This window comes from Chryseobacterium candidae, from assembly GCF_004916905.1.
In the GTDB taxonomy this organism is placed as follows: domain Bacteria; phylum Bacteroidota; class Bacteroidia; order Flavobacteriales; family Weeksellaceae; genus Chryseobacterium; species Chryseobacterium candidae.
On sequence record NZ_SDLV01000016.1, the window covers coordinates 115,343 to 164,454 of the forward strand.

Annotated in this window: 59 protein-coding genes and 1 pseudogene (1 of these 60 cut by a window edge); 26 read left to right on the forward strand and 34 right to left on the reverse strand. The window is 34.4% G+C overall.

Annotated features, from left to right (window positions below):
• Together EK417_RS08945 and EK417_RS08950 are read left to right on the forward strand one after the other, a co-directional pair.
• A protein-coding gene (locus tag EK417_RS08945) for a hypothetical protein (protein WP_136521955.1) crosses the window boundary here: on the forward strand, positions 1-107 show its 3' end. 157 nt of this gene lie to the left of the window's left edge; the window shows 107 of its 264 coding nt (coding positions 158-264); its start codon lies beyond the left edge, outside the window; it ends in the stop codon at positions 105-107.
• Positions 108-116: 9 nt separating this feature from the next.
• Positions 117-416, forward strand: coding sequence for a type II toxin-antitoxin system RelE/ParE family toxin (locus EK417_RS08950; RefSeq protein WP_168801962.1), 300 nt, complete (start codon positions 117-119; stop codon positions 414-416).
• 268 nt (positions 417-684) lie between these two features.
• Here EK417_RS08950 and EK417_RS08955 read toward each other — a convergent pair whose 3' ends face one another.
• The 18 genes from EK417_RS08955 to EK417_RS21055 form a co-directional block, all read right to left on the reverse strand.
• Positions 685-1,929: a DNA sulfur modification protein DndB gene (locus EK417_RS08955; protein ID WP_136521957.1), complete on the reverse strand. Its 1,245-nt coding sequence runs from the start codon at positions 1,927-1,929 to the stop codon at positions 685-687.
• Complete coding sequence (locus EK417_RS08960) at positions 1,920-2,498, reverse strand: hypothetical protein (protein ID WP_136521958.1); 579 nt, start codon at positions 2,496-2,498, stop codon at positions 1,920-1,922. The genes EK417_RS08955 and EK417_RS08960 overlap by 10 nt, the downstream gene beginning before the upstream one ends.
• 35 nt (positions 2,499-2,533) lie before the next feature.
• A complete protein-coding gene (locus tag EK417_RS21050) occupies positions 2,534-2,671 on the reverse strand; it encodes a hypothetical protein (protein ID WP_168801963.1) in 138 nt (45 codons plus the stop codon).
• A gap of 6 nt (positions 2,672-2,677) precedes the next feature.
• Positions 2,678-4,222 (reverse strand): DndE family protein, encoded by a 1,545-nt coding sequence (locus tag EK417_RS08965; protein WP_136521959.1) that lies wholly within the window; start codon positions 4,220-4,222, stop codon positions 2,678-2,680.
• Positions 4,212-4,538, reverse strand: coding sequence for a hypothetical protein (locus EK417_RS21305; protein ID WP_181446073.1), 327 nt, complete (start codon positions 4,536-4,538; stop codon positions 4,212-4,214). The genes EK417_RS08965 and EK417_RS21305 overlap by 11 nt, the downstream gene beginning before the upstream one ends.
• Before the next feature lie 279 nt (positions 4,539-4,817).
• Complete coding sequence (locus tag EK417_RS08975) at positions 4,818-5,780, reverse strand: HNH endonuclease (RefSeq protein ID WP_136521960.1); 963 nt, start codon at positions 5,778-5,780, stop codon at positions 4,818-4,820.
• A gap of 4 nt (positions 5,781-5,784) precedes the next feature.
• On the reverse strand, positions 5,785-7,128 hold the full coding sequence (gene dndC / locus EK417_RS08980) for a DNA phosphorothioation system sulfurtransferase DndC (RefSeq protein ID WP_136521961.1): 1,344 nt from the start codon (positions 7,126-7,128) through the stop codon (positions 5,785-5,787).
• A 279-nt stretch (positions 7,129-7,407) separates the two neighbouring features.
• Positions 7,408-8,277: a tyrosine-type recombinase/integrase gene (locus EK417_RS08985; RefSeq protein ID WP_136521962.1), complete on the reverse strand. Its 870-nt coding sequence runs from the start codon at positions 8,275-8,277 to the stop codon at positions 7,408-7,410.
• A 7-nt stretch (positions 8,278-8,284) separates the two neighbouring features.
• Positions 8,285-9,214, reverse strand: a complete 930-nt coding sequence (locus EK417_RS08990; protein WP_136521963.1) for a tyrosine-type recombinase/integrase — start codon at positions 9,212-9,214, stop codon at positions 8,285-8,287.
• Between the two features lie 195 nt (positions 9,215-9,409).
• Positions 9,410-11,083, reverse strand: coding sequence for an MTBMA_p00010-related P-loop-containing protein (locus EK417_RS08995; protein ID WP_136521964.1), 1,674 nt, complete (start codon positions 11,081-11,083; stop codon positions 9,410-9,412).
• Positions 11,084-11,106: 23 nt separating this feature from the next.
• The gene (locus EK417_RS09000) at positions 11,107-11,715 is read right to left on the reverse strand and encodes a hypothetical protein (protein WP_228457917.1); all 609 of its coding nucleotides are present in this window, start codon (positions 11,713-11,715) and stop codon (positions 11,107-11,109) included.
• 124 nt (positions 11,716-11,839) lie between these two features.
• Entirely contained in the window at positions 11,840-12,172 is a 333-nt protein-coding gene (locus EK417_RS09005) for a hypothetical protein (protein WP_136521965.1), read from the reverse strand.
• 92 nt (positions 12,173-12,264) lie between these two features.
• On the reverse strand, positions 12,265-13,599 hold the full coding sequence (locus EK417_RS09010; protein WP_136521966.1) for a type IV secretory system conjugative DNA transfer family protein: 1,335 nt from the start codon (positions 13,597-13,599) through the stop codon (positions 12,265-12,267).
• 34 nt (positions 13,600-13,633) lie between these two features.
• Positions 13,634-14,479 (reverse strand): relaxase/mobilization nuclease domain-containing protein, encoded by an 846-nt coding sequence (locus EK417_RS09015; protein ID WP_136521967.1) that lies wholly within the window; start codon positions 14,477-14,479, stop codon positions 13,634-13,636.
• A gap of 39 nt (positions 14,480-14,518) precedes the next feature.
• Positions 14,519-14,980 carry a plasmid mobilization relaxosome protein MobC gene (mobC, locus tag EK417_RS09020; RefSeq protein WP_136521968.1) on the reverse strand — a complete coding sequence of 154 codons (462 nt, stop codon included), beginning with the start codon at positions 14,978-14,980 and terminating at the stop codon, positions 14,519-14,521.
• A 2-nt stretch (positions 14,981-14,982) separates the two neighbouring features.
• On the reverse strand, positions 14,983-15,756 hold the full coding sequence (locus tag EK417_RS09025; RefSeq protein ID WP_136521969.1) for a hypothetical protein: 774 nt from the start codon (positions 15,754-15,756) through the stop codon (positions 14,983-14,985).
• Positions 15,757-15,768: 12 nt separating this feature from the next.
• The gene (locus EK417_RS09030; protein ID WP_136521970.1) at positions 15,769-17,475 is read right to left on the reverse strand and encodes a hypothetical protein; all 1,707 of its coding nucleotides are present in this window, start codon (positions 17,473-17,475) and stop codon (positions 15,769-15,771) included.
• Between the two features lie 3 nt (positions 17,476-17,478).
• Positions 17,479-17,619: a hypothetical protein gene (locus EK417_RS21055; protein ID WP_168801964.1), complete on the reverse strand. Its 141-nt coding sequence runs from the start codon at positions 17,617-17,619 to the stop codon at positions 17,479-17,481.
• 407 nt (positions 17,620-18,026) lie between these two features.
• On the opposite strand from EK417_RS21055, the gene EK417_RS09035 reads away from it, so the two are divergent.
• The 6 genes from EK417_RS09035 (at position 18,027) to EK417_RS09055 (ending at position 23,421) form a co-directional block, all read left to right on the forward strand.
• On the forward strand, positions 18,027-18,215 hold the full coding sequence (locus tag EK417_RS09035; protein ID WP_136521971.1) for a hypothetical protein: 189 nt from the start codon (positions 18,027-18,029) through the stop codon (positions 18,213-18,215).
• A gap of 18 nt (positions 18,216-18,233) precedes the next feature.
• Positions 18,234-18,374, forward strand: a complete 141-nt coding sequence (locus EK417_RS21060; RefSeq protein ID WP_168801965.1) for a hypothetical protein — start codon at positions 18,234-18,236, stop codon at positions 18,372-18,374.
• A gap of 78 nt (positions 18,375-18,452) precedes the next feature.
• On the forward strand, positions 18,453-18,836 hold the full coding sequence (locus EK417_RS09040) for a hypothetical protein (RefSeq protein ID WP_136521972.1): 384 nt from the start codon (positions 18,453-18,455) through the stop codon (positions 18,834-18,836).
• On the forward strand, positions 18,837-19,106 hold the full coding sequence (locus EK417_RS09045; RefSeq protein ID WP_136521973.1) for a hypothetical protein: 270 nt from the start codon (positions 18,837-18,839) through the stop codon (positions 19,104-19,106). It abuts the gene before it with no gap.
• A gap of 104 nt (positions 19,107-19,210) precedes the next feature.
• Positions 19,211-22,699, forward strand: coding sequence for a P-loop NTPase (locus EK417_RS09050; RefSeq protein ID WP_136521974.1), 3,489 nt, complete (start codon positions 19,211-19,213; stop codon positions 22,697-22,699).
• A 425-nt stretch (positions 22,700-23,124) separates the two neighbouring features.
• The gene (locus EK417_RS09055; protein ID WP_136521975.1) at positions 23,125-23,421 is read left to right on the forward strand and encodes a hypothetical protein; all 297 of its coding nucleotides are present in this window, start codon (positions 23,125-23,127) and stop codon (positions 23,419-23,421) included.
• 136 nt (positions 23,422-23,557) lie between these two features.
• Here the strand turns inward: EK417_RS09055 and EK417_RS09060 are convergent, their stop codons facing one another.
• From EK417_RS09060 to EK417_RS09070, 3 genes are read right to left on the reverse strand one after another with little or no spacing between them, the layout of a single operon-like run.
• The gene (locus EK417_RS09060; protein ID WP_136521976.1) at positions 23,558-24,325 is read right to left on the reverse strand and encodes a toxin-antitoxin system YwqK family antitoxin; all 768 of its coding nucleotides are present in this window, start codon (positions 24,323-24,325) and stop codon (positions 23,558-23,560) included.
• A 41-nt stretch (positions 24,326-24,366) separates the two neighbouring features.
• A complete protein-coding gene (locus tag EK417_RS09065) occupies positions 24,367-25,248 on the reverse strand; it encodes a bile acid:sodium symporter family protein (protein WP_136521977.1) in 882 nt (293 codons plus the stop codon).
• Positions 25,249-25,304: 56 nt separating this feature from the next.
• On the reverse strand, positions 25,305-25,742 hold the full coding sequence (locus EK417_RS09070; protein WP_136521978.1) for a hypothetical protein: 438 nt from the start codon (positions 25,740-25,742) through the stop codon (positions 25,305-25,307).
• Between the two features lie 127 nt (positions 25,743-25,869).
• On the opposite strand from EK417_RS09070, the gene EK417_RS09075 reads away from it, so the two are divergent.
• Positions 25,870-26,253, forward strand: a complete 384-nt coding sequence (locus EK417_RS09075) for a helix-turn-helix domain-containing protein (protein ID WP_136521979.1) — start codon at positions 25,870-25,872, stop codon at positions 26,251-26,253.
• A gap of 33 nt (positions 26,254-26,286) precedes the next feature.
• On the opposite strand, the gene EK417_RS09080 is transcribed toward EK417_RS09075, so the two are convergent.
• The 4 genes from EK417_RS09080 to EK417_RS09090 form a co-directional block, all read right to left on the reverse strand.
• Positions 26,287-26,604 (reverse strand): hypothetical protein, encoded by a 318-nt coding sequence (locus EK417_RS09080; protein ID WP_136521980.1) that lies wholly within the window; start codon positions 26,602-26,604, stop codon positions 26,287-26,289.
• Positions 26,605-26,979: 375 nt separating this feature from the next.
• Positions 26,980-27,156: a hypothetical protein gene (locus EK417_RS21065; RefSeq protein ID WP_168801966.1), complete on the reverse strand. Its 177-nt coding sequence runs from the start codon at positions 27,154-27,156 to the stop codon at positions 26,980-26,982.
• Positions 27,157-27,354: 198 nt separating this feature from the next.
• Positions 27,355-27,552: a hypothetical protein gene (locus EK417_RS09085; RefSeq protein ID WP_136521981.1), complete on the reverse strand. Its 198-nt coding sequence runs from the start codon at positions 27,550-27,552 to the stop codon at positions 27,355-27,357.
• 64 nt (positions 27,553-27,616) lie between these two features.
• Entirely contained in the window at positions 27,617-27,847 is a 231-nt protein-coding gene (locus EK417_RS09090) for a hypothetical protein (RefSeq protein ID WP_136521982.1), read from the reverse strand.
• 15 nt (positions 27,848-27,862) lie between these two features.
• Between EK417_RS09090 and EK417_RS09095 the strand changes: the two genes are divergently transcribed.
• Positions 27,863-28,069, forward strand: coding sequence for a hypothetical protein (locus tag EK417_RS09095; protein WP_136521983.1), 207 nt, complete (start codon positions 27,863-27,865; stop codon positions 28,067-28,069).
• On the opposite strand, the gene EK417_RS21685 is transcribed toward EK417_RS09095, so the two are convergent.
• From EK417_RS21685 to EK417_RS21690, 3 genes and pseudogenes are all read right to left on the reverse strand, one after another.
• Complete coding sequence (locus EK417_RS21685) at positions 28,013-28,261, reverse strand: TraM recognition domain-containing protein (protein ID WP_136522008.1); 249 nt, start codon at positions 28,259-28,261, stop codon at positions 28,013-28,015. The two genes, EK417_RS09095 and EK417_RS21685, sit on opposite strands and share 57 nt — an antisense overlap.
• A gap of 114 nt (positions 28,262-28,375) precedes the next feature.
• A complete protein-coding gene (locus EK417_RS09105; RefSeq protein WP_136521984.1) occupies positions 28,376-28,555 on the reverse strand; it encodes a hypothetical protein in 180 nt (59 codons plus the stop codon).
• A gap of 201 nt (positions 28,556-28,756) precedes the next feature.
• Positions 28,757-28,939: pseudogene (locus tag EK417_RS21690) on the reverse strand (hypothetical protein); the annotation flags it as partial.
• A 679-nt stretch (positions 28,940-29,618) separates the two neighbouring features.
• On the opposite strand from EK417_RS21690, the gene EK417_RS09115 reads away from it, so the two are divergent.
• The 16 genes from EK417_RS09115 to EK417_RS09180 all read left to right on the forward strand — a co-directional run bounded on the left by EK417_RS09115 (position 29,619) and on the right by EK417_RS09180 (position 40,168).
• Positions 29,619-29,852: a hypothetical protein gene (locus tag EK417_RS09115; RefSeq protein WP_136521986.1), complete on the forward strand. Its 234-nt coding sequence runs from the start codon at positions 29,619-29,621 to the stop codon at positions 29,850-29,852.
• Entirely contained in the window at positions 29,852-30,457 is a 606-nt protein-coding gene (locus EK417_RS09120) for a hypothetical protein (RefSeq protein WP_136521987.1), read from the forward strand. Before EK417_RS09115 ends, EK417_RS09120 begins: the two co-directional genes overlap by 1 nt.
• 79 nt (positions 30,458-30,536) lie before the next feature.
• Entirely contained in the window at positions 30,537-31,121 is a 585-nt protein-coding gene (locus EK417_RS09125) for a hypothetical protein (protein ID WP_136521988.1), read from the forward strand.
• A gap of 30 nt (positions 31,122-31,151) precedes the next feature.
• Positions 31,152-31,586 carry a hypothetical protein gene (locus EK417_RS09130; RefSeq protein ID WP_136521989.1) on the forward strand — a complete coding sequence of 145 codons (435 nt, stop codon included), beginning with the start codon at positions 31,152-31,154 and terminating at the stop codon, positions 31,584-31,586.
• Positions 31,574-31,819, forward strand: coding sequence for a hypothetical protein (locus EK417_RS09135; RefSeq protein WP_136521990.1), 246 nt, complete (start codon positions 31,574-31,576; stop codon positions 31,817-31,819). Before EK417_RS09130 ends, EK417_RS09135 begins: the two co-directional genes overlap by 13 nt.
• Before the next feature lie 16 nt (positions 31,820-31,835).
• On the forward strand, positions 31,836-32,045 hold the full coding sequence (locus EK417_RS09140) for a hypothetical protein (protein ID WP_136521991.1): 210 nt from the start codon (positions 31,836-31,838) through the stop codon (positions 32,043-32,045).
• Positions 32,042-32,257: a hypothetical protein gene (locus tag EK417_RS21070; RefSeq protein WP_168801968.1), complete on the forward strand. Its 216-nt coding sequence runs from the start codon at positions 32,042-32,044 to the stop codon at positions 32,255-32,257. Before EK417_RS09140 ends, EK417_RS21070 begins: the two co-directional genes overlap by 4 nt.
• Positions 32,258-32,290: 33 nt before the next feature.
• Entirely contained in the window at positions 32,291-32,791 is a 501-nt protein-coding gene (locus EK417_RS09145) for a hypothetical protein (protein WP_136521992.1), read from the forward strand.
• A 72-nt stretch (positions 32,792-32,863) separates the two neighbouring features.
• Positions 32,864-33,481 carry a hypothetical protein gene (locus EK417_RS09150; RefSeq protein WP_136521993.1) on the forward strand — a complete coding sequence of 206 codons (618 nt, stop codon included), beginning with the start codon at positions 32,864-32,866 and terminating at the stop codon, positions 33,479-33,481.
• Between the two features lie 559 nt (positions 33,482-34,040).
• Positions 34,041-34,196, forward strand: coding sequence for a DNA adenine methylase (locus tag EK417_RS21695; RefSeq protein ID WP_136522009.1), 156 nt, complete (start codon positions 34,041-34,043; stop codon positions 34,194-34,196).
• A gap of 714 nt (positions 34,197-34,910) precedes the next feature.
• Positions 34,911-35,120, forward strand: coding sequence for a recombinase family protein (locus tag EK417_RS09160; protein WP_228457918.1), 210 nt, complete (start codon positions 34,911-34,913; stop codon positions 35,118-35,120).
• A gap of 117 nt (positions 35,121-35,237) precedes the next feature.
• Positions 35,238-35,360: a hypothetical protein gene (locus EK417_RS21530; protein ID WP_262709818.1), complete on the forward strand. Its 123-nt coding sequence runs from the start codon at positions 35,238-35,240 to the stop codon at positions 35,358-35,360.
• A gap of 261 nt (positions 35,361-35,621) precedes the next feature.
• The gene (locus tag EK417_RS09165; protein WP_136521995.1) at positions 35,622-36,272 is read left to right on the forward strand and encodes a recombinase zinc ribbon domain-containing protein; all 651 of its coding nucleotides are present in this window, start codon (positions 35,622-35,624) and stop codon (positions 36,270-36,272) included.
• 822 nt (positions 36,273-37,094) lie between these two features.
• Positions 37,095-37,997: a GapS4a family protein gene (gene gapS4a, locus EK417_RS09170; RefSeq protein ID WP_438830160.1), complete on the forward strand. Its 903-nt coding sequence runs from the start codon at positions 37,095-37,097 to the stop codon at positions 37,995-37,997.
• Positions 37,998-38,001: 4 nt separating this feature from the next.
• Positions 38,002-39,111, forward strand: coding sequence for a GapS4b family protein (gene gapS4b, locus EK417_RS09175; protein WP_136521997.1), 1,110 nt, complete (start codon positions 38,002-38,004; stop codon positions 39,109-39,111).
• 25 nt (positions 39,112-39,136) lie between these two features.
• The gene (locus EK417_RS09180) at positions 39,137-40,168 is read left to right on the forward strand and encodes a nucleoid-associated protein (protein WP_136521998.1); all 1,032 of its coding nucleotides are present in this window, start codon (positions 39,137-39,139) and stop codon (positions 40,166-40,168) included.
• Between the two features lie 73 nt (positions 40,169-40,241).
• Here the strand turns inward: EK417_RS09180 and EK417_RS09185 are convergent, their stop codons facing one another.
• The 6 genes from EK417_RS09185 to EK417_RS09210 form a co-directional block, all read right to left on the reverse strand.
• Positions 40,242-40,577 carry a hypothetical protein gene (locus EK417_RS09185; protein ID WP_136521999.1) on the reverse strand — a complete coding sequence of 112 codons (336 nt, stop codon included), beginning with the start codon at positions 40,575-40,577 and terminating at the stop codon, positions 40,242-40,244.
• Between the two features lie 205 nt (positions 40,578-40,782).
• A complete protein-coding gene (locus EK417_RS09190; protein ID WP_136522000.1) occupies positions 40,783-41,211 on the reverse strand; it encodes a hypothetical protein in 429 nt (142 codons plus the stop codon).
• 29 nt (positions 41,212-41,240) lie between these two features.
• Complete coding sequence (locus tag EK417_RS09195) at positions 41,241-41,702, reverse strand: hypothetical protein (protein ID WP_136522001.1); 462 nt, start codon at positions 41,700-41,702, stop codon at positions 41,241-41,243.
• 2 nt (positions 41,703-41,704) lie between these two features.
• Positions 41,705-45,124 (reverse strand): DUF6443 domain-containing protein, encoded by a 3,420-nt coding sequence (locus EK417_RS09200; protein WP_136522002.1) that lies wholly within the window; start codon positions 45,122-45,124, stop codon positions 41,705-41,707.
• Positions 45,125-45,129: 5 nt separating this feature from the next.
• Positions 45,130-48,549, reverse strand: coding sequence for a hypothetical protein (locus EK417_RS09205; RefSeq protein WP_136522003.1), 3,420 nt, complete (start codon positions 48,547-48,549; stop codon positions 45,130-45,132).
• 12 nt (positions 48,550-48,561) lie between these two features.
• A partial coding sequence (locus tag EK417_RS09210; protein ID WP_136522004.1) for a T9SS type A sorting domain-containing protein occupies positions 48,562-49,112 on the reverse strand: 551 nt, incomplete at its 5' end.

Genomic DNA, 49,112 nt, shown 5'->3' on the forward strand with positions numbered 1-49,112 from the left:
TTTCTCATATTGAAACGATCAGCAAAAAAATTGATAACGGGGCAAAAACTTATACTTCAGATGAAGTAAAGGAGTATGTATTGAACCGAAAGGCAAGATTAGGATAGAATAGAATGATGCAGAAAGTTGTTTGGTCGGATAATGCGAAAAAATCTTTAGCTGATATTTACGACTACATTTTTGAGAATAGTCCACAAAATGCAGAGCATGTAATTGATACACTGTTAGAATTAGGAAATTCATTAGAGGATTCAAGATTCGATTATTCCAAAGATTTAATAATTGATAATGACAGATTTAGATTTATTCCTAAATGGAGTTATAAGATTATTTACGAAAGAAAAAATAATGAAGTGAGAATAATAGATGTTTTTGGAACTAAACAAAACCCTGAAATTTTAAAGAAATATAAATAACTTGTAATACCTACAATTTGTAAAAAAAATCGAACGTTTTTTCTTTTGTTTTTTCTTAATCGGTGGCAGGTTTATATAAATAAGAAGCGTTAATTTCTCTTATCTTAAATAGAAGCCACCAAAGCTAACTTATTTTAAAGGGTGTAAGGAAACTGCATTGATGATAGTATCATTTGATACTATATATTATTATATTACAATGAGGGCACATTATTTCAGATTATTTTTGACTATTACTTTGATAACTAACTCTTCGTATAATACTGCTTTAGGATAGGGTAATTTTTCTTTCTGGCAAATCAATTGTATCATTTTTTAATACCTGTCTATAGTCTTGCAATAATTTTTCTTTATCAACCCTATTGCCCAACAAATAAAGAATCAGATTAAATGCAAGTGATTGATTGGCACCTTTTGCCTCCATTTTTTTATTGTTCCAAAGGATTTTATTCAAATCAGTTTCAGGAGCAACAAAATTTATTTTTGTAATATCACTTTTGAACTCATCTTTGGTTTTATTTTTTATGTAATATTGGTATATTTTGGATAATAATGTAATTCCAATAGGTCGAAACAAAATGTATTTATTGTCCTTGCGTAAGTTTTCTAATGTAACGGTCTTATCAATAAAGAATTTTTTATACTCTGGAATTATATCAATCACAGTATCAAAAAAATCGAATACAATATCTTTTAAATCTTCAATATTCTTTTCGTCCCAATCGTCTGTACCCTTATGTTTTTTATATAGCGGTTTTAGTTTAGTTACAACAGTATTGAGGTTGGTAAGGTTAGTGAAATGCTCCTTATCATCAAATTTCAAATTTGTTGCTTCGTGAAGATGGTCAATTAGATTTCCATTATCAAAATATTTGTATCCTGCATAAACCCGTCTAGTAACTATGTGACTTAGTGTTTCTTCATCAATAATTATTTGGTCTTTCTTTGGTACAGGTTTAGCTTTTCTATTAATGTCTGAAAATAGTTGACGGGTTCGTTTTTTTCCTAATTCATCATCAATATGAGCAACAAGAATTACTGGATATCTGTCTTTATCTATTTCTTGCTTTTCACCCTTTATTTCATCTTTATTGTTTACAGCGTATTGTATACCTGCAATTCTATGCTGACCATCTATTGCAAACATTTGTTCGTTACCAAGAAATTCTAACAAACCGATATTACTTTTAAATTCGTCTGAATCACCCCCTAATTCAATAATTTTATTTTCGACAATGAATTCGTGCCAGTCAGGCAGTCCTCCATATACGCCAATTACAATAGAATTAAAAAATCTACTTTCTCTTGTAAAAAGATATTTTGCAATCTCTTTGGCTCTTGCTCGTAAAGTTCTTTGTAATTCTTCATCCAAAGATTTTGCTTCTCTAATATCTTTTGCTGGTTTTACCCATTCAACAATTTGCGAAGCAGACATAAATGAAGAATAATATATCCAATCTCCAATTTGACCTCTTACACAAGGTAAAATTAATTTACTTTTTATCATTTCCATAAGCTTCTGCTTTTTTTTGTTAGTGGTTCATAGGCTGCATCACTATAGGGCGCTGAAAAAAATTCTGTTAATGCGGTTTCAATTTTTAATAAATCCTTATAGTCATCACCTTTGTAAAAGGTGTAAACCACATATAAATCGTCATAATACAATTGAATAAGTTTATGAATGTTTTCTCTTTTCTCAAGCTTTGAAATTTGGTAGTAATCATTTAGCCTATCCTTTAATGGTCGTTCTTTTCCTTTGTCTCCTGAAATTCCTACATAAAGAACAGTCTGAGGAAGGTTAAATATTAAATTTTTTGGAGAAACGACAAATAAATAAATTCCAATATCATCAGTAGAAATATGCTCGTTAAAATCTTTTAAATCTGCATATTTAATTGGGGCACTCCAATTAAATGCTTCTTCTTTTAGTTCTTCATATTTTTTGTTTGCCCACCAAGGATCAACTCTGTAGGTTTTGTGAGTGTAAAAAACTTGTCTTTTATCATAATCTAAATTATTGTAGAAGTCATTTTCTCTTCTTAAATGCGCATCCAATAAATCAAATGTTTTTTGTTTTATCATACTCAACTTGCATAAAATTTTTTCAATTCAAACAACTAATCTTTTGTAAATTCCTTAATATTGGAAATAGCTTGATTTTGGATTTTCTCAAGGTTTCCTGTTGCTGTGATTCTGTCTTTGTCATTAAGTCCAAGGAATTTATTAATGGCTTTTGAATTTAATATCCAATCCATAGAATTTTATTTGGTATTAAATATTTCTCCAAATTCAAACTCTTTTATATTTGAAATTGCTTGTCTTGGATTAATCGTTTCCATTGACCGATTTATCTTACCTCTCTGCTTTTCTCCTGCTCCCAAGAATTTGCTGACAGATTTCCAATTATTACCGTCTTTTATTTGCATTAAAAATGCAGATTGGCACATTTCAGAAAAATCAAATGTTGGTTGATTAAATTCTTCAATGCCTTGTGAAACAAGCATTACAGCTACTCCCTGTGAACGGACTTCACGCAATAATTTTTCTAAAATTTCTTGTGATTTCTTTTCCTTGAATACATTATGTGCCTCATCAATGAGTAATACATACCGAAGACCGCTATAATTGTCCTCAATAGGCACTTTATCCATATTCATAAAAGTATTATACAGGTAGTAAATTACTAAGAATGTAGCTGTAAAACGTACTTCTTTGCTTAAATCTCCTGAAAGACTTAAATAGTAATTGTCATTGATGAAATCTCCTAATTTTTTGTTATCAAACAATTCAATTTCAGTTAAACCAATCAAGATCTGGGTAAGTGATGTTGGTTTATCTCCTGCAATCTCATAAACATTCTCCAAAACATCTGATAATGTTGGATAACTACCGTCTTTTTTATCTTCAAATGCTTTTCTTGTGGCATCTTTTAAATGCTGTTTTTGAACATTTCCTAAATTAGCATATTTAACAATTATATCTACAAAGCGACCTATTCCAACAATTTTATCTCTTTCATTCACATTATTAATGAATGATAATGGATTAACTGGAAATGAGTCCGTAGGTGTGTCAATTAATTTAGCATTGGTATTGTTGAAAAAATCTTTAAAATCTTTATTTGACTTATCACTTTCAGTCATTCCCTTAAAATCTAAATAGAGATAATTAACCTGACCTTTTGACTCTGTTATAATTCTTTCTAAAAATTTTCTTGCAAAATAAGATTTACCAGCTCCTGATTGTCCTGCAATGGCAATATGACAATTTCCATACATTGATGTATTGTTTGGGGTAAAGTAAATATCTTTCCCTTTGTATTCTCCAATTAAAACTTTAATCGGTGCTAAATAACTTTCTTTTTCTTTTAAAGAATTATTTTTGTTTTTGACAAAATCGAAATTGGTTTCGTTCTCGTTAATGGCATCAATTCCGATTTCTATATGATCTAATAAAAACTCAATTCCTGATACATTTTTGTTTTCATCAAAATACAGATTAATCATTTCTAAACCATTGTCAATATGCCATTTCAGATATTTTCTTACATCTGTATCATCTTTATGAATTTGATATTTTTGACAAATAAGCGAAACATAATAATCCTTATAACTTCCAAATAAAGTATTGTCTTTGTATTCTTTTTGTTTATCCGCTGAGCTATAAAGGCTTTCCGAGTTGTAGATAGCACCTTTAGCCAATGAATACGCCAATGAAATTCGAGCAATGTGGTTTTCTTCTCCCAAACCCATTTTATTGGTCAGCTTTTTTACAAGCTCTGATGATGTTTTTATATTAAATTGCATCTTGATAATTCTTTTCAAATATTCTAAACAAATCTTCTTTATTTTCTACTTCTTCAAATGAAGATTGTTCGTTATCAACATTTTTAATCAAATAAGTCTTGCTGATATTTGGTAATAAAATAGTAAACTCATCTTCGCTCATTTCTTTTTTAAGTAATGGGAAAATAATAACTTGGTCTGAAACTTTCGGATAGAAATGCTTAACAATACTGTTAGAGTGGTCAACATCGAATTTCTGCATTGGAGAATCTATAAATACAGGGAAACTGATATTTGACTCATCAACCAAACCTTTGAGTAAGGCTGTTGCATACATCTGTTGTTCTCCTTTGGATAGAGAATCTTTGTTAATAATATTACCTCTCGCATCAATTAAATGAATATCAATGTCTTCTCCAATAATCTCAACATTTACATCATTAATAAATGATTTTTTATGAAGTAATGTATTAAGTCCTTCCTTTATTCGTTCAGAAAGGGATTTAGATTTTTTTATTGGGGCGTGTCCCTTCGGGTCGGGCTATCCGCTACAAGTCCTCGCTCGTTCCTCGCTGTGGGCTTTTCGCTTCTATCCCTCACGCAAATGTGAAGTAGTTTAGAAATTAAATCTTTTTCGATGTTGATAAAGATTTTTTAAAGCAGGATGAAAATTAGAATTTTCTGGAAGTGTTATTTTATTTCCTGCAAATTGAGAGATATTGTAAATCGAAGTTTTTTCTACGAAATTTTTATTGACAATTACTTTATAATCATCAGAAATAGAAATCAAGCCTCTATCAAATGCTCTGTGAAGATTTGGACAAAGTGCAATTCCGTTTGTTAATGTGTCATCATAACCTTCTGAAAACGGAACAATGTGACAAGCATCAACCATTGAAACATTGGTTATTGCATCAATTCTTAAACCTGTTATTGCACAAGTATTTTTATAAATTTTAGGAATTTCTCTTTTGAATAATCCACCTCGAATAAAAACTTCCTCTTGAAAAGCATTTTCATCAACTTGGTCTTTTAATTCAATTATTTTTCTTTTATATTCTTCCGAAGGTTCATTTAAAATAGAAATACTTGGTAAATCGTCATTTCCATTATTGCCAAAATTAGATTTTGTCTCTGGAAAATATTTATCTAAAATGGAAATTTTTAAAATATCTCTGCTTTCAGGTTGAATAAGTAATTGTGCAAGTTCGTTATCAATAAAAGCAAATTTAATAGCAGTCGTTAGATTTCCTAAACTTCGCATTGAGCTTTTGCTTTCAATCCATTTTTCACACCCAACATTGGCAATCAATTTCCAGAAAGGTTCGGAATTCATATGATAAAATGGCATTGCAAAAATCGGATGATGATTGGTTACTACCAATTTTGACCAATTTGATTTAAAAGAAGCAACTAATTCAGGTAAAATATTAATTTGATTATCCGTAAAAATTCCTTTTTGAAACAAACTGATAACACTTAACAATAAAATAGGTTTATGCGGAGCACCACCATTTTTGGCATCTCGTTTTAAATGCGTAAAACAATGAACATAATATGGAAGTTTTTCTGAAAACAATTTTTTAAGCTACATTGATATGTTGTTTATAACGTTTTTCAATATCTTCAATCAATCCTCTTCGTTTCATCATAATGGTTTTAGACTTTTCTAATTTTAGTAAGTCCTGAATTAAAGTGAATTGTTTTTTATCTTTTTCGCAAGCAGACAATAGAAGTTCTTCTTCTTTTTTAACCAGTTCATTGTGCTGTTTCATATCAAGATGTTTATTAAATACTTTATTATAAATATCGGAAACCGTGTATTGGAAATACAAATCACGATACCAAATAACTTGAATTGCAATCAATTCTTGTTTGTTAATTAATTCCACTTCATAACCCAAATCAATAATCTGTTTTTGTGCTTCAAAAACTTTTTCCAGAATTTCAGCTCTATGTTTCAATTCCACAACGCCACCATGAGGAATTGCAGCTTCTACACCATTTCTTCTTAAATGAGAACGGTTTTCAGGTTTATTTCTCTCATCTTGAATCCAATTACGCAAATCTCGTAATGGAATTAGCCATTCTTGTCCGTTTTCAATTTGTGCAGAAATAGATTTGTCTTGTTTTACAACAGTACAAGTCCAACACCCAAAACGGCTTTGTCCGCAAGATTTGTGCTCTTTGTCTGAAACCATTGTAGGACACTCGTAATCATCTGCACTTGCATCCATATAAATATCAAATAATTCTTTGTTATTTGCACCCCAAGGCGATTGAAAAGTATTGATTATATACCAAATTTCTTCTAATTCCAATTCTTTGATAGGCGAATAAACAAAAACATTATTTTGAAGTGGATGTTTTGTTAATCGTTTTCCTCTAATCTCGTGTTTTTTTATTGATTTTGCTCTTGTAGCACTTTCACTTTTCCTTGTTCCAACAAGTATAATCGCTTCGTGGTGGTCATTATCCTCACTTTTAACTATATCTGTAACAAATTTAGCAGTTGGTTTTATTTTCAATCTTTCAGTACACCAACGAAAAGCATTGTTTGGCGCTGGATAGCCTTTACCAATGAGGTTTACAAAGAACGAATCTTCCAATCTTGGTATTGTTTTTTGTACAAATACAGGAAGTGAATGTTTTAATGATGCTTCTTTAATTTTCTCTAAAATCTTATTTACATAATTTGTAATTATTGGATTTTCCACCAATGTATCATTACAAACTACATGAATTTCTCGACTCAAAAAAGAATTACCTTTTTCGTTCTTTATTTTTAATAATGCTAACCAAGTTAGTGTTAGTAATACTGTTGAATCTTTACCACCACTAAAACCTATAATCCAAGGTCGATTACTGTCATCTATGGAGTATTGGTCAGCTATTTCTTCGATTATATAATTTATTCTTTTGCTCATTTTTTGATTTGCATTTCAAGATAAATTGAAATGACTTTTATGAATAGTTTTTAGAGGATTTTTACTAAACCCTAAACCGTCAAATGTAGTGATTTTTAAATTTATAAAAATGTACTGAAAAAAATAAAACAACTTGAATTGTGGAAAGGTAGTTTATATGCTGATTTCCAAACAAAAAGCAAGTATATATAAATTAACTTGATAGAAAGGAAAAATCTGATCCAGAGAAAAAGCCCTCAAAATGAGAGCTTTAAAATCTATCTATAAATAAAAGTGGTATCATAACACTGGAAAAAACCTATTTATCAATTCCCTTTGCTGTTCACTATCAGCTTTAAAATATTTTTCGGTCGTACCTGGCCACTTGTGACCAGCTAGTTCCTGTACTTTTTCCAACGGAAGTTTTTTATCGTTCAGCCAATTGCAGATCACACTCATCCGAATCGTCTGCGGACAGAGTTTTTTATCAGGAAATAAGCCCTTTAAAGGTTCGATCATTGCCTGAACAGAATCCACACTCATTGGTTTTCCGAGCTTGGTAATGATGAGTTTGTCTGTATCTGAGCGAAGCAACTTCGGGCGTGCTTCATGAATATAGTTGGCAAATACCATCATTTGCTTGTTAAGCAGTTCGAGTGTTCTGCGGTTGAGATTAGCTGACGCTTTTACATAGACCGTTCCTTCGTCCAGATCAATATCCTTTACCCGAAGGTTGACGATTTCGTCACTCGCTAATCCCTGATAAATAAGCAGTGATAAAACCACTGCATTTCGGGAATCAATATATTGGTAACGGTTTTCACGGTTCAGAAGCAGTTGCAGTTCCTCACTCGTAAATAAATCCTGCACCTGAATAGGCTGATTGTGCTTTACTTTGATGTTCAAGAGTTTGCAGGGATGGTCGGTTCTGTAACCTGTCATGACCAAATAATCGTAATATTTCTTAATTGCAGAGAGTATTACAACCCTGTAGTGCGGGTTGGATTGCTGTTGGGCAATCTGTTCCATATAGGAAACAATATGACGGTAGCCATACCGCTTTGCTTTCGGATTCATTTTCAGAAAATGCTCGATGGCAAATAAATACGTTTTGGCGGTCTGAGGAGCATATTGCTCCAATAAAAACTGTTCAAGTGTTTGCTTTTTCATCATTCTATTATTTAAAAAGGGAGGTTATTTTATTTCGTTTCTTGTTTTTGATGGCATAGATATAGGCGGTATTGATTTCAGTATGTCCTAAAAACCGTCTTATAAATTCTATACCTGCGTGGTTTTCCGCCAAATGGTTGGCGATGCTGTGGCGTAGACAGTGCAGGGTTATTTCCTTTTGTGCCAATTCATAACTGTTTGTCTGTTCAATCATTTTCTTAAGGGTATCATTCAGATGCTCACCCCTCATACGACTTCCCCTCATATTCACAAAAAAAGCATCCTCAAAATGCTCACTGTTTATTGCCCGTTCATGTCTTTCGTTATGAATATATTTCCTTACCGATTCGATGACGGTATCACTCATAGGAACGACCCGTCTCTTGCTTCCTTTACCTTCCCGAACGATCAGTTCTCCGGTGGATAATTGTATATCCCGAACGTTCAGGCTTTCCAGTTCACTTCTTCTGAGTCCACAACCATAGGCAACCGAGAGTAAAGCACTCTCCAAGTCGTTTTCACAATACGCATAGACCAGTTTGATTTCCTCCACGGTTAAGGTGTTCCGAATTTTGGAAGTTTCGCTTCCTCCGTAGCTTGGAATATAGAAACCATTGTCAATGCTTCTGTTCTCCAATAAATTTTGCATAAACAAACTCAAAGAATATAAACGGCTTTTGATGGTTTGTTCAGCAAGAGTTCCTTCTCTGCGTTTATTCGGACGTGTGATCAGGTATTCATAATACAGAATCATTTCTGCACTCGTTACCTCTTTAATCTTCGTCACTCCGTTTTCTTCCATCCACATCAGAAATTCGGTAACGGCATTTTGGTGCATCTTACCGCCTCTGCCTAATTTGTAATTTCTTACGGTAATAAAACTGTCAAAATCTTTCAACAGCGTTTGGTAGCTTGGGGTCTGGATTTTCTTCTTCATAGGTTATGTGGTTTTATGGTTGGTTTAATCGTTTTAATCGTTTTTACTTATTTTTTCAGGCGTTATTTTGGGTTCTCTGTGCTTGTTTGGTGGTTTTTAATCCGTCTTTTTTTGCTTATGTGGACTGTCTGAAACACCGAACACCAACGGCGTATTGCCCAATTTCAGGGGGGCTGTGGTGGTTTTTTTGTGGTTTCATAACGCCTCCAATTGCTGGGTTAGTTCGCTTTTGATTTTGGTGCGGAGTTTCTCCATATCGTCCCAATGGGTGATCAGGTATTTGAAACCCCTGTTGACCGAGCCTTCCACTGCTTGGATATATTCCAGTTCCTGTAGCATCGTGAAATATTTAAAGTTGGTGGATTTGCTGATATTCATCTCCTGACGGATCTCCCTTGCCGTAAAACGGTGGGTTGTTCCTTTGGGTTGCTTTCTCACATAGCTTTTCATTTTCTCAAAGAACTGTCGGGTACTGCCGTCCAGTTCATCTACTTTAATCATAATGGCACTAAAAAATATTTCAACGGCTTTCAGAATATCTTCTTTCGTGGCAATCAACCTTCCTTTGGAATCCGTTTTCCGTTGGTACTGATGCAGAATCGTGATCTGTGAAACAAAATTCTGAAACTGGCTGTTGAGTCTTCGGAGCATTTTTGCTTCAAGAGGAAGCATAATCTTATCGGCATACGGATTGACCACGATATAAGATTTTAAAACACGGATGCAGTTTCTGAGGAGTTCCTTTGCCTGTTGTTCTTTATCCGTATCAATAAGCCCTGCAATCTTTTGGTTTTGTTGCTTCACAATACGCAGGGTTTGTTCTAAACTTTCATCCACTCCGATGACCACTGAACGGGACATATTATCATAGTAGACTTCCGCTTTGGTGGTAGCCGTAAGGCTTGCGAAGTGGCAGTTCACCTGTTTTAGTTTTCCCCTGACGTTTCCGAACTGGTCTTTAGAAACCGTGGAGCTGGTCAAAAACTTTGCCGACTGCATTTCCCTGAAAGCAAATTGTGCCTCTTCATCCAAGCCATCAAAGTCCTGTATTAAAATAAGTTTATTGGTCAGTTCCTTATCCTGATAATGGTACAAGGATTTCTTTGTTATTCTTGTGGTGTTCATCACATCTTCCTGTGGCATACAGTGAGCGATGGAATTTAATAAATGGCTTTTACCTTCTCCTGATGTTCCTTGCACGAGGGCGTGGAGCAAGTACGGCATTTTATATCCCGAAGCAATTACAAAGAGCATCATTCGGTTATCTTCCTCACCGATGATTCCACTTTGTTCCAATAGTGTGTCGATGTTTTTCAAAAGGTTGGGTTCGGATAAAAACTCCATCGCATTTTCAGATGCTTTTGGAGTGAGTTCCTTAGCAGAATACTGTTCGCTGATGGGATTCACTTCCGCTTCAAATAATTCTTCTCGGTAGACTTCAAGTAAATCCGTCAAGCGAATTAAGTCCGCTTCGAGCGTATTGTAATCCAAGTTCTGCTTTTCCGATAGTTCCTTACATTGGAACTGCACGTGGGCAAATTCAAAAAGGTCTATTTTCAGACGGTGCTTTCGTTGGGTTATACGGTCGATGATTTGTAAGGACACTTTCATGTTCTGCATCTCCATCGACAGTTTTCCGATAACGAGATACGTGCCTGCTTTGCCTTCAAAGCTGAGTTTGTAGTCATTGATCATTTTTAATCCCTCCAAAGGTTTTTCAGAAGGGGCATCGCTTTTTAGAAATTCCGATATTCCTTCCGTACCGTACTTGAGCCACATCTCATTGAGGCTGTCTCCATCGGGAAGCTGTAGTTCCCTGATGGGAATATTGGGTTTTATCTGTTGTACCAGTTGCTGTATGGTTTCCATTGTTTGTATGGTTTGTATTGTTGCTATCTTTTTATCACAATAATTTCTTCTAAATGTTCTAAACTTTCAATCGCCTCTCTATGTTGGGGAAGCATTTTTCCGTTGTGCAGAGCCAAAACCGCTTCCTTATTTTCGAGTGCCTTGCTTTGCAGAAGGCTTGCCCCGTCCAATATCGTAGGAACGATGAACAGTTTTTTCGTGCTGGGATGCGGATAGCAGGGATACACGCCACAGTCATTGAGGTAGTCTTCCTGTGGGATTGCCATTTTAAAGCGGATAGCAAAAAAATTAACGATCACATTTTGCTCATTGAAAAGCGGGAAAATAATTCCTTTGCGTCCGAATACGGTATAAGCAGTCATATTTTCTTCCCGAACGTTGGCATCGCTTTTGGTCAGAAGTCCCAAATGTTCATAACGGTTTTTCAGTTCCTGTGGCTGTCGGTGGTGGAGCTGTCCCGAGTTGAAGCCGATGCGGAGTTCGTTATAATCCAATCCGATTTTTTCCAAGTACCTTTTGGGATCAACGGCTTTGGAACTCCGTATTCCCGTCTCAAAAGACTGGAATATTTCGGGTAGTCCTCTGAGTTCCCGCTGATGCGTATTTTTTTTGGATAATACAAGTGTTTCCATGTTATTTTTATGTTATTTATTAGGTTAATCGCCTCATAATCTGACACATGCAATGTTAAGCAAACCTTTCGACATAACCTCCAAGAAAGTCCCTGAATGTGAGATATTTAAGCATATTTTTGGCTTAATTTTGAGTCAGGTGGAACAGGCGGTTTAACAGGGATACAATCCCTTTAATCAACCACGTAAATCCCCGAATCAGAAACAAAAACAGAGCGATAACGAGCTTCAGGAGGTGTTCAAAAATAACCGGAACGGTACTTTTAATAAACACTACTATATAGTGTACGAGCTTTGCGATCATTTCAAAGACCATAATCAGGAGTTGTTCCAGTGCTTCTGCCAATGCTTTGGGTAAAACCCCAAGCGGTTTGAGCAGTTTACAGATGATCAGGTAGATCAAAATCAGTATTCCTGATAAGATTAGTAGATGGATGAGTTGTTCAGAAAGTTTCATTTTTGCAGTTTTTGGTTGATAGTTGATGGTTTTTGGTTGTCAGTTGATAGTCTTTAGTTTTGCTAATTGCTAATTGCTAATTGCTAATTGCCTTAATACATTCCCAATCGTAAGCGAAGCCAAAAGCTCTTGTACCACGGTTTCATTTTGAGCCGTATGGGAAGTTTATTGGAAAAAATCATAATCCCTTCATCCGAAGAAAGCGTACGTATTTCATCCGCAGTGAGTAACCTGCGAGCAGTCAAACTGCTTTTTTTGGTTTCGTTTGATTCACTGGTAACCGTTGCCATTCCTAATAATCTTGAAATCTGTTCCGCTGATTCCGAATTCAATCCAGGCAACACAATTTTCATTTGAAAGTTCGAGAGAATGGTTCCTTCTGCATTGGGATAATTCTGTTTGAGTTGTTGCAAATCTTGGATAGCGCATATTAAACTCAAATCGTATTTTCTTGAAACCGTGATGAGTGTTGTGAAGTCTGGGACGTAAACATTGCTAAATTCGTCCAAAAATGCAAAAACTCTTTTTTCATTTTTACCTCGTGGAGCAAGCAGATTGTAGAAAATATCTTTTAAAAGCAGGTTTCTGAGGAAAGCGGTATGTGATAAATCCCGTTCGCTGTTTTGGATATAGAGAATGGTTTTTTGCTTTCGGAGGAGCGAAATATCCAAATCATTTTGGGAAGTAAGTTCCTGCAAAAAAGAATCATTCAACGGACTCAGCACCGCAGATGCCGTAGCCAATACAGAGGTTCTTAATTTTTCACTGTAATTTTTGAAAGCGGAAAATTTGAGATAGAGTTCATCGTCCATCGAAGACGTGAGAACCCCTTCTGCCTGTTCAATATCTGCCGTACATAAATCTACCAAATGATAAAGTGTTTGTAAATTTTGTTGTTCGGATGGCATTTTCAGAACCGCTTTAATCAGTACAAAGAATAACTGCTCGGTAGAAATCTGCCAAAACGGATCGTTTCCTTTATCTAATCCCTGTGCCTGTAACAGCACTTTAGAGAAGCGTTGAATATCACTATCGGTTTTCAGGAACGCAAGCGGGTTATAATGCAGTCCTTTTGCTCCGTCCTGTGAGAGATTGAAATGTAAAATCGTATAGCCTTTTTTCTCCAAATATTTTGAAGTGAGTTTAAAGAGTTCTCCAGACGTGTCGGTTACAATATAGCTGTCACCCTTGGGTTTTAGCAGATTAGCAGAAATCCAAACCGATTTACCCCCACCTGTGGAAGCTAAAATGAGTGTATGGATGGTTTTTGTTCTTGAAATCCTTCTTTTACCGTCTACCACGACCCCTTTGTTCCAACGGGAAAGAATATCCTGTTCCTCTCTTTTGGTCATAAAACGACTGCTTCCATGCAGGGTTTCATATTGTTGCTCTTTTTCGCCCGATATTAATTTCCATATTTCGTCCATGATGTTGGTTTTTTAAGGTTCTTTTTTATTGGTTTTAGCGTTCTTTATTTTGTTGATTTTCTCGTTGGTTTTCCAATTCTTTGTGTTTGGATTTCAGTTGACGGTAAATTGCTGTAAGGTCTTTGGTTTGAAACAGCGTACTAAGCCTGTATTTTTTACCGTTTTGCCTGTCCATAATGCCGTGAATTTTATCTCTGTAGGTATAAAAACCATAACGTGAATCCTGCTGAATGGCTTTTTCAAACTCATTTGGAGACTGTACTTGAGAGGCAAGGTTTATCAGATACTCAATAACTGTTTGTTTTTCGGTGCTACGCTCGGATTTACGCATCCGAAATTCCTGTTCCGTAAGTTTCATCGTTACTTTGGAAGTAGCCAGTCCCAACGTCAGGTTTCGTTTTCCGCTGTAGGCATAGCTGTATTTGATTTCGGGATATTGCAACCTTGTAAATTCTTCCATTTGTACTTGAAGGTTTTTAAGTTCCACCTTCGATAACCTGAATCCCTTTGTACTATGGTAGGCATTTTGAGATGATAGCAAATGCCAATGATAATGCTCAGTATCCGAATGAACTCTGCCATATACCAAATGATTTTCGAGGTTTGCTTTTACAATGTATTCCTGTGCTACATTTTCCAACAATTCGGGAGTAATCACTGCTTTGTCTTTGGCAGAAAAACTCAAAATATGATGATACATCCTGTTTTTGGCTTGCGAGCTTCTGTACTCATCATTTTCTAAAAACTCCTTTTCCAAAATTTCAGGTGTAGAATTTTGAGCCACGTTCCAGTACAATTCCTGTCCTTCCGCTTCTCTGTCTATATAACCGATCAAACTTCGGAACGACTTATTTTTTCTTGAAAGAATTTTGATAAGCATGAAAACAAAATTTGATGGGGTTAAGCATGAGACATTTGTTTAGGTTTTCACAAACAATTCGGGGTGGCTCAAATTTTTTTTAATTAACTCCTCCAATTGACAGAGCTTTTGATACGCCTCTTCCCACAACTGTGGCGTTAATTCTTTTTGGGAATTTGCCAGTTTTGTAAGTTGGTTGATATTGTTTCCGATTTTGCGGATAGATATTTGGAGTTCGGAAATAAGTTGTTGATTGGGAATCCACACGGTATCTGAAATATTGCTGAGTACCAATTGCTGACAGAACCCCGAACGGGACAGCCCTTGGTGCAGGGCTGTTTTGGTTAGCCGTTCGTAGTCTTTTTCTGTGAGGAATAGTTCAATAACCTGATGTTTACTGCGTTTTTGCTTCATGAAATTCCGCACATATTCACGTTTATACTCTGCGTATATCTTTTTACGTTCCGCACCTTGAAGATGCGATAAACCTTTGCTTTGTAAATATGTGCGGAAGTTTTCCATGACTACAGTTTTTTCCAGTCAATGTTTCCACTGTATTTTCCTAATCGGAAGATCTCATCCCAATAGAAAGGCATATTCACGTAATATTTTTCGTTCTGCGGGTTGTTGGGAGTAACCACATCCACAAAGCTGATTTTACTAAGGTCAATTTCAGAACCCTGTTGTTGCAGACGTTCAAAGTCTTTAGTGGCTACATCTACTGCATACGACTTACTAGGCATTGCCCACTGTCCTTTTGTAAAATTGCGGAAGCCTGATTCCTGAATGAAGTCTGAGTACACCAAAACGGAGGCTTTATCGTAATTTTTCAGCATTTCGGAAATAGGAATTACAAGCTCCACGATGGCGGTTTCATTGCTTGGAGATGCTTCGGCAAACATCGCTTTAATGATCTTCTTTTGGGTAGCCTCCAAAGTTTTGTGGACTTTTTCCTGATACATCACTTCGTCCAATTCTTCCTGCTTTTTGGTTTTATTTCGGTTGGAAACCTGACGTTTAGGGGCTTTGTAGTAGAACCATTTAGCGTTCGTACGGCTGTTGGAGTTGGAATTGATATCCATCACAACGACATCCGTATTTTCTGCCATATACTGTGCGAGGTAGCTTTTCAGATGTTTGGTTTCCTTTTCTGTATCTTTTTCTGAGACTGAAGCGGACTTATCTTTCATTAAAATAATTAAATGTTTAGGTGTGGTGTTTTCCGTTACCTCTTTGTGACAAGAGGTAAGGCTAAGGATCAATAATACGGTTGCGATTAAAGTTGAAATCTTTTTCATGATAAATAAATATTAAAGGTTAGTATTAAAGTGTTCTGAATGATGGTATTTGCCGTTGGAGGAGAAAGTGGGTTTAGGTTCTTCTTTGGCAGGTGGCGTGTACAAAATTTCTTTGGTTTCATCGCTTACAAGGAGCTTTTCAACGAATCTCTTCTGACCAAGAAGCCTTAAAATTCTGTGAGAAAGGTTGTCTACCTCTGAGATTACATTTTTTTGAGCATAAAATTCCGCCTCAATGTTAGGAAGTCTGTTTTCAATCCTATTTATGGCTTTTTGGAGCTTGTAGCTTGAAAGGAATAGGATGAATACCCCAAAGGTTATCCCTGAAAATAAAAGGAAGATAAGCGAGCTAAAAGCTATCGTGAGCTTGGCGACAGTTGCCATCGGTCCTTCCTGAAGTTCTACGAGTTTGGCATTGGTCTCTCCGATTTTATCACCCTTCTCTTTTATTTTAGTTTCACGTTCTTCTGCGGTCATGTCTTCATCAATAATCTCAGGGTTGTACTCGTATAGTTCCTGCTTCTGTATCGTCATTTGACCTAATATATCATCTTTATCAATCGTATTCTTATAAAGAAGACCCATGGCAGCTGCATAAAGCAGTGCTATAATCATCGCAATTGCCATAAACCTCGATGAAAAGAGCTTTTTGATGATGGAATTGTTATTTTTGATAAAGTTTAAAATTGTCCCGAATAAAGCGATTCCAATTCCGAAAGATAAAAGCAAAGGTGCGAGACCCGTCACCATACTTTTTATCGGACTAAAATTAAACACCAACCCAAAGATGGAGGCAAAAATTAAAACTTCCCCTGCGATAGCGATGAAATACACAAACGCTACCCAAACCACTTTATCCAAGCCTATGTGTCCCAAAATATTTTGGTTGTACGTGGGTTGTTTCAAAACCTCTTTAGAAGTGGTAGATAACTTCACTGAGTCGGCATTTTCTTTAGAAGGATTGGTGTATTGGGATGCATAATTTTCTCCCGAGGCGTACATCGCCTCTTCAAATTGTTCCTCAGCGGTATAATAATCGGGAGCATCGCCTACCATGGTATAAATAACCTGTTTAGGCTGTGAACGCATTGGCGTTCGCTCGTTACTTTTATCAACTAAGGCTTGTTCCTGTGGAACTTCTGAAGCTACGGCTTGCGTTTGTAATGCGGTAAGCTCGGAGAACTCCAGTTCAGGTTTTGCAGGATAAGTCTTTACTTCCAAGTCTAGATTTTTGACGGCTTGTAAATAATTATCAGACTTGATGCTTTCAGCTTCGCTAAAGTTAATTTCTGAATCACTTTGCAGGAATTTGGCTTTAGTATAATTTCCTGTAATGTAATCATGAGCATGTGCCGAATAGGTGCGTCCAAGATTGCTCTTAGCGATAACTTCCTGTTGTTCAGCTTGAATGTCCAACATCTTATCTTCTCCTGCAACCGAGGTCAGTCGCATGAAATTTTGAGATAGCTGCTTAAACAACACCACATTTTTTTCAAAATCTTGTCTTAAAAATTCAAGTTTACCTAAAAGCACAGCTCGTGATTGATGTAATATTTTGAGTATCGACTGGCTGGAGCGGAGCGTCATCCACCAACTCCAGAATGTAACCAAACGAAACAAATCTTCGGTGCTATCGTTTATCTTTTCTGTAAGGTCTTTCTTAATGACCTCTAATTTGCCTTTGCTAGGTTTTACGATGTTTTGATTTTTTGTTTCCATAATTTATTTTTTAATTGGATTAGACTTTTTAGTGAAATTCTCCTTCAACAGATAGTTGAAGCTAACGTGTCGTTGGTTCGTGATGGAGTTAAGCTCCTGAACCGTTTTGGGTTGTACTTGTTGGGATTGTACTTTCAAATTCATTGGGTTTTAATTTTTAGATTTTTTAGAAATTTTTCCTTGTTATTTCTGCTCCAAATGTAAAAGAAAAAAACAACACAAAACAAGCATAACTAATTGATTTACAGTTTATTATGTTGGAAATTTTGAGCGTTTTTTTGGAAACTTTGAGTGATTCTTTGGAAATTTTGAATGGTCTTTTGGAAATTTAGAAATCCAAGTACGACCCATAAAGGATTCAAAATTTCCACATTTTTTTTGCAAAAAAGTTAAATTTCCTTAAAAAAAATGTTTTTTCACCTCTAAATTCGATGTGTTTTGGTTGTTAAAAACAGTATTTTGAGGGATATTTTGTATCCAATTTACTTGACAAATCGATAAAATTGACTACAATTATCTTCATCAGGTCATTTATTTCATACAATTTGATCATGTCAAAAACTCCTAATTCCATCAATTTGGATAAAGAAATCAAGCAGTGTGTTATTACCAAGCCTTATGATGCCCTGCAAAGTGATTTCGGAAAAAAACTAATAGAACACCTTGCATCAAACAGTAATATCAGAGAAATTGTCCGCAAACTGGATGATGAAACAGAAACACTCACTCCACAGGAATGAAGGGATTTCCTTGAATTTATGCAGGAGCATAAAGATTTTTTCGATGGGATTATGATGAAATACAAAGGTCAGTATCCCGCTTGGATGAAGTTTGATACGGCTTCAAATCCTGCAAACATGAGACAGGAAGACCATGTTCTTTATGTAAGAGATAAATGATATGTATCACTTGCGAAAATAAAAAACTATGTAAGATCACGCATTAAAGGATATGATCCCAAATTTTTGCATGAAGGAGTGGATAAAAATATCGAGCATTATGCAGTAAAGGAATTTAAAAGCCGTGTTGATTTTTCTTCGGACGAAGGTCTCGCATTTTATGAAAAATTTATGGGACTTAATTATAGTAACAGAATCAATAAACATGGGGTTATGATTCACAATATTAACGGGATTATGTTTACTAACATAAAAAATAATATTGAAAGATATTCCTTCAAAATGAGAGATATGAGCAACGATCCCGAAGATTTCAGCAAGGGAAAATCCTTTAAGAGTTTGAAGAACAATCCTGCATATACTAAGGCTTTAGAATTATCAGATGCTAAAGCATTTGAATCTATAGAACAGAGTAATGCGTTTCATTTTAAACTGATGCAGTCGGTGGCAGATCAGTTATGAATGGATGTTCATATCAATATCGATTTTATAGATGATCCCAACAATAAAAAAAAGATAAAAGATATCATGATGTGCCTCTACCAATTGACAGGTCGGGAACTATGGATTCCCTACAAATATAATGAAAGTGGTTTTGCATCTTTTATTCATGGGTCAGAAGGTGCTTTTATCTATCATCCTGATCCGTATGATTCGGAAGATGATGAAAATAAAAGCCCGTTATCATTTTTTCTTGAGGTTTATCCTTCGCTTGGCAAAGAGAAAAAATAAAACAATCTGAAAGAAACAAAATCCCTTATATTAAAGGGATTTTTTAGATCATAAGAAAAATTGTAATTTTATCAAATCCAACATTTTAAAAACACAGATCATCCATGCAAGAAGAAGATTTACCAAAGAAACAGGACGAAGAATTACAATATCTTAATCAGCGTATAAAAGAAATTTCTGAAAAAGAAGCGAAAATTCTTGCAGAAGAAGCAAGGACGATTACCGAGTTCGTAGAAAGTAAAATGAAAATACTGAAAACCTGTTATGGAAAATCAGATGCTACAGTTAAGGAAAGTATCAATCGACTGATAAGATCTTCACAGTTACAATGTTTTATGGCAGAAGCAGAAACCGAAGAAACAAAACTTGACAAGATGATGTATTCGGAAAGAAGAATTAAAGATCATATTAATGATGGATTACTTGATGAACCCAGAATTAGAGAATTTTACAGTTTTTATTTTGGAAGATACCGATTGTTTTTCAGGTGTTTTGAAAGAGATTTTTTAGAGCAGGAAAATATAGACGTGTCGTTTTTAGACGATGTTTTTTCTCCGAAGGAAGGAGATTATTATGTTTCAGGACAAAGATTGGAAATTGCTGGAGCTACGATAATTGATGAGGAGTTTATTGAAAAGGTAAAAGCAGGTAAGCATTTTACAGAAGCTGAATTTTATGGAGCAAAGCAAACTTATTTTTGTCAATGGTACGGCATTATACACGAATATGATGTTATTAGAAATGGATATGAGACATTAAAAAATATTATCATAGATAGCTTTATTGAAGAGAAACACGAGAAAGTAACCGCAATCATCTGTGGTTCAGGTGGCTCTGGTAAATCAACGGTTCTCCGAAGAACAGCGGTTGACCTTCATAAAGAATCAATTCATATTGTTTGGGTTGAAGATAGTGGCATTGAAGAGTTTGTAGAAAAAGGATTTTCTGCCATTAAAAGTGAAGTAGAAAACAATGAAAAACAAAAGTTTGTGATTATCATTGAGGATTGGTATAGGGTTTTTACAAAGGAAAATGAACAGTCGGGAATTGACATTCTTAAAAAAGCAAAAAATATTAATAATATAAGATTTGTAATTGGAGATAGAAGTATCAAAAGATCATATACAGAACATAGAAATAACGACTTTGAATTACATTTATCTTCAGATGACAATAAAGAAATCATTGAAAAAATTGTTGAAAAACATCCCAATTGGAAATTGGCTTCAGAAAAATTATTTAATAAAAAAAATGATAAAAATTATAAATCTTCTCTTTTCTTATTGCTTTTTATCTTGGCTCATATAGATCAGAAAGAGTTTAACAATACTGCATTAAATCTTGCTGAACCACAGCAGGTATTTCAGAGAATTATTGAAAGTGATCTGAGATTTATTGAAAAGAAATATAAGGGACTTGCTAAAGCTATCTATTATTTAAGTTTTGTTTATACTAAGTATAAGGTATCTATTAATTATGAAACATTCCTGAAAATTGCAGATTTTTATAATGAAAAGAATAATAATCAAATTTTTGATAAATTCCGTAGATTTAGCACAAGTGACAAAATCCTTGACAGGTTAAAATTATATATCAACAAAAATCATAGCAACCAAGATTTTAATGCTTATGACCTCATACAATTTAACCATGATATTTTTGCAGAATTAGGCTTTAAAAATATTATTATTGAAGAATGGCAGGATTTTGATATTGAAATTAAACTTGATTTTTTGAAAGTGATTACTGAAAAAGGAGATGATTACTCTGCATCTAGATACCTATCAACTTTAATCAATAAAGAAAGAGATATTTTTATTGATAAGAATGAAATTCTTGATTATATTAAAATTTTAATTGAGAAAGGTAATTCACAACCTCATTATTTATATAATTTGGGAGAACTCCATTTGGATGATGCCACGATGGTTGAGTTGGCACAACTGTTTTGGAAAAAAAAGATTTTTTCAAGATATTCTACTTTTTTTTGGCGGGAATATTTTAGACAAGTAAAAGGAGAAGTATTAATTCATGACCAGATTCATGAAATCCTTAATATCTCTAATCTGCAAAATTTTAGTGACGAATTTATTATATGCTTATTAAATAATACACATGATATCGAAACTAGAGATTTATTTGCAAGAATGGTTGTTTCTGATGAAAACAACAAATTTTCTGTAAGTATAAAGAACGAATGCTTGAATTACGTCTCTCACATTCTTAAAAACAGATTTTTGCACACAAAATTGGATGGAGAGATAGAAAATTTAATTCCTTATTTTTCTCATTATATTAATACTCAAGAAAACTTTATAAAAAGCCGATTTCAAAACAAAATAATATACGGCAATAATTGGAAAAAGCTCCAAGCGGGTAAACTTATATCTTTCATATCATTTTTGAGAGATAAAGTAATACAAGAATTTTTTATCGTTAAAGTATTAGAAAATATTGAGAATAAAGATTCTTTTATATTAAGATTTTGTTTCATGTCGGTTTCAGATAAAATAAAGATAAAGTTTTCATCCCTTTTCTTAGATATTAAAAAGTATGAATATAATAGAGGCATAATTACAGAATGTTTTACCTATGCTCCGTTTAAAATAAAACAAGATATTTCTAATAGAATTTTAAAAGATCATACTTGGATGTACTATGACACAAATTTACTAGACGAATTTATTCTATATGCAGAAATACAATTCTTAAAAGAATTTTCATTGATGCTTTTTCGAACAAAAATATGGGAAAACCTTTCTCATAATTCTATTTTAAGACTTTTAACTGTATGTGAAGATAAAAATATTTCTCAACAAGTATCACAATTATTCATATTTATTTCTTATAATTTGCATACTACTTATATACAAACTTCATTATTCCGAATCTATCTCTTTAATAGTTCTCCCGATATACGAGGAAGTATTTTAGATAAATATTTAGAATCTAATAATTACAAAAACACTGCCCTTGATAAACAAAACTATTCTCAAGTATATGATTGTTTTATTGTTGCTGATGTTGAAAAAAAGAAGAATTTTTGTAATAAAATTTTACAAGATTGCTGGAAACAATATGACTATAGACTCGTAATTATGTGCTTAGACTATATGATTAAAGAACACAAAATACCTTCAGTAGCAAACGAAATTGTTAATGAATATACTTCAAATAAAAATAGTAAACAATTTATGGAAAATTATCAAGCTATTTTCACAATAGCACTCGGTCATTTTGAAGAGTGGAAAAAAGAAGCAGAAAATATCATTGAGAACTGGAAACAATCAGACAAAATAGCCCTTACAAATTTATTGCCATACTATTTTAGCTCTCCTAAAAAAATTTATTATATATGTAAAGAAATTTTAGAATGTTGGAACAAAGAATATAAATTTTACAAATTTAATAGAAAGGATTGGAATCGTTTTGAAATTGCTTTGGGGCATCCGCAATTAAAACAAGAAGCAAAAGAAACTGCACAATTAATGCAAAATATTTTTGATAATAGGAAAATGGATGCCCCTATTGAATTTAGAAGAGTTTTATTTCAAATTGTAGAAAATGATATTTATCCCGAATGGCAAATATAAAATAACATTTAACCAAACACTGAATAATATTGGTATTGTTTCCAAACCTCTCTTCCAAACCTCTCATTTTAGCATCTTTCAGTCTGCTTTTCCCAAAACAGATAAATATCCCAAGTCAGCCTTCACTTGCAGGTTTGTCCGTTGTTTTGGTTTTTCGTCACCACCATTTTTTGTCACGGACTGATTTTGAGCATTCCCAATTGTGAAATAACATCACAGGTCGCTGAAACGCTAACGAAAATTTTCAGGATTTTGTAAAGTCAGGGTGTATTGTAAGAAACCAAATAATTGTACACTTTGTCTATGAATGGCTCGTATAAATTCAATACAAACAGGCAGGGAGAAAGAATTTTGTATTGATTTTCCACTTATCTGCCATTCATTTTTTGACAGTGTATTATTTTTATTTCTTACGTATAATGCACATGACTTACTTCGAAAAATCAATTGAAAACTTCCTTGAACAATTAGCGTTTGACAGCGACTTTTATGATGTGTATTCTCATTCACAATTGTTGGAATATGCTCAAGATTTCATTCAGTCCTATAACATCAATATCGTGGAGGGTGACTACCGAAACGACCAAACAGATAACGGACATTATTACTGCGATCTTGCAAGTGAATGGGCTGACTCACAAGTGGATATTTACAATTCTGATTTATGGGAAAAAGCACCAAAGTTTCAATGGTGGATTGAAGATGCCATCAATGATTTTTGATTTGATAAATCAAGAAGCATCACCGATATTTTCCAATTCGGACAATACTTGTATTATTCAGCATTGGCTTGAAATATTTTAAACAATTTGGCGGATTATGTGAAAGCATAATCTGCTTTTTAATTATTAAAAAAACTTATTTTTCATCAAAATAAGTAATCCTCCTCGTATTTTCCGAATATTTTTTTCCGTTTTTGAATACCATTTTCCGTATCCAATTACCCAATGAATCATAAGTATATTGGTAAGTAAATTCGTTCTCTGATTTTCTCAGTCCATTAGGGAAAAACTCAATGGTTGTGTTTTCGTTAACATCTGTTTGTGAAAGTATACTTCCGTTTTCATCGTAGTTATAGGTAAATTCATACCTTCTGCTTTTTTCTCCGTCTCTGTAGTTGGTCTGCGAAAGCACATTATTATGATCATCATACACAAACTCGGTTACCCTTCTTTCCCCATTCTTTTCTCCGAAATATTTTAAAAGAAGTCCGTCTTTCAGAATAGCTGTAAAAGATTTGTTGGATTTTTTACCATTATCAGTAATGTCCGTACTTACAAAAACTGAATCGTTCCTGTATCTGAATGTCATGATACTTTCAAGAACGAGTTTACTTTTATCAAAATTCCGAAACCACACTTTTTCCTGTCTGTTCTGTGAATCATACGAAAGAATAGTGCTGGATTTTCTGTCTTTACTAATTTCTTCTTTTTTCAAAATTTTTCCTACCGGACTGAACTCCAAGGTAGTGGTTTCTCTATTTTTTTTCTTTTTGGCAACGTAGTTTTCCTCAATTAATTTCACCTTTCCCTGCAAAACAAAATCTTTCAAATTTTGCGGTTGATTGAGTTGTGCGTGGAAATAAGTTATTGGAATGAGTAAAGTAAAAATAAGAAATGACTTCATAGATGTTGGTATTTTTTAATTGTAAGAATTGCTGATGTTATTCAAGACCGTGTGGTATTGTCATTCTGTTGCAGTTTTGAAATGATGAAACAAAATAGCAAGGCTGTCCAGAATGAAAACATGGCATAAACCAGTGACACTTTTCCGAACTGCTCGTTGTGAAGTAAAGTTCCCGAAATCAGAAAAGCCATAGTGGTATTGTGAACCGCACTTTCAACAGAAATACTAATTTCATTTTTAGCTCCGAGTCTGAATAATTTTGCCATTAAAAAACCTGTTGAAAAGCAAACGATATTTAATAGTAATGCGGACGGAAGGATTTCGATGATTTCTGTATTGGTTATTCCTGCTTTACCTTGTCCACCGAAAAACTTGAGCAGAAAAACAAACCCCAACAAAATAATAAGAACAGGTTTGGCATATTTTCCTATTTTTTCGGCAAAGTTTTGATTTCTTGTTCTTAACAGAATTCCTAATGAAGCAGGAATAGCAGTCAATACAAAGATTTCAATCATTGTATCTTTAAAAGGAAGATGAAATTCTGTGGTGCTTCCGTAATAAAGTTGCAGTGCAAAATTGACCAGTATTGGAATCGTAAAAATGGTAAGAATGGCATTTATAGTGGTAAGAATGATGGAAAGTGCCGTATTGCCTTTGAACAGATAAGTAATAAAACCTGCTGTTGTTCCTCCCGGACTTGCTGTCAAAATTACAATTCCTACTTTAATATAATTAGGAACATCAATAATACTACACAATGCAAAAGCTATTGCAGGCAACAAAATCATCTGTGATATCAATGCAACAATCAAAGGTTTTGGTGATGACAGTACGTTTGCAGTGTCTTTCCAGTTGAGAGAAACACCTATACCAAACATAATCAGTATTAATACCGATGCGACCAAAGTATCAATTAATTCCATAGTAAATAATTAAAAAAGGATTGAACATTGTCCAACCCTCATTTATGGTTTAAAAATCAGAATGAGCAATCTCTCGAACATCCGGATTTGAATCCTCCACTATCATTGGTTTTCAACCATTCTTTACTTCCATTGGAATTGATGATTAATTTACCTTGTATCCAATAATGAGTTCCTGTTAATGAGCCATACCATCCAACAACCATAGGTACTGTAAAAGCACCTGTGGTGGTATTCTGTCTTACATCCGAATAATCCACTTGAGAATATACATTTTTACCGCCCCAAGTTGAGCAACAATTCATTAATCTGTTAGCAACAGTAAGTCCAACATCATTAATATCTTTTTTAAGCTGAACTTCTTTGTTGAGATTTACAACAGAGCCTTCGCCACCGCCACTTCCTCCGCTAGCTCCGGGAAGTCTGGTTTGCGCATAAAATGCCAATGAGATTAATAAGAATAAAACGGATAGATTTTTTGTTTTGAACATCATATATAGTTTTTAAAGTTAGTTTGAATTTTCGCTACAAAATTATGACTACAAATATGCCTACATCTTGTTGATTTTATTACCTTTGTACGGTTATAATATATGAGTAAACTTGCATAATTTATGCGTTATGATTGGAAACAACATTAAGAATATCCGAGAACTCAAGAACCTGACACAAGAATTTGTGGCAGAAAAATTGGATATTTCTCAATCTGCTTACAGCAGATTAGAGAAAGGAGAGATAAAAATTTCTAAAGAAAAATTAGTTCAGATTGCTGAGGTTTTGGAAGTGAAACCCGAAGATATCAAGGAGTTTGATGGTCAGAGATATTTTAACAGTTTCAATAATGTAAGTGATAGCAATATTGAAAGTATTGTCAGTGGAATGGGAAGCGAAGAAGTTCAACTGCTAAAAAAGTTGTATGAGGATAAAATTGCTTTGATGGAACAGTTAATGCAACAGAAAGATAAAGAAATTGAAAAATATAAATCGAAATATGGAGAGCTTTAATAGCTCTCTTTTTCTTGAGTATATATGCTTAACTTATTTGGATTCAAATACAACAGTGATAGTATATTCTCTGTGAAATATCCATTCCTTGCTCCTGCCTAATGATCCTGATTTAATAATGTTACCTTTGTTGATATAAAAGTTAATAATTTTAAACCCGTTCTGTCCCATCTCATTAAGGTGAGCGTTGATAAACTGCATCCACTCTTCCCATGAGGTATCATTAAAATATTCATAAGTATCTTTTATTACTTCATTGTTATGATATTCTTCTCCTTCAAATTCAAATTTTGTATTATCATAATTTTCAGTATACCACTCTAAAGCCCTAAATGTTTTAATTGTATTCATATTTCACTTCTATTATTTACAAATATAAAAAAATGATGGGTAAAAATTCATATATAGAAGTCTAATTATAAATATCATTTATTAAAAATCAAAAATTTTCTAAAATAATCCTACCTTTTCTCCATCAAATAGTTCCCATCATTCAAAAACCTCTTGTTTCAATTCATCCAATGTTTTAAAAACGAAGTTTTTGTGAGCGTTGGCAAAACGTTCATCCTCCAGCAACCTCTTCATTGTCATCTTCTTATAGCTTTCATGCTGAAAAATACACAACACACGAGAACCATGTCCCAATCCATATAATTTACTCGGCTGTCCCTCTGCCAATGCCTGTAAATGGTGGAAAAGAGACTTATGGACTCTTTGAGTATCATCTCACCTGTACATTTCGATGGCAAAAAGCTCTTTTCTATTGGGAGTCTGGAGCATACAGACAGCATCGGCAATCAGGTATTCATTGCCATAGACCGGAATAGCAGATTCGGCTCTGAAGCCTTTTTTCCTTCCGGTAGATACTTTATCGAAATAGGTTTTAAAAAATAGAATTTCCATATTTTGTTGGTTTGCTCGTCTGTCTAAAAAAATATGGATATCAATCAGCGAAAGTCTGTGAAAATAATCCGAGAATGAGGTGGCATTTTTTTGAGGAAACCTTACTGATAGTTCCGTTCAGAAACGCTCTTTCAATAGTTTTGCTCCGTGAATGGTAAGCGAATGGATACTCGGAAGCCTTCAAAATTGGGGATGGATTCAGAATTTCACAGAAGCAACCGAAGGATTTCTCCAAAACCTGAGTTCTGAAATTTGTTTGTTCAAATTATCCGAATTCGCCATTACTCCTAAGTTCAGAAGTTGAGGCGTAGTAAGGAACTTAAATTTCGCCAGAGCAATAAGCACTTTCTCCTGCGATGGCGAGAGGGTTTGGAAAAACAATCTTCTTGTTTTCATAAAAATCGGCATAAAAAAATAAAAAGGCGGTAAAAAACGCCTTGTATTCTTATAACAAGACCGATTAGAGATGAAAATGAGGTTTTAATTTTTCGATGGACTCTCTTGTGTTTTGCTGTTTAGCTGTGTTGTTATAGCCTTGTGAATCATTAAAAACTAAATCCTTAGTTAGAGGCTGTGCCTCTGACATTTCTTTTTCTGATTTATCTTGATGTGTAATCTTTTCAATCTTCCTATATAAACCGCTTTCAGCAATCATTTTCTTTTTCAGCTCCTGCATTTGTTTGGCATTCATAAAATATCTCTTGGGATGTTTCAAAAGATAATCGGGACTTTTTATCTGCTTTCAGGGGTAATGGCTGTTTTTTACGAAGAAGTGAAATGGAGCAAGAAACTGGAGTTTTGTAGAAGATATTCCCAAATCATTTGCCTGTGCTTTCAGGGCAGGAAAACCGTTGGCTCAAACGATTTTCACGCTTACATTATTGAGGATGGTGTTTTGAAGTTCCGATGGTAATTGCGTAACACTTTGGGTTAAGGCAATAAGATAGAGTTTGTATTTTCTCGTTTCAGACAGAATAATCGTATACGAATCCGCAGAGGCAAAAGAAGCAAACTCATCCACAAAGAGATAACAAGGTTTACGATACTGCTCTTTCTGAAAAGCTCTTTGCAGGGCAATACTGATAATGCTTGCAGAAATAAATATTCCGAGTGCCTTACTGGCATCGGTTCAGAGTTTTCCTTTTCAAAGATTGAAAAGCACAATTTTTCCATCGTCTTTTCAGCCGTTCATGATTTTTCTGATGTCAACAGTAGCAGGTCAGTTCATCATCAAATAAAAGCTGTAATTATTTTGCAGGTTCTGAATTCTTGTATAGATTGCCAGTTTGGTGGCGTGATATTTTCCGTTGAGAAAAGCCGTTTGGAAGAATTGTCTGTACACAGGATTATCGGATTGTCTTCCGAGTTCAACCCGTTTCTCATTTTGAGTATCGTCCATAAACACCTGCAAATCTGCTAATCCGCATTCTCATTTTTTAAACATTATGGCAAGACATGGTTTGAGCAGAGTTTCCATTTGCATTGAAAGTCCTGCTTCGGAGATCATTTCGGAAAGTGCTTTGGCAAATTGTTGCGACATCAAATCAATCATATTCGTATCGGTGACCTTTTGTCGGAACGGATTGATGCACGGAATTTTTCATTCTTCCCAATGCGGATCGATGTACAACACACGTTTTGGCTTCATCAGGTTAAGCCTAAATGCGAGGATTTGTAAGGAAACGTCTCCATGAGGATCTAGCAAAATCATGGTATACTGCTCCTTACGGTGTGATTGGTATTGGAGAGAATACCGCAAAACCTTCATAAGTTCACTCTTGCCCGATCCTGTTTTTCACGTCACAAAAGCATTTTTCTTTAGCGATTGGATGAGATAAGGAACAGGAACGGGCTTGGGTCTAAAAAATAGAGTCTGACACGGTTGTCGATAAAGTCCATCAAACGGTTGAAGAAGTTCATTATTGGAAGGTAAGAAAGAAATAAAGCGGATGGGGTACATATCTTTTTAGTTCCGAATTGCAAGTCCTTTCGCTTGTCTGCGTGTCCAAAATGTCAATAGGATGACCCGTACCGTTATGGATACCTTTTTGAAACCTGTTATCGGAACCTCTAAAGCGAATGCGATAATGCGCAATCCTGCAAGGGAACTGCTCTTATTTCGGATGCAACAATATCATCATTTATCCCTTTTCCGTCATTATTTTTTCTCATCTCTAAAATAAAAAGAAGTAAAGTCAAACTTCGTCACTTTTGCTTGCTTCTGAAACAAAAATCCATACAAGCACCACCGCCGGCAAACATACCAAATCACTTAAAACAAAAAAGTCAAACAAAACAAAAGTCGGAAGATGGACACCTGTTATCAGAAGATGCGAGACCATGAGAAGGGAATCTCCTGACCTATGGTTCAAGAATCAGCTGCACAGGAAAGTGGTTGATACTCGTCAACTGCCGTCCATTTACCGACATCAATTATTTATTAACCCTAAAACAAAAACAAAATGGAAAACAAAATCAACAAAACCGTCAATCTGGACTTGACGACTATTGACAGCAACATCTTCGCCATCTTTGGAGCTTTCTCCAGACAGGCAAGACGTGAGAAGTGGGCGCAACAGGACATTGATGCCGTCCTCGAAGAAGCCAAAAAGCACGACTACAATCATGCGATTGCAACCATCTCAGAGTATTGTTTACCTGAAGACAATTCTAACTCAAAAAACGAAGAAGACTAATGGGAACAAGAAATTTGACGGTTGTAGTTCACAACCAAGAAGTGAAAGTTGCCTGTTATGGACAATTTGATGGGCAACCTGATTCGCTCGGTCTCAAACTGCTCAAATTCTTTAGCAATCCTGAGAATACCGAAAAATTAAAAGAAATTCTTCCGAAAGTACGCCTTTGGAATGAACAAGACCAAAAGCAACAGGACGAGTTTCTGGAATCTATCGGCTGTACCAATGGGATTCTTAATTCAAGGCAGAAAGACAAATTCAAAGAAAAGTATCCCTTTCGTTACCGTGAACGCTACGGAAGATTAAGAGAAGGACAAATCCTAGAAGTCTTGCTGGAGTTTAGTCATCTCGATGAACTGACAACCACCGATGCTTACGATTTTGCTTCCGACAGCCTGTTCTGCGAATGGGCATATGTGATTGATTATGATAAAAATTCGTTTGAAGTCTACAAAGGTTTTAATACCGCCGGGATTTCAGAAGAAGACCGTTTCTTTCCGCTTTATGACGGAGAAAACGATTATTATCCTGTCAAAATCATTGCATCATTTCCTTTGGATGATCTTCCCGATGAAAACGAGTTTTTACTTCAATGCTCAATGTAGTAAGCAGTAAGCAATATGCTTTAAGCTCTCATTTCTAATGTGTGCAATCTAGTGTCTAACCTCTAAAATCTAAAAAACAATGAACAAAAACAAAAACCGCCTTTTGGTGCAATGCTTTATGAAAATGCTCCAGCAAAGAATCGAAAGAGACAAAGTGGAAAACCTCAGTCCTGTATTCGGCAGTATCTTAAGCAAAGAAGAACTTCAAAACATTTTGAAGTGGCTGTACTTGGATAAAGTACCTGAACACTACGACTTGGAAACGATGGATAAACAAGATTTACTTGAAGCCATAGGAGATGATATTCATATCCTTTCGTATTCCATTGAGAGATGGAAGAAAGAACTGGAAGAGAAAATCACTCCGCAGAAAGTCTACGATGTGCTTTGTCAGCTCCAACTCGAAACCCACTACCTTATGACCAAAATTTTGGCGGATTGGGATGAGTATGACCACAGCAATTTTAAAGCGTTGAGTGAAAAAGCAGGAACGGAAAAACCGCTGTATGCCCTATTCACTTCGGATACTTTGGAAGAAGACAAGTATATCACGCCTCCTTTCTCCAAGTATCACAAAACTGAATGGGAAGCACAGGAAGAACTGGCAGAATTCTTTTCTGAGGGTGGAATCGCTGAGAACGAACTCAAAATCATGACCCTGTAACTTTTATTTTATTTCAAAACAAAAATCAAAATGAAACAATCCGTATTAGAATTTTACAGCAATCTGGATAAAGCCAGAGATAGGGCGTTATGGCTTGAGTTTGAACACAGAAATATCCCAAAACACTTTGTGGTGTTTGACGGACCGGAGGATAATTATGCCGTTGCCGATCTGCAAACTGCCGAAGAAATGGAAATTACGCATCAGTATTACTCGCTTCCCGAAAATTACCAGCATTGGACGTTTGGCGATCTGAAAGGAATTGCAGGCGATCCCGAAATGTTAGAGCATTGGGAAAATATCCTTGGAAAGTTCTCGGTAATGGAAGGCGAGCTGCTCAAATTTATTTTGAAGTATCAAGTTCCTTTGGATAAAATTATCCGTCATGAACTCGGTTGCAGAGGCTTTGATGCAGACAACGGATGGATAGGTTTTACTGAATCAGAAAAGCTATGGCAGAAATAAACGGTATGGACACAGAAAGCAACCAAGCAACACTTGAGGAAGTCTATGTGATTGCTCTTGCAGAAAGTGATGGGGAATTTGACTGGATCTACATTCATCCCAAACCCTATTATCTTACCGAAGCAGAAGCCGTGGAAATCAGGAATTCATTAATAGAAAATGAAGAATCTATTACTGAAAACAACTGTATCGTTAAAAAAACGTACAGAGTGAAACCCGAAAAACAACAGTAAAAAAATCAAAAACAAAATGGAAAAAAAAAAATCACTGCCACAGGTAATGATCCTTAACAGGAGAAAGCATTATGATAGCTATAAAGATCAAGAAGCTCTTCCAAGCTTTGAAGAGTTTGTGAATATGGAATTGGGAAGTCTTTTCGATCAGGAAAGGGAAATCCTACAGATTATTCCCAATGAAAATGCCACTGAGTTTGTCATCGTTTATACGATCATGATATGAACAGGCAGGATCATTGTGTATTTATTCTTACCGTGTTTATCATCGTACACAAAACCTGCGGTATGGATATCGTTTATTTTCAGCCGAAATCCTTTTATCAAAGTTATACAAAGGCTGATCAGGTGAGACGATCTCTTATCCGAAGCGGAAAACTGTCTGAAAACAATTCCTTTGTTGAAGGAGAACGCTTTATGGTGGTTTGCGTGAATTAAAATAAGTAGAAAAAAAAGCAAAACAGGAAATCAATGGAAACAGAAAAACTACCCGAACTGGAAACAGTTGTTATTGCAAAATGCAAAAGAGGTGATGGCAGTATCGAAGAGCATAAGATCAGAAGAATTGCATCCCAAGACACTGTGCTAGGATGGCACTGGTCTCATGCGACCATTCATACTTGCTTTACATTGGAGGTCGTTTCATGGGAAAACTTACCTGAATCAACTTTATCAATGAAAAGTATGAAAGCCACCAAAAGACTGATTGACGCTGTATGGACGGTTGAATATGAGAAAATATCTGAAAAGAAAGTGAAAATTATCAATTATTCAAGAACCGATCCTGAAGGCTATGAGAAAGAAAAACAATTACCCCAATGTCATCTCGTAGAGACGGAAGGACGCATCGTCACCCATTTGTTGCTAAAGCCTTACAAAGCGTATGACTTATGGGTGAGTGAGAAGAATGCCACGGAAATCTACGAAGTAGAAAATCCGAAGTTTATATTCTCTTATGAACAGGAGAAATAGATTCGCAACAAAACTCAAAAACAAAAAAAGAAAACAAAAAATCGAATGTCTAACAATTAAAATTCTACCCGTATGAAAGAAAACAAAGCCGAAGCAACGGCACAAACCTCCCTGTTGAAAATATTCTCAACAGTGCTGAAAGACCGCAGTAAGTCGGAACAGCAGTTCCAGACCATTACTCCCGAAATGGTAAAGTTCTTTACCCGTAAGGAACTCATTGAAATTGTTACCCACAATTTTAATGGAAATGTATCGCAGTACAATCTTGTGGAAATGGAAAACGAGGAAATTTTGCTTCTTATAGGCGATGATTACAGGATTATTTCCTATGTCATGAGCCGATGGAGCAAAGAAGTTTCACAGCTTCCTACGAAACAGGAATGGCTGGATGCCAAAATCAATTCAATCCGTGAACCTGCTTCTGATTCAAAAGTGTCTGCTGAAAGAACTGCTCAGGAAAACCTGAATACTTCTATGGAATCAGATACTGTGGAAAATGAGGATGTGAAAGGATCAGTATCCGAAAAACCAATAACGGATACAAAGGCAACACAGCCATCTGTGGAAACCGAAGGTAATCCCAATTCTGAAGGTTCGGAATCTCCGAAATCTTCGGATAAGCAATTACCTGAAAAGAAAACGGAAGAAAAACCATCTTCCAAAAAAACCGAAAAGGCGAAGAATACTTAAGCCGTTTCAAATATTAAATAATGGCTTGTCATTTACGAGCCATTTTCCTTTGGCAAGTAAGCATTCAAAAATATTTTATCTGATTATCAAAAACAAAATGACAAAATCGAACGAAGCTAGCAAAAGCAAACCTAAAGTACTCATAAAAACTCCGATCAGTTACTATTGAGGAAAGCAGATGATGCTCAGTGATTTACTTAGATTAGTGCCTTCTCATACTATATACATCGAACCCTTCTTCTGAGGTGGTTCACTCTATCGGGCGAAAGAACCCGCTCCCTGCGAAGTTATAAACGATGTCAATTCCAACGTAGTCAATTTTTATCAGGTTCTGAAAAACAAATGACCTGAACTCGAAAAGAAAATTAAAGCCACACTCCACAGCAGAGAGCTTTACAGAAAAGCACATTTTATTTACGACTGCCCACGATTGTTTGCAGATGATCCTGTTATAAGAGCTTGGGCATTCTACGTGTGTACCAATCAATGATTCCTAAACAAAGTATGAAGCCGATGATATGACAAAGAAAAGAGGTCGGCTTTAAATGTTCAGAATAAAATAGATTTATTTGGAGAGGATTTGATAAAAAGAATACGTTATACACAGATAGAACAGAATGATGCCTGTAAAGTAATCAAAAGCAGAGATACAGAAAATGCTTTTATCTATTGCGACCCTCCTTATATCAACACGAATATGGGACACTATTCCTGAAGCTATTCTGAAAAAGATTTTATTATTCTTTTAGAAACATTAGCCCAAGTAAAAGGAAAATTTCTACTCTCCAATTTTCCATCTGAAGTTCTCGACAGCTACACTAAAAAACACGACCGATATGTCAAAACATTTGACAAACCACTCTCGGCAAGCCACAACAATAAAACCTGAAGAGTAAGAAGGAAAACAGAAGTCTTGGTGGCGAATTATCCGATTTAGCTTTATATCTTAATCTGAAAGACATTTATCCTTTAAAACAAAAATCAAATGAATATGGAAGAAGAAATTAAGGAAGTGAGACAAATCCTATGAGAAAAGTATGACACCATTATTCCTGATGAAACAGTGAAACTGATGATTTACTCGTTTAAAATTATGGCTAAACTCATCATCAGAGATTTTGAGAAAGAGAGCGAATAAATTCCTCTCTTTTTTCGTATTGATTCTCTAATAAAAATCAGTATAATTCTTCCGAACCACTTTATTTTACTAGACTTTCTGCACATGACCAAAACAAAAAAACTAAAAAGAACCACCCAATCAGGCTATTTTGTAACGCCAAAGACTGATGAGGAAAGATTTTGAACCAACAGGCTCAATGCGGTTATTTATGTAAGAGTCTCCAGTGAAGGACAGGTTACCCACTGAAACGGATTAGAATCGCAGGAGACAGCTTGCAGGGAACGATGCGAAAAACAGCCCTGACTTGAAATTGATGTAGTAAAGGTTTTCAGAGAAGAAGGTGTGAGTGGTAAACTCATGGATCGTAAAGCAATGAATGAAGCCATCAGGTTTCTGGAAAAGGAAAATAAGAAGTTTACCAAAATCCACTATTTTGTAGTGACTGATGCCGACCGTATTGCAAGACCAGATGATATTGCCGAAGCATTTACGTTGGAACAGAGCATTGAAAGTCTTTGAGTAAAAATCATCACTGTAAACAACAAAAGAGACACCGAGACCGATGAAGGAAAATTCCTTCAGACGATTCAGTATGCTATTGCCTGATTGGAACGCAGAAAAATATTAAGAAGAACCATGAACGGCAGACTCAACAGCTTAAAAAAAGGAAGGCGACCTTTTACCTATCCGCCATTAGGATATATCAGAAAAAGGTCGGGAGATGGAAACTATACGGACGATATAGACGAAATCAAGTGACTCATCATAAAAGAAGGATTGGAACTCTATGCCCATAGTCCGTTATTCAGTAAATCGCAACTGCATAAATTTCGGGTGGAAAAGTGACTTCAGACCAATCACAGCAAAGGTAATTTCTACATATCTTATATAGAAAAGATATTCCAAGACTACAAATTATATTTCTACGCCTGATATATTTATTATCCTGAACGGGGCATTGATACACCTGTTTTATGAAATCAGCAGGCGTTGATCTCGTTGGAAACTGTTGAAAAGATTATGGAAAAAGAAACCCGTAAAAAAACAAGAGTGGGTTCTCCTAATTTAGATAAGAATTTAGAACTTCATCCGCTCAAAGGGATGATTACCTGTGAAGGTTGCAGAAGGAAAGTAGGCTGTTATGCGAGCAGGGGGAACGGTGGAGTCTATTATTACTATACCTGTGGAAACGGATATTGCGAAGGCAGGATCAATATCCGTAAAGAAGTGATGGAAAGTGAGTTTGAACAGTTTATTGATAAAATGAAACTGCCCAAGGAAGTATTTGATACATTCAAATCGTATATCCTAAAAGAACGGGCTGAAAAGGAAGAAAGGAACACTAACAACATTCCGCAGATGCAGGGACAGCTCTTATCCATACAAAACAAAATGGATAAAATTGAACATAAAATTCTATCCATATCCAACGAAAGCCTCATTAAGAAACTCGAAATGGAACGAGCAACTCTTGAAACCCTAAAAGGGGATTTGGAGGAAAAGATGAACCATAAAAGAAATGACAAGGAAAATCTGGAGTCCATCTTGTCGCAAACGGAATACTTATTTACTGATCCTGTGGGAATGCGGAAAAAAAGCAATTACGAGATAAGGCAGTCACTGTTTATGGTTCGGTTTGGTGGGATTTTGTATTATAAAAAAAAACAATGACTTCGAACCAACGAAACCACAGGTCTGCATTATATTTTCTCACAGAAGTGAGGGAGTAAGTTCCTATTTATGGCACAAGGGGGTACACTCTCAAACCAATTTTTCTCAGAAGAAGAAATTGAAATCTTTGTTAATATACTCATTACGCAAAGCAATCACATCAATGCGATACACAGAATGAGTAAAATATATGGGTTAAAATGGGAGATATAAAATAACAAACTGCAACTATCTCAAAGTTCTAATACGAAAGTAAATCCACAATTTTTTTGAAACTAAAATCTAACAAAACTTGAAAAGGGAAATGTTTAATCCTGTAACTGAAAACTGTATTTTTTGAAAATCATAAGGATTATTTTTCATTATTTTCAAAATGGGGACAAGTCTAAAAAAGGAAAATAAGCCAAAATAAATACCTTGATAATTCTATCAAAAAACAGTTGGAGGTAGGAAAAAATTAAACAGAAAATCTTCTAAAAATTTGTAGATAATTAATGGAAATTGGGACTAAATAGGGGAACTCAAAATGGTGCAGTAGGGGTATTGCAAGTTAGCAAACTACCCCGTAACCGTTGTAGTTTGCTACTTGCAAGGGGAAACCCCTTTGAACCCCTAACCAAAATTGTCGGCTATTAATAATATCTTGGAAATTTTTTATATATTTATAATCTAATAACTAAACTCTTAAACAATTTAAACATAAAAGGGATTATTCCTTAATTCTTTATGCAATATTAAAATTGCAAGGTCTTCTCATTTGTTTTCATTGATTACAGACTTGGTTTTTCAAATACTTCTAATAAAAACATATTATTGCAAAAGATGGGAGAATATTCAAAACGTATTGGAGAAGTTGGAGAAAATGTTGTTGTTGATTTTCTTAAACTTATTGGCTGGGAGAATCCTTTAAGAAATGACGATATTGACAGCGTTGATAAAGATTTTCGTAAAAGAACAAATGGAATTGACGGTTATTATCATTATCTAAATCCTATGGTTAGCGGAACTGTTGAGAATATTTTGTATTCTTCTAAATATTCCACTGACCCGTATCCTGCTTCAAAAGTTGTAGAACAATTTAAAGAGCGTTATTTAGAATTAGCTAAAGCAATTGAATCTTTTAAGAAGTCGGAACTAAAACAATTTACGGTTAGCCAACATGAAAATATTGATACTCATTTTGACCGAGGTGTACTATTTTGGTTGAATAATTCAGGTACAGGAGAAAAGGATCTAATTAGCAGATTGGCAAGAATTGAATTGAATACAGGAGTCAATCATGATGGTATTTTTTTAGTCGATAATAAAAGGATTGAATTTATTTATGATTCGATCTCATTTGTAAGAATGAATTTTGAAAAGCACGATTTAGATTTTGTCTATTTTAATAACGGTTTAAATAATGATGATCGTAATCCAAGAAACGGTAAAATTATGCCTGTTGAATACATCAATTCAAGTATTTTACCCATGAGATTATGTAAAGATAGCGAAACCACCATTGTCATTTCTACAATAGAAAATTTCAACCGTGATGATTTAATGAAATATATGGGTATAGCAAAAAATATTGGTTGTAATGCTCAAGGGAAAACAGTTATATGTTTTCCTGATTATCTTGAAACAGAACATTTGCCAATGGTTAATAATGTAAAACAGATTTTTAATGATTCATCATTCACGTCACAATTGGAAGTCGCTAATTATAATTCATTTTTAAGATAATAGTATGGAAAAGTTAGAAGTTAATAGACACATACCTTTTGGAGCAACATTACAAGATATTTTAAATCATCCTTCATTATCAGATAGTAAACTTAAATATTTACTACGATCAAGAGGAATATTTGTAGAAGATTCAAAAAACAATGATACATATCCAATTCTATTATCAACAATTCTTTCTCCTATTGAATTTGAATATATAAAGGAGAATATTAGAGGTAAAGAACTTAATAAAAAGATTGTTTCCAGACCTTTGCCTTGGAACAATACAGAGGATTTGATTACAATTGTCCCTGATACGATTAATCTTAAAGAAATACTAAAGACAGCAGATTCAAGACAAAATATTCTTTCTCAATCTAATTTTGCCATGGTTGATGGTAACCCAAACAAAGTTAGAATGCAGTTTAAATGTTTAACAAACAATTATAATTCAGGCTGGTACAGAACTAAAAATGAATATGATGGCGAAATTATTATTGAGAAAATAAAAGAAAACGATAAAGTTTATTTGAGGATAATTCACACATCTCCTGAGACTTTATCTGTGGGAGATTTAGGAGTAAAACATTTGGTTAATGAATTTAAAACTAAAAATTATACTAAACCCAATGCAGATGTTGAAAGAATATTATATAATAATTTTAATAATGAGGAAAGAATTAAATTCTTTTTGAGTTTAACAGACAGTTCCGAAACATTTACTTTTCAACGAGCAACAGATTTAGATATTGCTCCTGATAGAACTAAAGATATGCCTGCTGAAATTAGTAAGCTAATGACTGGTAAGGTAAATACATTAAAAATAAATGGAGAAACTTTACATGAGCATTATTTAATTAAAGAAAATGAGAACCATCCTTATATTGAGCTAGCATCAGTAGAAGCATTGTATAATTTTTCATATCATGCTGCCGAAGGCAGTTGCTTAATTCAATTTGGATTTAATGGGTACTTTAAGAAAAGGCTGAGTAATATAGAATTTTCGCTTGATATTTCAACGATACATTTAAAAGATGAATATAGGTCTGTAAGTAAGGATAAAGTCAGAATATTTCTTTTGCAGGAATTTGAGAAATTTAAAACGGAGAAATATAACTTGATAAAACAATAATCTCGTTTAAGAAATGGAGAATTACATGGATTTTACAGAAGTAGAATTATTTAAAATTGTTACCCATCATGTGGGAAATAAATTAAGAGATGAAAAATATTTTTTATCTCAAGAAGAAACAGTAATTGAAAAAGAAACAAAAAATTATTTATTAAAATATTTTCTTTCCTCGGTACGTAATGAAGAATTGTATAGGTTTTCTCATACTGTTGACATTGAACTAAATAACATTTACTCAGTTGTACAAGATATATTCAATGATTCAGCATCATTTATTCTGAATTCACAGAATATTGCAAAATTACTTTATGAAAGTTCGATGCATCCTAAAATAAAAGATGGACAATTAAACATTGTTCTATTTGCCAATGCAATAATTGATAAAAATAAAACTGATGCAATTGGAATTTTCAAATCAGAAAGCAATGCTCCGTTCCTTCAGATTGAGAAAAATAATTCAAAATTTAATATAAGTCATCAATTTGGATTTGATTTGAAAGAATTAGATAAAGGTTGTATTATCTTTAATACTGATGATGAGGGTTATAAAGTTGCAGTAGTTGACCGTTCCAAATCTGCTGAAGCACAATATTGGAAAGATGATTTTTTAAATATTGAAATCATAAAAAATGAATATCATCAAACAAATCAGTTTTTAGGAATTGCTAAACAGTTTGTTACAAATCAGCTGTCTAATGAATTTAAAGTGACAAAACCAGATCAAGTTGATTTTTTAAATAAATCTGTAGACTATTTTAAAAATCATGAGGTATTTGATAGAAATGATTTTGAAAAGGCTGTATTTGCTGATGAAAATGTAATTGATGCGTTTCGTAGTTTTAATCATACTTATAGTAGTGAAAATGAAATTGACTTGCCTGATAGTTTTGAAATTTCAGAAAAGGCTGTAAAAAAACAAGCTAGAAGTTTTAAAAATATTGTCAAACTTGATAAAAATTTTCACATTTACATACATGGTAATAGAGATTTGATTGAGCAAGGAGTTGATGAAAACGGTAGAAAATTTTACAAAATATTTTACGAAAATGAAATGTAAGACATTACTAAGAAACAACTTATTTTTAACAAATAGCCCATAACCCAAAAGCCAAAAGCCCAATAAAAATCATTTATCTTTCCTGATCTAAATCCAAATCTTTATTGATTTTTTTAGCGGTGCGTTCTAAGGCATACCAACTACGTTCGGTATCAGTTTGATGCTCAACATTGTCTTCTTGTTGAATCTGAATAATTTCTGCGGAGTAGGTATTGTAAAATTCACGCATCACATCCTCGTCATAATCTTCATAATGATAAACGGTCTCCATTCCGAATTTTTCTACCAAAGAGAAAAAATCAAGGGGTTCATCGTGAGTTAATATCTCTTTTGCCAAGAATTTTTTAAGGCTGTCTTTTTGCTCATTTGCCATAGCCTTTAATTTTTCAATTGCTGTTTGTTTATCCATGATGCGATTGATTTACACAAAGTTAATAAAAAATGAGATTCTATCGTAGCAATAACCAGTGCTAATATATTACAGAGTATTTTTAGCATAACGACAGGCAAAATCAACTCTTTTTATTTCATTAAATGATCAGTTACTACAGAAATTTGTATTTCGATCGTACTAAAAGCCACTGCGGATTGCAGTGGCTTTTTAATAAATAATTTTATTGTTTTGTTAAAACAAATTTCATTTGGATAGTATCATAGTCTTTAGTTGCATCATAATAATCTTTTTCTTTTATTTTGATTAATTTATAACCTGATACATTCACACTATCTATAACTATACCTTGCAATGGCAAAAAGGTTTTATTCACTTTTCCTTCATTATCAATAGAAATAATATCTATTTGTTGATCGGCTATCGGATCTAAATCATAATCATCAGATCCTACGTATTTAGTCAAAAAAACTTTTCCTTGCTTTTTTATTTCTTTACCATTTTCATCTACTAATTGAGCTTTTAAAGTAAGATTATAAAAATTTTTATTGCCATTATGAGCCCTCATCATAATACTTACTGCCTTATAAGCAAATACAATAAATACAATGAGTAAAACAACTCCTATGATTTTAAATATCTTCTTTTTCATTAGTTTTTCTTTTGCCTTCAAATTCAAAATCAAGGTCCATAAATACCACGAATTTTATTATTACTATTAATTCTATAAATGTAAATATTCTTGTTGCTCTGATTAGTACCTAGAGAATATTCTACGCCTACAAATAGCTTATTTTTAGGCTTATATTGTTTAGGTGTAGGATCTTTAAAGAGAGAAATATAATAACTATGTCTCATACTTTTCAATTCATTTCCATACACTATAGCATAGCTGAAATTTTCAAAATCAAATTTTTCTTTTTTTAATTTATCAAAAAAATATTTAGTCTTTGCATTTCTATTTATGTAACTTATCAATTCTTCATTTGAGTGTATAAATTCGTATGCGTTAGGATAATTCTGATTTTCATTAGTTTTAATTGTTTCTATTTTTATGAACTTAACCTCATGTTCTTTAAAAAAGACATATCCTATAATGCTTAATAGAATAATAAATAATAATGCGATTTTTATTTTATTCATAATTATCTTTTTACGCTGTTTTTAGGAGATTGTAAACTTCTTTGTGTACTAGTTTTAACCCAAGTTCCATTTTCAGGATACGGTTTTAAATAACTGCCACTCCATGCAGGAGTTCCATTCGTCATAAAAGAGTTATAGTTAACAGAACCAGCTGTTCCCGTTACAGAGTTAAAATTAAATGTCTTAGCGAACGCCGAAGAAACTGTATCTTTAGTTCCTTTTAAATCACCTTGTTTATGATCTCCTTCTCCATGAGCCTTCGGAGCTGTATCAGCAGAATGACATGAATATAATAATAAATCCGCCCCTCTCAAATCGGCTTTGGGAGTTGGCAAGTCTTGAATATTTGGAGCTGCTTTTCCACTTATATTAGTTTTACCATCTCCAGTAGAAGTAAATTGCGCATTGGTATCAGTATCTACATTTATAGATTGATTCTTACCGTGAGTCATTATCATAACTTGTTCTGGACTTCCTTGCATATTTCCCCAATCTTCAGCAAAACCTTCCGTAGTTCCTGTATTACTTAGAGCTACACTCCCTTCTCCATACTTTTCAACTGCTTCATTATATTGAACCATTGCTTGATCTGAAAAATCATCATCGTAGAAGATATAGGCTTTTACATTTTGTAATTGTTTATTATTTAATTCTTTCCCATTTTTATCTCTCCAATCTTCATTTTGCATTCCATCAGGATCAATAAATCTAATAGGATTATTAAAAGCGTAATTATAAGGACTATGACGACGCATTTTTTCTGCCATCGGATCAATTACGCTCCATCTTCCAATATCTGGCATATATTGGCGGGCTCCAAAGTCGTATGCGCCAGTCTCTTGAAGCTCCTTGCCGTTGTACTTATAATTATAAGGCACTCCTCCAAAAGGAACCGGTACAATAGGTCCGTTCTGGTGTTTTAACCCAAAAGGATAATAGTTGTTGACATCAATAACCTCAAGTGCAGTACCATTATTCTTATAGCTCACCCTTATATTTCCTAAATGATCCGTGTAATTGTAAATATACTTATTTTCAGTAAAATCATAATACCCTTCTGAGGTAGGTACAAATTTCAATACCGGAACGGTATAAAGGGATGCTGAGGTATCATATGCATGCCTGTTATCATACTGGAAACCGTCTAGATAATTGGTTTCTATGGACCCGTTCATACTATATGTTTTAGCTACTTTCGTGCCATCTGCCCTGTAGGTGTAGCTGGTGTTGGAAATACCTATCAACCCTTCGTTAACTGAAATATAACTAGGCAAATTCAGGTAATTGTAAATGATCTTCATTTTTTTATCAGGATGATCCGTCATATTCCCATTAAGATTATAAGCCATCGTTCCCTGCAAAGCATTGTATCCTGAACGGTTGTTAATAACCCCTGAAGGAAGAGTAATTTTATCCAGGGTATTACTTTTGTCCCCATTCTGATAATTATAGATCAGATCATCAATCTTCTCTGCGGTAGTTCCCCCGGAAACGGGCCATGAAAATCTTTTTAAGGTTTTAATATTTCCGTTGAGATCATAACTCAGCTCTTCATTAAAATAATTATTCTGGGCTACAGAAGAATTGGGCTCGGAATACTCTCCTTTCAACATCCTGTTTAAAGCATCATACTGATAATTGTATCTTTTCAATCCTTCTGCACTGGAAATATTCCAATCGATCTCAGCAATATTTCCATTAAACCTTCCTGTTGACGTATTGGTATACACAGGATTGTTATACTTCATTTCATATCCAAATAATTTTCCATTGAGGTTTGCCGGATCATTAACCTTAGTCATCCAGCCCCGGATATTGTATTGATAAGCAATGGTCTGTAATGGAGATATTGCAACTGTTCCTCCTACTTTCTTGGATTCCAGCTGGGAAATTTCATTATACTTATTCTGGGCAAGGTATTCAACAGGATTGCTGCCTACCTGATGGGTATGGGTCAGAAGCCTGTTCTGGGAATCGTAGGTGAATTTTTCCACGATGACTTTTTCAGGATCTGAACCCAGTCTTCTATGGTAGGTATTAGTCTGAAGGATTACTCCCGAAAAATCAAGTTTATTGTTGACCACAGTATAACCTCCTAAATGATTGTTGCTTCTTGAACCAATGTTTCTTCCCTTCGTATCGTACCAGATAAAATTCCTGGTCCATTTATCATCTTCTATATTTTTGATATAGGAAGCGGTAAGGAGTCCTTTAGTCGTTTGTGCATTAGCCGGATTGTCCGTAAGGAGAGGCTGGGCAAATACATTGGTAACTGCAGAAGAACCAGGAGGATAGGTATCATAATAATTAACACTTAACACCTGGCTAACATTAGAAGGAGTGGAAAGCTTCGTATAGTATACCGCCATACCGTTTAAGGTAAATCCCGCCGCAGCAGTTCTGGTTTCATATAAAACGGTATTGACGTTGACACTGTTTTGCATTGATACCCTGCTGGCAGTATTATTGGTAATTCCGGTGTAAATGGTTCTTCCAAACTGGTCATACTTGGTAAAGAGCCATTGTCCTTTTCCTTTAAGCTCGGTATCCTGAGTCAGTATAAGCTGATCAGCTTTGTTATACACCATATATTCCCAGCCTTTACCAGGCAGTTTCTTTTCTACCAGACGATTTCTCCCGTCATATTTATACTGGTAGCATAAATCATTCAGTACGGTATTGGGATCTGCTTCTACAGAGGCTTTGGGAGGAATTACATATGCCAGCTGGTTATAATCATTATAAACATAATAGGTATTGGCACTTTCTGTGGCACTGATTACTTTTCTGACCAATACCACCTGTCCCTGTCCGTTTTTAAATTCAATGGTTGGGTTTCCGTCTTCATCGGTAATAGTATTTTTATAGAGCTGCCCTGTTCCGTAGGTTCCGGATAAGGTGAGTTGGGAAGTAAAATTGGCATAGTTAAAAGTGGCGGTGTATTTTTTAACCTCGCCATCTGCATTGGTATCATATCCAAACTGTACAGGCTTGTTGTCCCAGGCAGTTCCGACCTGTTTTTGCGCTAAAATACGGTCTAATGGCGAGTTTTCCAGAATCTTCTCTGAGTAGATCTTTTCATTGCCATAGGTTGTTGGATAGACCCCCAAAGGACCTGAATAGTAACTTCCGTTAGCTGTAGAAAGCTGGGGAACAGGAAGATAATCTTTCACCTGTCTTCCAAACGGATCATATTCGATATGGGTGACAACATCACGGCCTAAAGGTGAGGCTTTTACATTAACGATTTGCTTGGGTCTTCCGAGTCCGTCAAAATACTGAACCGTTTCAGAGGTTTTAACATTAGCAAGTGAAGGGTCTGACAAATACGTCTTGGAGTAGACATAATTTTCCGTATTGGTAAGCTGCCCCTGGGCAGTTCCTATTATGAGAATTCCTATGGGAATTAATATTTTTTTCATCGGTTTTAGTTTTTATAGTTGTATTTCATTTCTTTCAGCACTTTGCCATTCAAATCAATCACTTTTTCAAGTCGGTTAGCTGAATCATAGACATAGCTTTCTCTGATTCCTGAAGGTGGGGTGATGCTTCTTACTCCAATTAAAGGATCGTAGGTGTAGGTAGTGATCTGATAACCGGATAATGCAGTATTATTTCTGAAGGTATTCAACGCAGATAAAAATGAGGTTTCATCATTACCAGGGCCTGCTGATGCATCTGTATTGGAGGCATTAACAATTTCTAAAATACCGGGAGACATTCCTGATAAACGTGCGTAAGTAATTCCTTCTATCTTAGCTATTGGCTGGGTTTGGTTATATCCCCAGACAATACAAACAGGAATTCCTTCTTTTATAGTATACTGTAGTAGATTTCCTTTTTCATCATATTTATCATAAGTCAATTCCGTAGAAACAACGTTTTGTAAATCAGTAGAATTGATCTGGTAAGGTAATGCCAATCCGGACGTTTTCTGGTTGGCTTCAGATTGATTTATTGGATATAAAGATTCTATTTTAGAAATCATCATCCCATTCTTTTGGGTTTCTGTTTCTAATGGGGTTCCAATTATATTTTTACCAGTCAAATATTGATTGTTTTTTTCTTTAGCATATTTATATTTTGAAATATAAGTATCTGTTCCCAACATATTTTGAGTAACGCTTATAGGATAATCTTCCTGATTATATGCTGTGCTCGTTGTTTTAACTACAAAATTCTGAACTCCGTTTTTATAGAAATATGTTTTTTCTTCTTTTTGAATAGGCAGTGTTATTCCGAACTTCTCGAAACTTTTGTATGGGTTAGTAAGCATTATTCCCATATGTAATGAATTATAAAGTGCCTGATAACTATTGAAGCTAAAAAGTTCAGCAACCATATTCTTTTCAAAATTATCAAAAAGCTTAATTCCGTCATTTTTTTCAAATTCAGTTGTAGCATATTGTGTTGTTATTTCTGAAATAATCTGACCTGCTGCATTGTAAACCTTTTCTGAAATAGGCTGTCCTCTTAAATAATCAAGATTAGGAATAGGTACAACAGGTAATGTAGTAGATAAAATTCCATCATTCGGAAAGTCTATAGGAGACCTGAATGTATGAACTGTTTTACCTTTTCCATTGCCATCCTTATCTTTTTGTTCAACAGTCACATATTTATATCCCACATCAGAACCCTGTGTTTTCTGAACCGGAAGAATATTATAATCTGTAGTTACTTTAAAATTAGCATTATAGTTAATCGTAGCATTATTATACTTATTTCTATAAGAATAACTATCATCAAAACGTGTAATTGGCTCTGGAAAAACAAGAGAACCACTGCTTTTTTGCGGATCATTAATGTCTTTATAGTCATAAAAAAGTCCTTTGGCTGGTTCTGTAGAGGTCAGTGTATCGAAGTATTTAATATTATTGATTCTGATACCTCCACCTTTTTTAGTCAGGAAACTATTAAAATAGTGCTCTTTCGTATAAGCTGTAAGATAATATGAGATAGGCACCTGACTAATACCTTTACTTCCTGTTAATGATAGATAATAGGTTCCAGGTTCTAAAGTAACTGTTTCATATTCATATTCTGTAAGAGGCTCTCCGTTTTGTCCCAAATTCTGGTTCATACACTGAGCACTACTGTTGCTTATACACGATTGCCAGCTTAAACCAAAGTCAGCAAGGGAAGGAGAGTAAGTGTTATTGGCATTTTTTTTATAAATATAAAAATGCCAATTGGAATAAATTAAATTTCCAAGATCAAGATGAAGTTTGACTTTTTGTGGAGTCTGAATGGTGAAAAACTCTTCTTTTATTGATGAACTAAATGTATTTAAATCATAAGATACAAAAGTATTATCTGTATCAATCCATTCCCCTGTTACAGGTTCTGTTCCATTGATATAGCTATAAATATTTTCTCCAAAATCAAATACTGCTTTTCCTTTTGTAGGATATGTTAAAGATTTTAAAACGTCTGTTCTGTACGCATCACTATCTCCTTTATAATATCCCCATTTATCTTTTTGAAGTATTCCTGAATTACTATAATAATCTAAGTTGTATTCCTGATTTTGTGCATTGGGAGCTGTCTTGGTAACTTTTGCCAGCATCATTTTCTGCAACGTTTTCATCGTACCATTTTCAGGTTGCAAATTTGTATTTGAATAACCATAATCCAGCACATATTTATCAGTATATTGTTGTGCATTTTGCCCAATATAATTTGACTGAACAGATTTTAGTTTGTAAAGTTCAGTAGGCTCCATATAATTCGAATCCTCCCTTCCTTTTTCATAATTTAAATAAATTGTTCCTTTTCCCGACACATCAATGCTTGTTAATAGCTTTGTATTACTTGTATTATAAACATATTGCGTTTCAAAAGCTCCCGGCATACTTCCATCGGGAATTTCAGGATTCCCACTGGTATTGGAATATCCCACATTACTAGCAAGTCGCTTAATGGTAGTTGGAGTTTCTTCAAATTTAACAACAGAATTAATATTGTAATTAAAAGTGGCAAGAAGAGTATTATTCTGATCTTTGATATTTGTTAAATTAAATGCAGCCCAATAATCTGCAATGTCCATACTTGGGTTAGGATTACCTATGCCGCTTATAATACCTATTTTTACACTCGTAATAGATTTTTGTGATCTTTCCATACCTTCAAAAGTGTATCTGATCCCTTTATCATCAACAATAGTAAAACTGGTAATAATATCAGGTGCATTATTATTAATGATAATTTGTAAATTATTTTTATCTAATTTTTCAGGTTTATAATTTCCGTTATCATCTTTTACAATATAAAATCTGCCCGATTGGCCCATAAAATTGTATTGATATAGATCATATTCTGTATCATACTTTCCCATAGCAGCTTCAAAACTATAATCATTTAGATCAATTGTTTGATTTTTTATCAATTTTGAAGTTGGATTATAAATTTCATTATAAATACCATATTTTGTTTTTGGAGGAGAAGAGAATAAAATAGTTCTATTTTTCTCATCAGGATTTCCTCCTCTAACTGTTCTGGAAATTGTTCCTCCTGCAATAAGGCTCCAACCTAATCCTGTTTCACTAGCTCTGTCTTCTGGTTTGGCATTTAAGGGATGGTATTTTAACTGTAAAGCCATTACAACTTTAGGATTGATCGTCGGAATACTGACTAAGGGAATATTAATATCAGGAATCCCTGTATAATAACTTACAGGAACTTCTTCAAATTTCATTAAATTGTTGGAAGTAGGTGCAGAAGGAAACATTTGGTTAATATCACCAACATAACTTTTTGGGTCATTTCCACCTACCCCAGATTGCGCAAGAAGCGTATTGTATAATGAAGCTAGTAATAAAATTACGGCAATTGTATTTTTCTTCATGAAATTAGTTTTTTATTTTTTTATAAGTTTAGCATTCGCCGTTTTATTCGTATCCGTTTTTATCGTCACCAGATAAGCTCCCTGCACCAAAGTTTGGGTATTAATCTTAGTCACTCTGTTCCTGGTTTTCAGGCTCTGTAATTGTCTACCTGACATATCGTAGAGTAAAATCTCTGCATCCTTGAAATCAAAGCCGATTTCTACATACGCATAATCAGAAACAGGATTCGGATAGATTTTGATATCGTACTTTTCAATTAACTGATCAACCTGCTTATCTCCCAGTTTTACAATCTTCCAGTTCTCTTTCCCCAATTCTTCAGCACTGGTTCCGGCCAGAATAATAGAACCGTCTCTGTTCAGCTTTAAATCTGAAAGTCTTTCCTCTTTTTTTCTGGATTCTCCGGTGATATGCTTTCTCCACTGTTCATTGCCGTTTGGATCAAGGTACAGCATCCAGAAAGTTTCATCATCGGTTTCTATTCTTCCTTCAGCCTGGGTATAGCCTCCCAGCAGAATGCCTTTAGACTTCTCGCTTCCATCTTCCATCTTCCCGCTTATCA

Bases quoted from the DNA above. Each gene is read 5' to 3' on its own strand.
- EK417_RS08950 (WP_168801962.1), top strand. From the start codon at position 117: ATGCAGAAAGTTGTTTGGTCGGATAATGCGAAAAAATCTTTAGCTGAT.
- EK417_RS21065 (WP_168801966.1), bottom strand. From the start codon at position 27,156: ATGGAAATTCTATTTTTTAAAACCTATTTCGATAAAGTATCTACCGGA.
- EK417_RS21305 (WP_181446073.1), bottom strand. From the start codon at position 4,538: ATGTATGCAACAGCCTTACTCAAAGGTTTGGTTGATGAGTCAAATATC.
- EK417_RS09195 (WP_136522001.1), bottom strand. From the start codon at position 41,702: ATGAATAAAATAAAAATCGCATTATTATTTATTATTCTATTAAGCATT.
- EK417_RS21530 (WP_262709818.1), top strand. From the start codon at position 35,238: ATGAACGGCAGACTCAACAGCTTAAAAAAAGGAAGGCGACCTTTTACC.
- EK417_RS09180 (WP_136521998.1), top strand. From the start codon at position 39,137: ATGGATTTTACAGAAGTAGAATTATTTAAAATTGTTACCCATCATGTG.
- EK417_RS09145 (WP_136521992.1), top strand. From the start codon at position 32,291: ATGGAAACAGAAAAACTACCCGAACTGGAAACAGTTGTTATTGCAAAA.
- EK417_RS09090 (WP_136521982.1), bottom strand. From the start codon at position 27,847: ATGAATGCCAAACAAATGCAGGAGCTGAAAAAGAAAATGATTGCTGAA.
- EK417_RS09150 (WP_136521993.1), top strand. From the start codon at position 32,864: ATGAAAGAAAACAAAGCCGAAGCAACGGCACAAACCTCCCTGTTGAAA.
- EK417_RS09080 (WP_136521980.1), bottom strand. From the start codon at position 26,604: ATGAATACAATTAAAACATTTAGGGCTTTAGAGTGGTATACTGAAAAT.
- EK417_RS08960 (WP_136521958.1), bottom strand. From the start codon at position 2,498: ATGATAAAACAAAAAACATTTGATTTATTGGATGCGCATTTAAGAAGA.
- EK417_RS09000 (WP_228457917.1), bottom strand. From the start codon at position 11,715: ATGGAAACACTTGTATTATCCAAAAAAAATACGCATCAGCGGGAACTC.
- EK417_RS08965 (WP_136521959.1), bottom strand. From the start codon at position 4,222: ATGCAATTTAATATAAAAACATCATCAGAGCTTGTAAAAAAGCTGACC.
- EK417_RS09200 (WP_136522002.1), bottom strand. From the start codon at position 45,124: ATGAAAAAAATATTAATTCCCATAGGAATTCTCATAATAGGAACTGCC.
- EK417_RS21070 (WP_168801968.1), top strand. From the start codon at position 32,042: ATGAACAGGCAGGATCATTGTGTATTTATTCTTACCGTGTTTATCATC.
- EK417_RS08985 (WP_136521962.1), bottom strand. From the start codon at position 8,277: ATGAAAAAGCAAACACTTGAACAGTTTTTATTGGAGCAATATGCTCCT.
- dndC (WP_136521961.1), bottom strand. From the start codon at position 7,128: ATGAGCAAAAGAATAAATTATATAATCGAAGAAATAGCTGACCAATAC.
- EK417_RS21060 (WP_168801965.1), top strand. From the start codon at position 18,234: ATGCAGGAGCATAAAGATTTTTTCGATGGGATTATGATGAAATACAAA.
- EK417_RS09075 (WP_136521979.1), top strand. From the start codon at position 25,870: ATGATTGGAAACAACATTAAGAATATCCGAGAACTCAAGAACCTGACA.
- EK417_RS21055 (WP_168801964.1), bottom strand. From the start codon at position 17,619: ATGAATTTGAAAGTACAATCCCAACAAGTACAACCCAAAACGGTTCAG.
- EK417_RS09115 (WP_136521986.1), top strand. From the start codon at position 29,619: ATGGAAAACAAAATCAACAAAACCGTCAATCTGGACTTGACGACTATT.
- EK417_RS21050 (WP_168801963.1), bottom strand. From the start codon at position 2,671: ATGGATTGGATATTAAATTCAAAAGCCATTAATAAATTCCTTGGACTT.
- EK417_RS09030 (WP_136521970.1), bottom strand. From the start codon at position 17,475: ATGGAAACAAAAAATCAAAACATCGTAAAACCTAGCAAAGGCAAATTA.
- EK417_RS08990 (WP_136521963.1), bottom strand. From the start codon at position 9,214: ATGAAGAAGAAAATCCAGACCCCAAGCTACCAAACGCTGTTGAAAGAT.
- EK417_RS09185 (WP_136521999.1), bottom strand. From the start codon at position 40,577: ATGGATAAACAAACAGCAATTGAAAAATTAAAGGCTATGGCAAATGAG.
- EK417_RS09055 (WP_136521975.1), top strand. From the start codon at position 23,125: ATGACTTACTTCGAAAAATCAATTGAAAACTTCCTTGAACAATTAGCG.
- EK417_RS09045 (WP_136521973.1), top strand. From the start codon at position 18,837: ATGGATGTTCATATCAATATCGATTTTATAGATGATCCCAACAATAAA.
- EK417_RS09005 (WP_136521965.1), bottom strand. From the start codon at position 12,172: ATGAAACTTTCTGAACAACTCATCCATCTACTAATCTTATCAGGAATA.
- EK417_RS09205 (WP_136522003.1), bottom strand. From the start codon at position 48,549: ATGAAGAAAAATACAATTGCCGTAATTTTATTACTAGCTTCATTATAC.
- EK417_RS09015 (WP_136521967.1), bottom strand. From the start codon at position 14,479: ATGCTTATCAAAATTCTTTCAAGAAAAAATAAGTCGTTCCGAAGTTTG.
- EK417_RS09135 (WP_136521990.1), top strand. From the start codon at position 31,574: ATGGCAGAAATAAACGGTATGGACACAGAAAGCAACCAAGCAACACTT.
- EK417_RS09035 (WP_136521971.1), top strand. From the start codon at position 18,027: ATGTCAAAAACTCCTAATTCCATCAATTTGGATAAAGAAATCAAGCAG.
- gapS4b (WP_136521997.1), top strand. From the start codon at position 38,002: ATGGAAAAGTTAGAAGTTAATAGACACATACCTTTTGGAGCAACATTA.
- EK417_RS09130 (WP_136521989.1), top strand. From the start codon at position 31,152: ATGAAACAATCCGTATTAGAATTTTACAGCAATCTGGATAAAGCCAGA.
- EK417_RS09025 (WP_136521969.1), bottom strand. From the start codon at position 15,756: ATGAAAAAGATTTCAACTTTAATCGCAACCGTATTATTGATCCTTAGC.
- EK417_RS08995 (WP_136521964.1), bottom strand. From the start codon at position 11,083: ATGGAAACCATACAGCAACTGGTACAACAGATAAAACCCAATATTCCC.
- EK417_RS09070 (WP_136521978.1), bottom strand. From the start codon at position 25,742: ATGATGTTCAAAACAAAAAATCTATCCGTTTTATTCTTATTAATCTCA.
- EK417_RS09050 (WP_136521974.1), top strand. From the start codon at position 19,211: ATGCAAGAAGAAGATTTACCAAAGAAACAGGACGAAGAATTACAATAT.
- EK417_RS09060 (WP_136521976.1), bottom strand. From the start codon at position 24,325: ATGAAGTCATTTCTTATTTTTACTTTACTCATTCCAATAACTTATTTC.
- EK417_RS09085 (WP_136521981.1), bottom strand. From the start codon at position 27,552: ATGAAAACAAGAAGATTGTTTTTCCAAACCCTCTCGCCATCGCAGGAG.
- EK417_RS08955 (WP_136521957.1), bottom strand. From the start codon at position 1,929: ATGGAAATGATAAAAAGTAAATTAATTTTACCTTGTGTAAGAGGTCAA.
- EK417_RS09105 (WP_136521984.1), bottom strand. From the start codon at position 28,555: ATGGACGATACTCAAAATGAGAAACGGGTTGAACTCGGAAGACAATCC.
- gapS4a (WP_438830160.1), top strand. From the start codon at position 37,095: ATGGGAGAATATTCAAAACGTATTGGAGAAGTTGGAGAAAATGTTGTT.
- EK417_RS09120 (WP_136521987.1), top strand. From the start codon at position 29,852: ATGGGAACAAGAAATTTGACGGTTGTAGTTCACAACCAAGAAGTGAAA.
- mobC (WP_136521968.1), bottom strand. From the start codon at position 14,980: ATGGAAAACTTCCGCACATATTTACAAAGCAAAGGTTTATCGCATCTT.
- EK417_RS09190 (WP_136522000.1), bottom strand. From the start codon at position 41,211: ATGAAAAAGAAGATATTTAAAATCATAGGAGTTGTTTTACTCATTGTA.
- EK417_RS09140 (WP_136521991.1), top strand. From the start codon at position 31,836: ATGGAAAAAAAAAAATCACTGCCACAGGTAATGATCCTTAACAGGAGA.
- EK417_RS09010 (WP_136521966.1), bottom strand. From the start codon at position 13,599: ATGGACGAAATATGGAAATTAATATCGGGCGAAAAAGAGCAACAATAT.
- EK417_RS09165 (WP_136521995.1), top strand. From the start codon at position 35,622: ATGGAAAAAGAAACCCGTAAAAAAACAAGAGTGGGTTCTCCTAATTTA.
- EK417_RS09095 (WP_136521983.1), top strand. From the start codon at position 27,863: ATGTTTCAAAAGATAATCGGGACTTTTTATCTGCTTTCAGGGGTAATG.
- EK417_RS09125 (WP_136521988.1), top strand. From the start codon at position 30,537: ATGAACAAAAACAAAAACCGCCTTTTGGTGCAATGCTTTATGAAAATG.
- EK417_RS09065 (WP_136521977.1), bottom strand. From the start codon at position 25,248: ATGGAATTAATTGATACTTTGGTCGCATCGGTATTAATACTGATTATG.